Below are 42,813 nucleotides of genomic sequence, written 5' to 3' on the forward strand. Positions count from 1 at the left end.
GTGCGTCGCGACGCGAAGCGGTGGTTGGCGGGTAGCAGCATCACCAGCGGGTCTTCGGACACCACGTGCCGCTGCAGGCCGTCGGCCGGTACGGCGTCGCTGATGATGCCTGCTTCGGCCTGGCCGGCGGCGAGCGCGCGCACGACGTCGGTGCTGGTGCGTTCGTGCAGCTCCACGTGCAGGCGCGGCCGCTGCGCCAGCCAGGGCGCCAGTCGCGAGGGCAGGTAGTTGGTCAGTGCTGCGGTGTTGGCATACAGATGCAGGGTGCCGCGCGCGCCGTGGGCGAAGGCGTCCATCTCGCCGCGCAGCTGCGCCTGCTGCTGCAGGATCAGGCGTGCATGGTGGGCGAGGGCGGCGCCGGCTTCGGTCAGGCTGACCCCACGCGGATGCCGGTTCAACAGTGCCGTGCCCGCATCGGCTTCGATCGCGCGCAGGCGTTCGCTGGCCGAGCCCAGTGCCAGGTTGGCCAGCGCAGCGCCGGCGGTGATGCTGCCGGCATCGGCCACAGCCAGGAACAGGCGCAGGTCGGCGATGTCCATCCGCATAGCTGGTACTCCGGTCGGGCCCTGCCTTCGGCTGATCCGAAGGCTGTGGCGGCAAGACCGCATTGTGCGCCTGGGTCGCGCCCGCTCCAATGGCGGCATGAACGAGACGATGTACTTCTATGGGTTGCTGGTGGTGGTGTTCGTGCTGGCCGGCGTGGTCAAGGGCGTGACCGGCATGGGGCTGCCAACGGTGGCGATGGGTCTGCTCGGTGGTGCGCTGTCGCCGGTGGCGGCGGCGTCGATGCTGTTCATTCCCACCTTCGTCACCAACGCGTGGCAACTGCTGTCCGGTCCTTCGCTGGGCCCTACCGTGCGGCGGCTGTGGCCGATGATGCTGGCGGTGGTGGTGGTGACGCTGGGTTCGGCTGCGCTGCTGGTACGGGTGGACCGCACCTGGTCGCGGGTGGCGTTGGGCGTGGCGCTGGTGGTGTATGCGCTGTACGCGCTGGTGGCACCGGTGTTCCGCGTGCCGCAGCGGCGTGAGCGCTGGCTGGGGCCGCTGGTCGGTGCGATATCCGGCATGGTCACCGGCGCCACCGGTGTGTTCGTGATGCCTGCGGTGCCGTACCTGCAGTCGCTGGGCATGCAGCGCGAGGAGCTGGTGCAGGCGCTGGGCCTGGCGTTCACCGTGTCGACCATTTCCTTGACCACTGGGCTGGTGATCAACGGTGCGTTTGGTGTGCAGCAGCTGGGGCTGAGCGCATTGGCGGTTGTGCCGGCGCTGCTGGGCATGTGGCTGGGGCAGGTGATCCGCCAGCGCATCAGTGCACGGGTGTTCCGCGCGTGTTTCCTTGGGTTCCTGCTGCTGCTCGGGCTGGAGCTGATACTGCGGCCGCTGTTCTGACCGCGTTTGTAGAGTCGAGCCATGCTCGCCTGCTGTGAGGATCAGTCGAGCATGGCTCGACTCTACAAAGGCTCAAATCGCAGGCAAGAAAAAACCCGCTTGCGCGGGTTGTTTTCTTTCTCGACATGGTGCCCAGGAGAGGACTCGAACCTCCACGAAGTTGCCCCCGCTAGCACCTGAAGCTAGTGCGTCTACCAATTCCGCCACCTGGGCGTCGAGGAGCGAGATTATGGGGTGTTGTTACCGGGGTGTCAACACTTCTCGAAAACAATCTCGCGATGGGGTCAGAGCCCTTTCCTGTGGAAAGGGATCCGACCCTGCTGCTGGATGACAGGCAAAAAAAATCCCCGCCGAAGCGAGGAGTTTTTTCGTTGGTGCCCAGGAGAGGACTCGAACCTCCACGGTTTTACCCGCTAGTACCTGAAACTAGTGCGTCTACCAATTCCGCCACCTGGGCGTTCCAGAGGCGCAATTGTGAAGATGAATCCGCAGGCTGTCAACGATTTCCAACAAATATTTCACGCGGCGCTTCCAAGGCCGCCGCTGACCCGTTCTGCACGCCCGCAACGGCTACCATGTAGGGCGATGACTACCAAAAAACCAAGCAAGGGCGGGAGCAAGTCCCGCAGCCAGGCCCCGACCAAGGGCGCCAAGGCGGGCGCAGCCCGCACCACCAAGCCGGGCAAGCCGTTGCCGGGCTGGTTCCCCGAATTGAATGAAGGCGGTGCACCGCCGCGCGGCCGCAAGGGCCGCGCCATGGATGCCGCCGCACCGGGTCCGGCCCCGGGCCGCAAGCTGCCGCCGACCGGCAAGGTGATCGACGATCCCTATGCCGCCCGCGAAGCAGAGAAGTACGAACAGCCCATTGCCAGCCGCGAGGCCATCCTGGCCCTGCTGGAACGCTGCGACGGGCCGCAGACCGCCGAGGAACTGGGCGCGCGCCTGGGCCTGACCGCAGCCGACCGTGCCGAGGCACTGTCGCGCCGGCTCGGCGCCATGGTCCGTGACGGCCAGCTGGTGCAGAACCGCCGCGGCGGCTTTGCGCCGATCCAGACCCTGAACCTGGTCACCGGCGTGGTGATCGCCAACCCGGAAGGGTTCGGCTTCCTGCGCCCGGTCGAGGGCGGCGACGACCTGTTCCTGCCGCCCTATGAAATGCGCAAGGTGATGCACGGCGACAAGGTGCTGGCCCGCGTGACCGGCATCGACCACCGTGGCCGCCGCGAAGGCAGCATCGCCCGCGTGCTCGAGCGCGGCATGACCCGCCTGATCGGTCGCTTCAGCATTGAAATGGGCATCAATTACGTGGTGCCCGATGACAAGCGCATCCAGCGCAACGTGCAGGTGCCGCCGGACCAGACCGGTGGCGCGCGCGATGGCCAGCTGGTGGTCTGCGAACTGACCCAGGCACCGGACAGCCGTCGCCCGCCGATCGGCCGCATCATCGCCGTGCTCGGCGACAAGCTGACCGCGTCGCTGGTGGTGGAGACCGCCATCCACGGCCACGAACTGCCGTTCGAGTTCCCGCAGGAAGTGCTGGACGAAGCCGCCTCGGTGCCGATGGTGGTCGAGCCGGCGATGATCGGCGACCGCGTCGACCTGCGCAGCACGCCGCTGGTGACCATCGACGGTGAAGATGCCAAGGACTTCGATGACGCGGTCTACTGCGAACCGAATGCCGATGGCTTCCGCCTCGTGGTGGCCATTGCCGATGTCTCCAACTACGTGCGCCCCGGCACGCCGCTGGACGAGGAAGCGCAGAAGCGCGCCACGTCGGTGTATTTCCCGGGCTTCGTGGTGCCGATGCTGCCGGAGACCCTGTCCAACGGCATCTGCTCGCTGATGCCCAAGGTCGATCGCATGTGCTTCGTCTGCGACATGCAGATCGACCGCGACGGCGTGGTCAGCCATTCGCGCTTCTACGAAGCGGTGATGAACTCGCACGCGCGCCTGACCTACACCCAGGTGTGGAAGGCGGTGGGCGAGGACGATGCCGATACCAAGGCATGGATGGGCGAGCTGCTGCCACAGGTGCAGCGCCTGCACCAGCTGTACAAGGTCCTGTCGAAGGCGCGTGCCAAGCGCGGCGCCATCGAGTTTGAAAGCAGCGAGGTGCGCTTCGTGCTGGACAACCGTGGCGAGGTGACCCAGGCCGGCATGCTGGTGCGCAACGATGCGCACAAGCTGATCGAGGAATGCATGATCGCGGCCAACGTGGAGGCGGCCAAGTACCTGCTGTCGCGCCACGTGCCGGCCCCGTACCGCGTCCACGAGAAGCCGCCGGAGACCAAGTTCGCCGACCTGCTGGAATTCCTCAAGGAGTTCAAGCTGAGCCTGCCGCCGTGGTCGAAGGTGCGCCCGGGCGACTACACCAAGCTGCTGAAGAAGATCCGCGACCGTCCCGATGCCACGCTGCTGGAATCGGTGCTGCTGCGCAGCCAGAGCCTGGCGGTCTACAGCCCGGACAACAATGGTCACTTCGGCCTGGCGCTGGAGGCCTACGCGCACTTCACCTCGCCGATCCGTCGTTATCCCGACCTGCTGGTACACCGTGCGATCAAGCACGCGCTGTCCGGCAAGCCGCTGGACAAGTTCACCTACAACGCCCGCGAGATGGCTGCGCTGGCGCTGCAGTGCTCCGAGCGCGAGCGTCGTGCCGACGAGGCCGAGCGCGAGGTCGACGAGCGCTACCGCGCCGCGTGGATGGAAAAGCACGTGGGCGGCCAGTTCGACGGCGTGATCAGCGGCGTGACCAGCTTCGGGCTGTTCGTGGAGCTGGACGATTCCAAGGTGCAGGGCCTGGTCCACGTGACCCAGCTGCCGCAGGACTATTACAAGTTCGACGCCACCCGCAAGACGCTGACCGGCGAACGCCGCGGCAGCAGCTACCGGCTGGGCGACCGCGTGCGCATCCTGGTGCTGAAGGCCAGCATGGAAGAGCGCAAGATCGACTTCCGCCTGGTCGAGCACAAGGGCGAAGACGAGGGCGATGGCCTGCCGCCGCTGCCCGAACGCGGCAAGCCGGCCAAGCGCACCAAAAAGCAGTATTGAAAGGTGTGCCGACCAACGGTCGGCACCCACCTTGCCCGGTAGGTGCCAACCGTTGGTTGGCACATTCCTCACCCGGTAGGTGCCAACCTTGGTTGGCACGACGTTCCGGAGGAACCCAGCATGCAAGGCCAACCCGAGTACCGCGGCGGCTGCCAATGCGGCGCCATCCGCTTCGAGGCGCGCGGCGCCCTCACCGACAGCTCGATCTGCCACTGCCGGATGTGCCAGAAGGCGTTCGGCGCCTACTACGCGCCGCTGGTCTCGGTGCGCGGCGCGCAGTTCAGCTGGACCCGCGGCCAGCCGCGCTATTTCCAGTCCTCCAACGTGGTCCGCCGCGGCTTCTGCGGTGACTGCGGCACCCCGCTGACCTACGAGGCCCCGGACGGCATGGCCGTGGCCGCCGGCGCCTTCGACGAACCCGAGCGCCTGCCGCCGACCCTGCAGTACGGCATGGAGCGCAAGCTGCCCTTCGTGGATGGCCTGGGCCTGCTGCCCGGCCGCCGCACCGAGGAGGACGTGGCCGCGCTGGAGTTCCTGGCCACGATCGTGTCCCACCAGCACCCCGACCACGACACCCCGCACTGGCCGCCGCGCACCCGTTCAGCGGAAGGATGAACGGCGGGTAGCGCCGGGCCATGCCCGGCGAGCGCGCAGCGCGGGAGGTGAAGGCGTGCGGACCAACGGTCCGCACCCACCAACCAACGGTCCGCACCCACCAACCAACGGGCGGCACCCGGCAGGTAGCGCCGGGCCATGCCCGGCGAGCGCGCAGCGCGGCCGCCGCCGATGCTCTACCATAGCCACCCCCTTTCCGGTTCGGCCCCCGCATGAGCAAGAACAGCCAGTGGATCGTCGGCGTCAACGCCGTCGCCTCCTCCATCGAGAACGACGCCGACAACGTCCGCGAAGTGCTGGTCGAGGCCGGTGCGAAGAACCCGCGCCTGGTCGAAATCGAGGAAAACGCCCGCCGCAAGGGCATCGACGTGCGCAAGGTCAACAGCCAGGCGCTGGACGGTGTCGGCGGTTCGGTGCGCCACCAGGGCGTGGCTGCGCGCTATGCCGCGGCCCGCACCTACAGCGAGAACGAGCTGGAAGGCCTGGTCACCGCTGCCGAGGGCAAGGCCCTGCTGCTGGTGCTGGACGAGGTGCAGGACCCGCACAACCTGGGCGCCTGCCTGCGCTCGGCTGCGGCGGCCGGTGCCACCGCGGTGATCATTCCCAAGGACAAGTCGGCCACGGTCAACGCCACCGTGCGCAAGACCTCGGCCGGCGCCGCCGACCTCATTCCGGTGGTGGCGGTGACCAACCTGTCGCGCTGCCTGAAGGACCTGCAGAAGCAGGGCGTGTGGATCTACGGCCTGGCCGGTGAAGCCACCGCGTCGCTGTACCAGCTGGACCTGAAGGGCAACATCGCCCTGGTGCTGGGCGGCGAAGCCGACGGCCTGCGCCGCCTGACCCGCGAGAACTGCGATGGCCTGGTCAAGATCCCGATGCCGGGCGAGATCGAGAGCCTGAACGTCTCCGTCGCCGCCGGCGTCAGCCTGTTCGAGGCCGTGCGCCAGCGCGGTTGATCGGCCGGTACGATGTGAGCGGGGTCAGATCCCTCTCCCATGGGAGAAGAGATCTGACCCCTTTTTTTGATCGGAAGAATCGTGTCGACCAAGGTCGACACCTACCAGAGCAGAACCAGCGTCAGGGCCCGTGCCGACCAACGGTCGGCACCCACCATCAGCAGCAGATTCCGACAGGGCGCAGCCCCGCATCGCCTTACCCCGCGCTGCCGCCCAGCGCCTTGAACAGGGTCACGTCGTTGTTCAGCTGGCTCTGCCGCACGCGCGCCAGTGACAGCTCGGCATCGCGCCGGGTCTGCTGTGCTTCCAGCCAGGTACGCAGGTCGGTAGCACCCACCCGGTAGCGCACTTCCTGCGCACGCTCCACTTCCACGGCCTGATCATACGAGGCCTGCGAAGCGGCCACCTGGCGCGCCAGCTGCTCGCGCGCGGACAGCGCGTTGTCCACTTCCGAAAGCGCGGTGTACAGCGTCTTGCGGAAGTTGGTCGCGGCAATCTGGTAGGCGGTACCGGCAATGTCGGTGTCCAGCTGCGCACGCTGCAGGTTGAGGAAGGGCAGCGACAGGCCAGCGCCAAGCGTCGCCACCGGGTTGCGCAGCACATCCCCCAGCGAGGTCGCACTGGAGCCCAGGCTGCCGGTCAGGCTCAGCGCCGGGTAATACTGGGTGGCGGTCACCTTGATCGTCTTCAGGCTGTTGCGCAGGCGCAGCTCGGCCGCGCGCAGGTCGGGGCGGCGGCCCAGCAGGTCGGCCGGCAGGCCTTCGTCGATGCCGGGGCTGCGGGCGGCCTGCAGATCCTGCGGCTCATCCTGCTGCGGCCACGGGGTGCCATCCAGCAGCACGGTCAACGCGTTGCGCACTTCCACCCGCTGCTGTTCCAGCGCGCTCTGCGCCGAACGCTGCGATTCCAGGTTCTGCAGGGCCTGGCGCACTTCCAGCCGCGACACCGCACCGGCGTCGAAGCGGGCCTGCACCAGGTCGCGGGTGCGCTCCAGGCGTTGCAGGTTGGCCTCGCCGCTGGCGATGGACTGGTTGAGGTAGGCCAGCGTCCAGTACTGGCTGATCGTGTCACCGATCACCAGCAGGGCGGTGTTCTGCCGGTCCTCCTCGCTGGCCAGGGCTTCCCAGCGGGCGATGTCGCGCGCGGTGCGCAGGCGGCCCCACAGGTCCACCTCCCACGACAGCGACACGCCGGTGGAATAGCCGCGGCTCCAGTCGGCGGCCTGGTCGGTGGGACGGCTGCCGCTGGCGCTGATGCCGGACGAGGACGGCTGCGGCCAGAGCGCGTTGCTGGCCAGGCTGGCCTGCAGGCGGGCGCGCTGCACGGCCAGGCCGGCGGCACCGAGGTCGCTGTTGGCAGCCAGGGCCTGCGCCACCAGGCGGTCCAGGCGCTCGTCACCGAAGCCGGTCCACCAGCTGTCCTGGCGGACGTCGCGGCCCGGGGTGTCCAAGCTGCTGCGCGGGTCATCGGCCGGCGCGTTGAGGGTGGCATCGCCTCGGCCATAGGTCGCGGCCACGGCCGGATCTTCGGTCGGGTAGCGGCCCACCGAGGCGCAGCCGGACAGGGCGAGCAGCACCGCGCCAGCCAGCAGCAGGCGCGAAAGGGCAGGGGAGGTCAGTCGAGTCATCATCTTCATTCGCGGGCCAGGGCCTCCACCGGGTCGAGCTGGGCGGCATTGCGTGCCGGCAGGAGTCCAAACGCCACGCCGATCAGGGTCGAGCAGGCAAACGCGGCGATGATCGAGGCAGTGGAGAACACCACCTGGAAATTGCTGGAGAAGTGGCCGATCAGCACGCCCAGCAGCAGGGCCAGGCCGATGCCGAGCAGGCCGCCGATCAGGCACACCAGCACCGCTTCGATCAGGAACTGCTGGCGGATGTCGCTCTGCCGCGCACCCACGGCCATGCGCACGCCGATCTCGCGGGTACGTTCGGTCACCGACACCAGCATGATGTTCATCACGCCGATGCCGCCGACCAGCAGGGCGATGGCAGCGATGGCGCCGATCAGCAGGGTCATCGTGCGCGTGGTCTGCTCGATGGTCTCGCGGATCTCGGCGCTGTTGCTGAGGAAGAAATCCTCGGTGCCGTGGCGCAGGGTCAGCAGCCGGGTGATGGCCTCCTGCGCGGCATCCATCGGTGTTTCATCATTGACGCGCACGGTGATGCTGGAGACGTAGCTCTGCCCCAGCATGCGCGACATCACCGTGGTGTAGGGCACGAACACGCCCAGGCTGGTGCTGCCACCGAAGCCGAAGCTCTGCTTCTTGGCCACGCCGACCACGCGCACCGGCACGTTGCCCAGCAGGATCACCTGGCCGATCGGGTCGCTGTCGGGAAAGAACTGGGTCTTCGTGTTCTCGTCGATCACCCCCACCTGGGCCAGGCCGCGGATCGCATCGGTGTCGAAGAAGCTGCCGTCGAGCAGGGTCACGCCCTTCACCCGGAAATACTGCTCGCCGACGCCGCTGATCTGTGCCGTCGCCGACTGGTTGCGGTAGCGCGCGGTCACCGAGGTCGACACGCTGGGCGTGGCGCTGTCCACGTAGCTCTGCTGCGACAGCGCATCGGCATCGGTGGCCTTCAGCGTCTGCACGCGCGCCGAGCGCATGTCACCGAAGCCGCGGCCGGGGTAGACATCGATGGTGTTGGTGCCCAGCGCGCTGATGTTCTGCAGGATCTGCTGCTGCGAGCCGTTGCCCAGCGCCACCACCGACACCACCGAGGCGATGCCGATGATGATGCCGAGCATGGTCAGGAAGGTGCGCAGGCGGTGGGCGTTCATCGCCAGCAGCGCCATCCGGAACGCCTCGGTGAAGCGGTCGCGGGCCGCGCGCCAGCTGCTGCCATGGGCGACGTCTGCGCTGGGCTGGCGCTGCGCACGGTAGCTGGGGGCTTTCGGATTGGCGCGGTCGGCGATGATCTCGCCGTCGCGGATCTCGATGATGCGCTGGGCGTGCTCGGCCACGCTCATGTCGTGGGTGACGATGATGATGGTGTGGCCTTCGGCATGCAGCTCGCCGAGGATGGCCATCACTTCCTCACCGGATTTCGTGTCCAGCGCGCCGGTCGGTTCGTCGGCCAGGATCACCTCGCCGCCGTTCATCAGGGCGCGGGCGATCGACACGCGCTGCTGCTGGCCGCCGGACAGCTGGCCCGGCTTGTGGTGCATGCGGTCGTGCAGGCCCAGCCGCTGCAGCAGCTGCTCGGCGCGCGCGTTGCGGGTCGGCCCGGGGCTGCCGGCATACACCGCCGGCACTTCCACGTTGCCGCGCGCATCGAGGTCGCCCAGCAGGTGGTAGCGCTGGAAGATGAAACCGAAATGGCCACGGCGAAGTTCTGCCAGCTCGTCCGGCTCCATCTTTCCGGTTTCGCGGCCGGCCACCTGGTAGCTGCCGCGGGTCGGGCGGTCCAGGCAGCCGAGGATGTTCATCAGCGTCGACTTGCCCGAGCCGGACTGGCCGACGATGGCGACCATCTCACCGGCATGGATGTCCAGGTTGACGTCGCGCAGCACGGCGATGACATCCTCGCCGGCCGGGAACTCGCGGCGCAGGTCACGCAGGCGCAGCAGGGGCGCCGTCGTGCTCATCGGCGCGGGCCCATGCCACCGGGCGGGCCCATGCGCATCGCGCCGCCGCTGCGGTTGCCGGTGCCGCTGCCGGCTGCGGCCGCACCGCCTTCGCCGACCACCACGCGCTCGCCTTCCTTCAGCCCGGACAGGATCTGCGCGGAGGCACCGTTGTTGATGCCGACCTTGACCTTGCGCGGCTGCGGCTGGCCCTGCTCGTTGACCACGCGCACCACGCGCTCGCCGTCACGCGTCTTCGGGCCCAGCGCCACGGCCGGCACCAGCAGCGCGCCCTTGGCCTGCTGCAGCAGCACCGAGACCTGCGCGGTCATGTCGATGCGCAGGGTGCCATCGGGGTTTTCCACGTCGAACAGCGCGTTGTAGTAGACCGCGCTGCTGGAACTTGAGCTGGACGAGCTGCTGGAACTGGACGAGCTTTCGTTGGCAATGGACGACGGCGCCGGATTGATCTGGCGCAGCGTGGCGTGGTACTTGCGGTCCGGGTCGCCCAGGGTGGTGAAGTACACCGGCATGCCGGCCTTGATCTTGACCACGTCAGCCTCGGAGACTTCGGCGTTGACGGTGACCACGTCCAGGCGCGCCAGCATGACGATGGTCGGCGCGGTCTGGTTGGCGTTCACCGTGCGGCCTTCCTCGGCCACCACTGCCACTACGGTGCCGTCCATCGGCGCGGTGATGCGGGTGTAGGCGAGGTTGGCGCGGGCGGTGCCGAGCTCGGTTTCGCGGCCCTTGATCTGCGCCTCGTACGACTGCAGCTGGGCGCGGGCGGTCTTGAGCGTGGCCTCGGCGGCATCGTATTCCTGCCGCGAGGTGGCCTCGGCGGCCAGCATCTCCTTCTGCCGGGCGAAGTCCAGCTCGGCCTGGCGCAGGCTGGCCTGCTGCACGGCGCGCTGGGCGATCACCTGGTCCAGCGAGGCCTGGGCGTTGAGCACCTGGTTCTGCTGGGTGGTGGCGTCGATCTCGGCGATCAGGTCGCCTTCCTTCACCGTATCGCCCAGCTGCACCTTCAGCGATTTGATCTGGCCCGAGGCCTGCGCACCGACGCTGACCAGCTTGTAGGCATCGATCACGCCGGTGGCTTCCACCGTCTGTTCGATGTCGCCGCGGCTGACCGGGCTGGTGGCCAGGGCCGGGGCGGCAGGCTTGCGCAGCAGCCACCAGGCGCACGCGGCAGCAATGACGACAAGCAGGACGATCACGATCAGACGACCCCGGCGGGTCGCGGGCAACAGGCGGGAGATCACGTGCGGGCTTCACTCGGGCAGGCCGCCGCAGCGGCATTGGTGGGCATTGTGAAGATCGGGCGCAGGCAGGCTCAATCCTCGGGGTGTGTCTGTGTGTAACACTGTCGGCCGAAACGCGTAACTGCAGGTATCCGGCCCCGGCGTGGATACAGTGGTACGCACTGGACAGGATGCGGTTCAGCTCCCGACACGGGAAAATCGCGACATGGAGACTGAAAACCCGATGCATCGCCTGTTGATCGTCGACGACGACAATGACATCCGCACCCTGCTGGCCGAGCAGCTCGGCCGCGCTGGCTACCTGGTCAGCACCGCGGCCGACGGCACCAGCATGCGCCAGCTGCTGGAGCGCGAGCACGTGGACCTGATCGTGCTGGACCTCAACCTGCCGCGCGAGGATGGCCTGACCCTGTGCCGAGACCTGCGCGCGCGCTCGAACACGCCGGTGATCATGCTCACCGCACGTGCCGAGCCGATCGACCGCGTGCTGGGCCTAGAGATGGGCGCCGACGATTACCTGGCCAAGCCGTTCGAACCGCGCGAACTGCTGGCGCGCATCCGCAACGTGCTGCGCCGGACCGAGGCCCTGCCGGCCAACCTGGAGCCGCTCGCGGTGCGCCGCGCGCGCTTCTCGCGCTGGATCTTCGATCTGGAACACCGCCACCTGGTCGACCCCGATGGCCGCGTGGTTGTGCTGTCCGGCGCCGAGTTCCGCCTGCTGCGGGTGTTCATCGCGCACGCCAACAAGGTGCTCTCGCGCGAACAGCTGGTGGCGCTCAGCAGCGGCCGCAACTACGAGGCGCAGGACCGCGCGATCGACCTGCAGGTCAGCCGGCTGCGCAACAAGCTGGCCGACGATGGCGGGCCCGATGGCCTGATCAAGACCGTGCGCAACGAAGGCTATGTACTGGCCTCGGCCGTCAACCTGGAATAAGCCGTGATCAAGCGCCTGCGCCACTTCCTGTCCTCGATGGTGGGGCGGCTGTTCGTGATCCTGCTGCTGGGCATGTCGGTGGCCGCGATCGGCGCGACCATGCTGGCCACGTCCAAGCGCCAGCAGGAATTCGAGCGGCAGAACCTCAACCGCATCGCTGACCGCCTGCAGGGCTACGTCAACCTGCTCGACGGCAATCCGGAACTGCGCGACCGCCTGCTGGAAATGGGCGGGCCGAGCGTGCGCGCGCTGCAGCCCGGCGCTCGCCTGGGCCGCGTCGATACGGCGCTGATGGAAGTGCTCGATGACCGCCCCGGACCGGTGGCGCGCGCGCATGTGCACTTCACCTCGTTCCGCTCGTGCATCCCCAAGCTGCAGGAACTGCTGCCGCCGCCACCGCCGGGCCACCGGCGCCCGCCGCGTGAACGCGACCCGTCCTTCATCCCGCCCAAGTGCCGGGCCGTGGACGTGGTCCTCAGCGATGGCACCACGCTGAAGCTGGCGCTGGATTCGCCGGCGGTGGCGCACAACGGCGTGCTGGCCGTGGACCCGCTGTTCCTGACCCTGCTGGTGCTGGCGATCGCCGTGCTGGCCTATATCGTTTCGCGCATGGCCAGCGCGCCGCTGCAGGAACTGGCCTCGGCCGCCGAGGAACTGGGCGACGACCTGCAGCGCGACCCGCTGCCCCTGCGCGGCCCGCGCGAAGTGCAGCGCGCCGCCGAGGCATTCAATGCCATGCAGCAGCGGCTGCAGCGGCACCTGGCCGAACGCACGCAGATGCTGGCGGCGATCACCCACGACCTGCAGACGCCGCTGACCCGGCTGCGCCTGCGCCTGGAAAACGTGACCGACGAGATCCTGCGCGAGCGCCTGATCGGCGACCTCGCGGCGATGCAGGCGCTGGTGCGCGAAGGCCTCGAACTCGCCCGCAGCGCCGAGAGCGCCGAACAGCGCGCCGCCCTCGACCTGGATTCGCTGCTGGAAAGCATCGTCGAGGACACCGCCGAGGCGGGCGCCGACGTGGCCTTCGAAGGCGCCAGTGGCGCGGTGCTGATGCTGCGGCCGCTGGCCATGCATCGCCTGTTCTCCAACCTGGTGGACAACGCGGTGATGTATGCCGAGCGCGTGCGGGTGAGGGTGGACCGCAGCGGCGGCGGCATCACCGTGGTGGTGGCAGACGACGGCCCGGGGCTGGCCGACGACCAGCTCGAAGCGGTGTTCGATCCCTTCGTGCGGGTGGAAACCTCGCGCTCGCGGCAGACCGGCGGCGCCGGCCTGGGCCTGACCATCGCCCGCGCCCTGGCCGAGAAGGATGGCGCCCGGCTGTGGCTGCGCAACCGCCCCGAGGGCGGACTGGAAGCGGTGGTGCAGTGGCCGGCGGGCAGCCCGGTGGCCGGGCGCTGAGTCGGGCGTCCGGATAGCTGGGGTCAGAGCCCTCTGCGTGCGCAGAGGGATCCGACCCCGGGTCGGATCCCTTCCGCCGCAGGCGTAAGGGCTCTGACCCCGCCTCAGATCCCGGCTTTCACGCCGCGGTGACGCTGAGGGGGGTGTTTGGCCTATCATTCGCCCCATCTCCCCACAGTTCCCGCGATGAGCCAGCCTGTTCACACCGGCGCGCGGCCCCGTGCCGCCCGGCTGTTCCTGTTCCTGCCTGTTGCCCTGCGCGGCAACCGCACCTGGCCGCTGCCGTTGCAGTAATGGGCGGTCAGGGGGCTGGCAGGCGCCTGGCGGGGCGCCACCCGGAACACCACATCGGTCGCCTGTTGCGGCTCGGTGTGCTGTGGCTGTTGCTGCTGCTGGCGTCGCCGCTGGCGGCCCAGACCGTCGCGCCGCCGCTGCGCGACTACGCCATCGACGTGTGGACCTCGCGCAACGGCCTGCCGCACAACTCGCTGCGCGACATCGCCCAGGCCCCCGAAGGCCACCTGTGGTTCGCCACCTGGGAAGGCCTGGTGCGCTACAACGGCCTGGATTTCACCGTGTTCGACCGCAGCACGCGGCCGGGCCTGCGCGACAACGGCATCGGCGCGCTGCTGGTGGACCGCCAGGGCGGCCTGTGGATCAGTGATTCGCGCGGCAACGTGACCTACCGCAGCAACGCCGGCCAGTGGCGGGTCTGGGAACACCAGGCCAACACCCCGGAAGTGCTGATCCAGTCGATGCAGATGGACAGCCAGGGGCGACTGTGGCTGCTGTACGAAGGCAAGGGCATCGGCTACCTGACCCCGGAAACCGGCATCGTCTACCAGCCGCCGCCGCCGGACCTGCCGCTGGCGATGAGCTTCACCAAGCTGGTGGTCGACGCCCAGGACCGGGTCTGGATCGGCACCCTCGACGGCCTGGTGCTGCGCGACAACGATGGCGAGCTCAAGCGTGCGCCGGCCGAGTGGGGCGTGGACAAGGGCCTGACCTGGCCCTATCGCGCACCCGATGGCGCCCTGTGGATCGTGGCCGGCGAGCGCCTGTACCGGGTCGAGGATGACCGCCTGGTGCTGGTCCACAGCCTGCCCGGCCAGCTGCACATGACCGCGATGCTGCAGGACCGCCACGGCGACCTCTGGCTGGGCACCGAAAACCAGGGCCTGCTGCGCATCTCCAGCCACGGCCTGGAACGCCTGCCGGCCGGCCTGAACCTGCCCGGCGGGCGGGTGGTCAGCCTGCGTGAGGACGCCGAGGGCAGCATCTGGGTCGGCGCCAACGGTGGCCTGTACCGCCTGCGCGAAACGCTGTTCAGCAGCTACACCGAGCGCGATGGCCTGAGCGGTGACTACGTGCGCACCGTGTTCGAGGACCGCGACCGCCGGCTGTGGGTGGGCAGTGCCAGCGGCCTGGACCAGCAGACCGCCGACGGCCGCTTCCGGCCGATGTCGCTGCACAACCGGGGTGGCAAGGCGGCGTCGGTCCTCAGCCTGGCCCAAGGCCCTGAGGGCGACCTCTGGGTGGGCACCTTCGGCGACGGCGTGTACCGCCTGCGCGCCGATGGCAGCCTGCGCCACAACTACGATGCGGCCGATGGCATGCCGGGCGGCAACATCCGCGCGATCAGCGTCGATCCGTCCGGCGTGGTCTGGGCCGGCACCCAGAAGGGCGTGGTGCGCATCGATGGCGACCGCGTGCGGGTGGCGAACACGCCGGGCATGCCCACCGGCCTGATCACCGCGCTGGAACACGACCACCAGGGCAACCTGTGGATCGGCACCATCGAGGGCATCCGCGTGCTGCGCGGCGACCATGTGCAGTCCATCGACCTGCCACCGATGGGCGGCGGCCGCAGTGTGTTCGGTTTCCACCAGATCGGCGAAGCGATGTGGATCAGCAGCGACCGTGGCCTGTACCGCTGGTACAAGAACCGCCTGTCGCGGGTCGGCCTGGAACAGGGCATGCTGGTCGATGCGGTGTTCCAGCTGGTGCCCGACCGGCTGGGCAATGTGTGGATCAGCAGCAACCGCGGCGTGCTGCGCACCGACATGGCGACCTTGAACGCGGTGGCCGACGGCCGCGCGCCGCGGGTGACGGTGGAGCGCTACAACGAGATCGACGGCATGGCCAATGCACAGGCCAACGGCAGCTCGGCGCCCTCGGCGATCCTGCGCCAGGACGGCACCTTCTGGGTGGTCACCGCCGGTGGCCTGAGCACGGTGGACCCGCAGCGCCTGCAGCGCTTCCGCGAACGCCCGGCGCCGCCGGCGGCGATCGAGAACGTGCAGGTCGATGGCGCGCAGGTGCATTGGGAAGGGCCCGATCGCAACCTGATTCCCGGCGGGCGCCGGTTGGCGGTGAGCTTCGTCGGTCTCAGCTACCTGATGTCCGACCGCATCCGATACCGCACCCGGCTGGAAGGCCTGGACGCCGGCTGGGTCGAGCGAGGCCCGCAGCGCAGCGTCGAGTTCGTCGGCCTGCCGCCGGGCGATTACACCCTGCATGTGGCGGCCTCGCACCCGGGCGGTGCCTGGGGCCAGCAGGAAGCGGTGTGGAGTTTCAGCGTGCAACCGTTCTGGTGGCAGCGGCACAGCGTGCAGGCGCTGATCGGCCTGTTGCTGCTGGGCGCGCTGGTGGCGCTGTACCGGTTCCTGCTGCAGCAGTACAAGGCCAACAACCTGCGCCTGGCGCGGCGGGTGGATGAAGCGACCTTCGACCTGCAGGCGCAGACGGTGCACCTGCAGGCGTTGAACCAGGAGAAGACCGAGCTGGCCGAGCGCCTGGCGCGGCAGGCCGAGGCGTTCGAGCGGCAGGCCCGCGAGGATGCGCTGACCGGCCTGGCCAACCGCCGCGGCTTCGACGAGACGCTGGCGCGCGATTTCGCCCGCTCGCAGCGCAGCGGCCACCCGCTGAGCCTGGTGGTGCTGGACATCGATCATTTCAAGGACGTCAACGACACCTACAGCCACAGCGTCGGCGACCTGGTGCTGAAGGAAGTGGCTGAAGTGATCGCCGCGGCCTGCCGCGATTCGGACCTGCCGGCGCGTACCGGTGGCGAGGAGTTCGCGCTGCTGCTCAATGACACGCGCCTGGAAGAAGCGGCGCAGGTCTGCGCGCGCCTGCGCGGCCTGTTCCATGACCATCCGGACTGGGCCGGGGTGAAGGGCCTGCGGGTGACCTTCAGCGCGGGCCTGGTGGAACTGGCCAACGACGACCGCACCCCGGCGCTGCTGTACCAGCGCGCCGACCGCGCGCTTTACCGCGCCAAGAGCGACGGCCGCGACCGCACCAGCATCGGGTGATGCCCCATCCACGCATGGCGTGGATCTACCGGGCAGGTTGGATGGTGGGTGCGGACCGTTGGTCCGCACGGCCGATGCATCTCATCCACGCATGGCGTGGATCTACCGGGCAGGTTGGATGGTGGGTGCGGCCCGTTGGTCCGCACGGCCGATGCATTTCATCCACGCATGGCGTGGATCTACCGGGCAGGTTGGACGGTGGGTGCGGACCGTTGGTCCGCACGGCCGATGCATCTCATCCACGCATGGCGTGGATCTACCGCGGCCAGGCGTTGGCGATGGTGCAGAACAACCGTGCGGTCTGCTCGGTGTCGTACACCGCGCTGTGCGCCTCGTTCGCATCCCAGCCCAGGCCGGCGGCATTGGCCGCACGCGCCAGCACCGTCTGCCCATAGGCGATACCAGCCAGGGTGACCGTGTCGAACACGCTGAAGGGATGGAAAGGGTTGCGCTTGTGGCCGGTGCGGGCCACGGCGGCATTGACGAAGCCCAGGTCGAAATGGGCGTTGTGCCCGACCAGGATCGCGCGCTGGCAGCCGTACTTCTTCATCGCTGCGCGGACCGGGGTGAAGATGTGGTCCAGCGCCGCCTTTTCTTCCTTCGCCAGCCGGAACGGATGGTCGAGGATGATGCCGGTCACTTCCAGCGACTTCGGATCGATCTCCAGCCCTTCGGCGGGGACCACGTGGGCGCTGGCGGTCTGGCCGGGGTAGAGCAGGCCGTTCTCGTCCATCTCGATCGGCACGGCGGCGATTTCCAGCAGCGCGTTGCGCTGGCTGTCGAAGCCGCCGGTTTCCACGTCCACCACCACCGGCAGGAAGCCGCGGAAGCGTTGCGACATCGCGCGCTGCGCCATCGGAATTACGGAAACAGGGGCGGCGTCAGCTGCGGGGGTGGGGTCATTCATGCGCGGATTCTAGCAGAGCGACCCTGAGCGCCCGGCCACGCATCGCATGGCCGGGACGCTGTGCACGGGTCAGCGGCGTGCCAGCACCACGTCGGCGATGACGCCGGTGGCCACGGCAATCAGCACGTAACGGCCGTCGACCTTGCGCCATTCCTGGCCGCGGGCGGGGGCGTGCAGGCCATGGTGGCGGTAATCGCGGACGTGCTCGCCGCGGTGGTCACGGGCGAGCTTGTGGCCGCGACGGGGCGGATCGCGACGGTCGTCGTGGTGATCCTTGTGGCCGTGGTGGTCGTCGCGCCCACCGGCGCCATAGGGAGCGGCCATCGCGGGCGAGACGGCGGTGGCCAGCAGGGCCAGCGAAAGGGTGGCGGCAATCAGGCGCTTCATGGGGCAACTCCGGGGGAAGGACGTGGTCATCGAGGCCACGGATCCAGCATCGGATTTTTTTGATGAATAGGCGATTAAATCGGCCTTTTGCGCGGTTTCGGCGCGTATCGGCGTGTAACGGGGCGACGCGGTTGCCGGGCCGACGCGGTTACCGGGGCGCGGTGGTCCGGCCGGCCACCCACGCGTCCACGCTCAGGCGCCCGGCACCGTTGAACAGCAGCGGCAGCAGCATCGCCATGAACAGCACCGGCAGCTTGAAGTTGCCGAAGCCCTGGTCGCTGATCGCATAGCCCATCGCCAGATCACCCAGCGAATGCCAGTGCATCGGCCAGTGCACGGCATAGGTGGCCACCACGGTCAGCACCAGCAGGCTCGCCGCGGCGAAGCGGGTGCCGAGCCCGAACAGCAGGCAGGCCGCGCCGGCCAGCTCGAACCAGGTCGCCAGCTGCCAGTTCACGCCGGCGGGCAGCAGGTCGAACGGGAACGGGAACGCGCCCTGCAGTTCGGCAAACCAGTTCTCGCCCAGCAGCTTCTCGCGGCCGGACTCGAAATATTCCCAGGCCAGCAGCAGGCGCAGGCCCAGCGGCGCCAACCACGGGCCGCAGCGATCCAGCTGGCCGCGCACGGCGGCCAGGGGCAGGGTGTTCATCACGGGGGGAACTCCTCGTTGGGGGTATCAGGCCACGGCGGGCAGCGGGCCGATCACACCGGCCTGCAGGAACTGCTGCAGCAGCTGGGTGCCGGGTTCGATCAACGCATCGGCGTCGAGCTGGTGCAGGGTGGCGAGCTGCTGCAGCTGCTGCCCGCCGGTGGCTCCGGGCACCTCGTCGATCAGGATCAACAGGTGCGCGGCCAACGGGCTGAGCTGGGCGAAGCGCACCACGCCATCGGCATCGCGGCGGACCAGCAGGCCGGTCGGTTCGGCCGCAGGGGCGACCGGTGCGTCATCGGCGCCGAGGCGGTGCACCGGCCACGCGTACAGCAGCGGCCAGGCCAGCGGTGAGCAGCGCAGCGGTTCCTGCAGCGGGTCGATGCCCGGGGCCGGCGGCAATGGCTCGGCCGCACGCTGGTACAGATCGGTTTCCACCCACTCGTAGTGGGCCAGCTCGGCCAGCGCCGGGTGCGGCAGCTCGGGCTGTGCCTGCAGCCAGTGCACGAACTCGGCTGCCACCGCGGTGAACAGCGGCGTGCGAGCGCGGTGGTGGGCGAAGTATTGGCGGACCAGCTCGGCCCAGGCCGCTTCGCCGAGCAGGCGCACGCAGACCGGGAAACTGTTGCCGAGCAGGCCCAGCAGGTTGTTGGACAGCAGCCGCTGGTAGACCGCGACCCGCCGCGGGTCGAGGTCGGCCGGGGCCGCCACCTGCTGCGGGTCGCGCAGGTGCGCGGTGAATGCATGCTGCTGCGCGCGCAGGCGCTCGGGCGCATCAGCCATGGGCGACCTCGCGCGGTGTGCCCTGCAGACGGCGGATGGTACGCAGCTCGCCCTGCAGTTCGGCGTAGGGCGGGAAGTTGAAGTCGCGTTCCAGCAGGGTGGGGCGCGGCCCGAAGCGTGCGTAGCTGCGCTCCAGCAGCGCCCACACCGGGTCGATCACCGCACTGCCGTGGGTATCGATCTTCAGGTCGGGCGCCTCGTCCAGGTGGCCGGCCACGTGCAGGCAGACGATGCGCTGCGCGGGCAGCCCGGCGATGAAGGCGTCGGCATCGTAGCCATGGTTGCAGGCGTTGACGTGCACGTTGTTGACGTCCAGCAGCAGGTCGCAGTCGGCCTCGGCCAGCACCGCGTTGGTGAAGGCCAGTTCGTCCATCGCCGGCTGCGGGGCCAGGTAATAGGACACGTTCTCCACCGCGATGCGGCGGCCCAGCAGGTCCTGCACGCGGGCGATGCGCGCGGCGGTATGGCGCACGGCTTCGTCGGTGAAGGGAATCGGCAGCAGGTCGTACAGATGGCCGTCGTCGCTGCAGTAACTCAGGTGCTCGCTGTACAGCGGCACGCGGTGGCGCTCCAGGAAACGGCCGACCTGCTGCAGCAGCTGGGTATCCAGGGGGGCGCTGCCGCCCAGCGACAGCGACAGGCCATGGCAGCTCAAGGGGTGGCGCCGGGCCAGTTCCTCCAGGGCATCGCCGGCCGGGCCACCGACGTTGATCCAGTTTTCCGGCGCGCATTCCAGGAAGTCAAAATCGCCGGCCGGGGCGTCGTGCAGGTCCTGCAGCAGCGCACGCCGCAGGCCCAGCCCGACGGCCGCCGCAGGCAGCGGCAGCCGTGGGTGGACGACGCTGGCGGCAGCGTCAGTGCTTGGCACCGCACTTGCCTTCGCCGCACTTGCCTTCGGCGGCCTTCTTGTCGCCGGCGGTCTTGGCCTTGGCTTCGGCACCCGCGCCGGCCTTGGCCTTGCCCTTGTCGGCACCACACTTGCCTTCGGCGCTCTTGCCGTCGGCACCGCACTTGCCCTCGGCATGCTTGGCGGCGTCACCGGCCTTGCTGTCGGCGGCCTTTGCATCACCCGCCTTGGCCGCCTGGCCGGCCACCAGGTAGCCCTGGGCAAGGTCGGTCATGCTCAGGGCCGAAGCACTGGCAGTCACGCCCAGGCCTGCGGCCAGTGCGGTGGCGGTCAGCAGGGAGAGGGTCTTGTTGGAACTGCTCATCGGTCGTACTCCTTGGGTGGTGGGCGGGCGCCCGGGGTGAAACGATGATGCTGCGATCGTACTCAAGGAATCCTCGCCGAGACCTCAAATTTTCGTGAGGTTTGCCGTAGGCGGGAAGGGGGGGGGCGGGCACGGCATCCACGCATGGCGTGGATCTACCACCGGCCCAGTAGATCCACGCCATGCGTGGATGAATGCCCGGATCGCGCGTACAAAAAAGGCCCCTGTCATGCCGACAGGGGCCCCCGGAAGCGTTTCCGCTGTTGCAGCGCAGTATCAGACGTGGTCGGTGCTCGACGTCTCGTCGCGCTTCTCGCGCGGCGGCAGCGGCTGCTCACCGTGCACCAGGAACCACACGTTCTCGGCGATGTTGGTGGCGTGGTCGCCCACGCGCTCCAGGTTCTTGGCCATGAACAGCAGGTGGGTGCATGGGGTGATGTTGCGCGGGTCTTCCATCATGTAGGTCAGCAGCTCGCGGAACAGCGCGGTGTACTGCGCGTCCAGGCGGGCGTCGTCCTGGCGCAGGGCGATGGCGGCTTCGGCGTCGTTGTCGCGGTAGGCGGCGATGGCGCGGCGCACCTGCTGCGCGGCCAGACGGCCAAGGGCGCGCAGGCCCTGGATCTGCGGCAGCGGCGGCACCTTGCCCAGCGCGATCGAACGCTTGGCCACGTTTGCGGCGTAGTCACCGATGCGTTCGATGTCGGCAGGAATGCGCAGGCCGGCCAGGATCTCGCGCAGGTCACGGGCCATCGGGCCACGCAGGGCCAGACGCATCACGTCGTGGCTGATCTGCTGCTCCAGCTGGTCGATGGCTTCATCGTTGGCGATGATGCGGTGGGCGGCGTTCTCGTCGCGCTTCTCGATGACGTCCATCGACGCCTCCAGCTGGGCGACGGCCATCTCGCCCATGCGCACGATTTCGGCCACCAGGCGCTGCTGCTCTTCGTCGTAGCTCTTGACGATGTGGTCGTTGGGAAGATTCATGGTCTGCAATCCGGGTAGAGCCAGGCCGCGCCTGGCTGGGACATGTGGCGAGGGGACGACACCAATCAGCCGAAACGACCAGTGATGTAGTCCTCGGTCTGCCGCTGCGAGGGCTGCGAGAAGATCACTTCGGTACGGTCGTGCTCGATCAGGTCGCCCAGGTACATGAAGGCGGTGTAGTCGGACACGCGCGCTGCCTGCTGCATGTTGTGGGTGACGATGACGATGGTGTACTCGTGCTTGAGCTCTTCCACCAACTGCTCGATGCGGCTGGTCGAGATCGGGTCCAGCGCCGAGGTCGGCTCGTCCAGCAGCAGCACCGACGGGCGCAGGGCCACGGCACGGGCGATGCACAGACGCTGCTGCTGGCCACCGGACAGGCCCAGGGCGCTCTGCCCCAGCTTGTCCTTCACTTCGTCCCACAGCGCGCCCTGACGCAGCGCCTGCTCGACGCGGTCGGCCATGTCGGCCTTGCTCAGCTTCTCGTGGTGGCGGATGCCGTAGGCCACGTTCTCGAAGATGGTCATCGGGAACGGCACCGGCTTCTGGAACACCATGCCGACCTTGCTGCGCAAGCGGTTCATCGGGTACTTCGGCGAGAGGATGTTCTCGCCGTCCAGCAGCACCTCACCACGCGCTTCCAGCTTCGGGTACAGCGCGTAGATGCGGTTGAAGATGCGCAGCAGGGTCGACTTGCCGCAACCGGAGGGACCGATCAGCGCGGTCACGCGCTTTTCCGGGATCTCAAGGTTGATGCCCTTCAGGGCGTGGAACTTGTCGTAGTAGAAGTCCAGACCACGCGCGGCCAGCTTGACCGGCGACGGCGTGTGCAGGTTCTCGTGCGAGGCCGGCACCGCGATGCGCTGCATGGGCACGGCGTTGGAGAGGTCGTTCATGGCGTTATCCACGGAAAGGTCAGTCATGGGAGATACGGTTGCGCAGCAGGATGCCACGGGCGGCAAGGCTGACCAGCAACACGAAGACAGTCAGCACCAGGGCACCGGCCCAGGCCAGCACCTGCCAGGATTCATACGGGCTGCCGGCGAACTGGTTCATCACCACCGGCACCGAAGCCATCGGCTGGAAGATGTTGTTGTTCCAGTACTGGTTGCCGAAGGCGGTGAACAGCAGCGGTGCGGTCTCGCCGGAAATGCGGGCCAGCGCCAGCAGGATGCCGGTGATGATGCCGGCCGATGCACTGCGGTACAGCACCTGCACGATCACCTTCCACTGCGGGATGCCCAGCGACAGGGCGGCTTCGCGCATCTGCGAAGGCACCAGGCGCAGCATCTCGTCGGTGGTGCGCACCACCACCGGCAGCACGATGAAGGCCAGCGACAGGGCACCCGCGAAGGCGGAGAAGTTGCCGCCGGTCTGCATCACGTACAGGGTGTAGACGAACAGGCCCAGCACGATGGACGGTGCCGACAACAGGATGTCGTTGACGAAGCGGACCACGGTGCCGGCCTTGCGGGCGTTGCCGTACTCGGCCAGCCAGGTACCGGCCAGCACGCCCAGCGGGGTGCCGATGCCGATCGCCAGCGCACACATCACCGCGCTGCCGAAGAAGGCATTGGCCAGGCCGCCTTCCTGCATCGGCGGCGGCGTCATCTTGGTGAACAGATCAAGATTGATGCCGGCCAGGCCCTTGGAGGCCAGGGTGAACAGGATCCAGCCCAGGAAGAACAGACCGAACAGGGCGGTGGCGCAGGACAGCGCGATGGCGATGACGTTGCCGATGCGGCGGCGCAGGTACAGGGAGTCAGCGGTGGTGGACATCAATTGCCCTCCTTGCGGGACAGGCGCATCAGCATCAGGCGGGCGATGGCCAGCACGACGAAGGTGACGATGAACAGGACGAAGCCGAGCAGCAGCAGCGCCGAGCGGTAGGTTTCAGTGGCCTCGCCGAAATCGTTGGCGATCAGCGCGGCGATGGTGGTGCCCGGTTCAAGCAGCGAGGGCGACAGGCGCACGCTGTTGCCGATCACGAAGGCCACGGCCATCGTTTCGCCCAGTGCGCGGCCGAGGCCGAGGAAGACGCCGCCGATGACGGCCGAGCGGGTGTAGGGCAGGACGATGTCCCAGCTCACTTCCCACTTGGTGGAACCCAGCGCGTAGGCCGATTCCTTCAGGCGGGTCGGCACGGTCAGGAACACTTCGCGCATCACCGAGGAGATGAACGGGATGACCATGATGGCCAGCACGAAACCGGCGGTGAGCATGCCGATGCCCAGCGGCGGGCCCTGGAACATCGGGCCGATGATCGGCCATTCGCCCAGGGTTTCGTTGAGGAACGGGGTGACGTACTCGGTCATCACCGGCACCAGCACGAACAGGCCCCACATGCCGTAGATGATCGAGGGGATGCCGGCCAGCAGTTCGATGGCGGTACCGACCGGGCCACGCAGCCAGCGCGGCGCGACTTCGGTGAGGAAGAAGGCGATGCCGAAGCTGACCGGCACGGCGATGACCATCGCGATGAACGCGGTGACCAGGGTGCCGTAGATCGGGGCGAGGGCGCCGAACTTGTTTTCGACCGGATTCCAGTCGGAGGAGAAGAAGAAGCTCAGGCCCTGCATCTGCAGAGCATGGCGGCCGCCCCACAGCATGGACAGCGCGGCGCAGGCCAGGGCGATCAGGACGAAGATGACGGTGCCGACCAGCACCCATCGGAACAGTTTGTCGTTGCGGGCATCACGCGCATCGCGCGTGGACGGGGCTGCTACAGGCTGGGCGATGGCATTCATGGGGACGGCAGGGCCAGGAAAGGGGGCGGCACGACGTGGAAGTGACGGTGCCCGCGCGGGGCGGGCACCGTCGGGTCCATCACTTCAGCTCGGTGCCCCAGTAGGCCTCGATCTGCTTGGTCAGTTCGGCCGGCAGCGGCACGTAGTGCAGCTCGTTGGCCTGGGTCTGGCCGTTCTCGAAGGCCCACTTGAAGAAGGCCAGGGTGTCCTGGTTGCGCTTGGCGTCCTTCGGCTTCTTCTGCATCAGCATGAAGTTGGTGGCGGTGATCGGCCACGCCTGCTCGCCCGGGGCGTTGGTGATGACCAGGTTGAAGTCCTTGGCGCTGGCCCAGTCGGCGCTGGCAGCAGCGGCGGCGAAGGTTTCAGCGTTCGGCTGCACCCAGGTGCCTGCGGCGTTCTGCAGGGCGGTGTACGGCATGGCGTTCTGCAGTGCGTAGGCCAGCTCGACGTAGCCGATGGAGCCCTTGATCTGCTTCACGTAGGAAGCAACGCCTTCGTTGCCCTTGCCACCGACGCCGTCCGGCCACTGCACCGAGGTGCCTTCGCCGACCTTGGTCTTCCACTCCGGGCTGACCTTGGACAGGTAGTTGGAGAAGTTGAAGGTGGTGCCCGAACCGTCCGAACGGTGGACGATGGTGATCTTGCCGTCCGGCAGGGTCACGCCCGGGTTGGCCGCGGCGATGGCCGGGTCGTTCCAGGTCTTGACCTTGCCCAGGAAGATGTCGGCCAGCAGGGCGCCGGTCAGGCGCAGCTTGCCGGCTTCCAGGCCTTCGATGTTGACGACCGGCACCACGCCGCCGATGGCCGACGGGAACTGGGCCAGGCCGGCCTGGGCCAGCTCGTCGCTGCTCAGCGGCTTGTCCGAGGAACCGAAGTCAACGGTGCCGGCCTTGATCTGGGCGATGCCGCCACCCGAACCGATCGACTGGTAGTTGATCTTGGCGCCGGTGGCGGTGTTGTAGTCGGCCGACCACTTGGACACCAGCGGGAAGATGAAGGATGCGCCAGCGCCGGAGACCTCAGCGGTCACCTTGTCACCGGCAGCGGCCGGGGCGGCGGCTGCGTCGGCAGCCGGCTGCTGTGCAGCCTGCTTGTCGCCACCGCAGGCCGACAGGCCCAGGGCGATGGCCAGGGAAAGGGCGGCGAGGCCGGCCGAGTGCAGTTTCATGTTCACTCCATAGCGGGGAAGAGCCGACGGCGTCGGCGGATGCGGCTATGAAATGATGTTTTTGTTACAGCCGTATGACGTCCATGACAGAGGTGTCGGACATCACGTTCTGACAAGGGTTTCACGGGGTCAGCGGCCCTGTGGCGGGGCTGCCCGGCGCCGCCCGGGGCGCTGGACTGCGCGCGGCGGGCGGGCACTTTTCGCTTTTGTAGAGTCGAGCCCATGCTCGGCTGACGGGCCGTAGTCGAGCATGGCTCGACTCTACAAAGGCGAAAAGCAGCCGAGCATGGGCTCGGCTCTACAAGGGCAGGGCGGGGCCGGGGACTCCAAAAAAGAAAGGCGCCAGACCCGAAGGTCCAGCGCCCGGTTGGGATCGGCGGGGGAGAGAGGACCCGCCGACCCCCGTTCCTGCGGGGGAACGCCTTGCTCAGTACTTCAGGTTCTGCGACCAGTAGGTCTCGATCTGCTTGACCAGGGTGTCCGGCAGCGGCACGTAGTCCAGCTGCTTGGCCTGGGCGTCGCCGTTCTTGTAGATCCAGCGGAAAAATTCCTGGGTCGACTTGGCGCCGGCCACGTTCTTCGGCTGCTTGCGCACCAGGATGAAGTTGGTGGCGGTGATCGGCCAGGCCTGCTCGCCCGGGGCGTTGGTCATGACCAGGTAGAAGTCCTTGGCATTGGCCCAGTCAGCGCTGGCGGCCGCGGCCGAGAACGAGGCGTCCGACGGCTGCACGATCTTGCCGGCAGCATTCTTCATCGCCGCGTAGGACATCTTGTTCTGCAGGGCGTAGGACAGCTCGACGTAGCCGATGCCACCCTTGATCTGCTTCACGTAGGCCGCGACGCCTTCGTTGCCCTTGCCGCCGATGCCGGCCGGCCACTGGACCGAGGTGCCTTCACCGACCTTGCTCTTCCACTCCGGGCTGACCTTGGACAGGTAGTTGACGAAGTTGAAGGTGGTGCCCGAACCGTCCGAACGGTGGACGATGGTGATCTTGGCGTTCGGCAGGGTCAGGCCGCTGTTCAGGGCAGCGATGGCCGGGTCGTTCCAGGTCTTGATCTTGCCCAGGAAGATGTTGGCCAGGGTCGGGCCGTCCAGCTTCAGCGCGCCCGGGGCGACGCCGGCCACGTTGATGACCGGCACCACGCCGCCGATGACCGACGGGAACTGGGCCAGGCCGGCAGCAGCCAGCTCTTCCGGCTTCAGCGGGGCGTCGGAGGAACCGAAGTCCACGGTCGCCGCCTTGATCTGGGCGATACCACCACCGGAACCGATCGACTGGTAGTTGACCTTCTTGCCGGTCGCGGTGCTGTAGTCCGCCGACCACTTGGACATGACCGGGTAGATGAACGAAGCGCCCGCGCCGGTGACATCGGCGGCGTTGGCGGCAAACACGGACGATGCAGCCAGGATGGCGACAGCGGCGCGCGACTTGAAGGCGTGGATCACGGGAGAGACTCCTGGGGTGGTCGAAGGGCGGCTGCCCGACGTTTCGGTGCACATTCCATAACGGTTACGTGACACGCCCGCGTCTGTCATATGACGCAATCGTGACACCCGTCATGAATGTCTCGGAACCCGCGCCAGAGGGCCCGCAAGGCCTTCTGGATAGGGCAGGGAATGGGGCTTCGCGGCCTCCACGGCGCTGCTCCGGCGCCGATGCTGCGCAGGTGTGGCCACCGGGTGGCGGGGGCGAACGGGCGCTGAAACGACGAAGGCACGGCCGGAGCCGTGCCTTCGTTGCAACGCGTGCGTCAGGTCTTACCAGAAGAACTGCGCGCGGGCTTCCAGGATGTTCGGATCGTCATTGACGAAGCCGCGGGCGGTGGAGCTGTACTTCTTGCTGTCCACCATCACGTAGTTGACCATGAACTTGAAGTTCGAACGCCAGTACCAGTTGGCGCCGACGGTCCAGATGTCCATCTTGCCGCCCAGCACGCCATCGACGATCGGCGGACGACCGGCCACCGGGTTGGCCGACAGGTTGCCGTCGTTCAGATCCATGTGGTCGTAACGCACGCCCAGCTGCCACTGGCCGCCAGCCGGATTGTTCGGCAGGCCGGTGCCCGGGGTGCCACCCTTGTAGCTCCAGGTCTCGCCGGTCACGTTCCACACGCCGCTGACGTAGTAGCCGTCGCTGGTGTAGTTGTCGTGGTCGTAGCGCTTGGCCTTGCTGCTGTAGTACTCGGCCTGGGCCTTGAACGGACCCTGGAAGTACATGGCTTCAGCGCCGAGGGTGCTGACGCGGTCGGTGTCGGTCATGTTGCCGCTGTCGACCAGGCGCGCGGTGGCCAGGTCGGCGTTCGGACGGGCACGCACGCGCAGGGTGTCGGCGTCGGCGTCGTAGTCGACGTAGCTCAGGCCGAAGTGCAGGACCTGGCCCTTCTCGTTGATCGGGGCGAAGGTGCCGCGTGCGCCGTAGCCGCTGCCGTGGGCCAGGTTGCGGGTCAGTTCGCGGCCGAAGGCGCTGGCGGTGACCGACCAGTTGTCCTGGCCGTAGCTGTAGGCGCCACCGAGGCGGCGGGCGACCGCGTAGGTGTTGGTGACCGCAGCCTTGGAGATGAAGTCGTTGTTCTTGGTGCTGGACAGTTCTTCCAGGCTGTTCGGCTGCTTGAACTGGCCGGCCTGGATGAAGTGGTTGGCGTTGCCCAGCAGCTTGTACTTGACGTTGGTGTCGAGGAACTTGTCAGCCTTGGCGTCGTAGCCGACGACCCACTCCACGTTGCCCGGGCCCTTGCCCTTCAGCACCAGCTCGGCGCGACGCAGTTCGAATTCGCTGTCCTTGCCATTGCCGGCGTCACCGCCGTTGAGGTCCACGACGTCATTGTCGAACCAGTTGCCGTCGGCCTGGACCAGGCCTTCGAAGGTGATTTCCGAACCGCCGATCACATCGATGGCGACTTCAGCGTGTGCAGCCGGCACGTACAGCGCAGCAGCCACGGCCACCGTCAGGAGTTGGTGATGCAGTTTCATGGAGAGGAGCCTTGCAGGCAGGTGGGAAGATGCGCGCAGGCTAAAAGGTAAAGATTGCGTAAATGTGACAGTTCGCGCGCGGCCGGGATCCGCCGCAGGCCCCGTCGCGTCAGGGGCTGACGATGTAAACGCTTGCATGTGACGCTGGGGTTGCGCACGGATTGCAGTAGATCCACGCCATGCGTGGATGCTTTTCGGTGGCGGGTCAGAGTCCTTTCTGCGAAAGGGATCCGACCCTGGCGATGCACGCCTATGCGACGGTTTTTTCCTTGAAGCGACACAGGTCGGCAATCACGCAGCCCGGGCAATCCGGCTTGCGTGCCTTGCACACGTAACGACCGTGCAGGATCAGCCAGTGGTGTGCATCGAGCAGGAACTCGGCCGGGATCGCCTTCACCAGGCGGTCTTCCACTTCGCGCACATTTTTACCCGGTGCCAGCCCGGTGCGGTTGGAGACGCGGAAGATGTGCGTGTCGACCGCCATCACCGGTTCGCCGAACGCCGTGTTGAGCACCACGTTGGCGGTCTTGCGGCCGACACCAGGCAGGGCTTCGAGCGCCTCGCGATCGCGTGGCACTTCGCCGTCGTACTTCTCCAGCAGGATCGCGCACGTGGCGATCACGTTCTTCGCCTTCGCGTTGAACAGGCCGATGGTGGCGATGTATTTCTTCAGGCCGTCCTCACCAAGCGCGAGGATCTTCGCCGGCGTGTTGGCTACTGGAAACAAGCGTCGCGTCGCCTTGTTGACGCCCACGTCCGTGGCCTGCGCCGACAGTGCCACCGCCACCAGCAGTTCGAACGGTGAGCTGTATTCCAGTTCGGTCTTCGGGTGCGGGTCGAGTTCGCGCAGGCGGGTGAACATTTCCACCACGTCGGCGCGCGGCATCACGCTGCCACGACGCGCAGGTGCGCGCGTGGTCTTCTTTGCTGTGGCCATTACTGTTCCTTGCCTGCGGCGCGGGCCTTGGCCCGGGCGAGGATCGCGGCCGCCGCAGCGGGCAGCGCGGGTTTCACATCGGGCGCCGGTGCCGGTGTGCGACGTGCATCACGTTCGGCTTCGCGGCGTGCCAGGCGCACAGCGCGTGCGCGATAGCGTTCGCGTGCGGCCCAGGTCGTGCGCAGGTCATGTTGTGCCTGCAGCAGCCGCTGCGGAAGTTCCGGGTGGTCGGGCAGCAGCCGTGCGTCGGCATCGGCTGCGATGTAGTCCATCAGGCCGTTCTGCAGGGCGCCATCGAGATCGTCTGCCTGGACCCGGGCAAACAGCTGCACGGGGTTGGGTCGGGATGCCATGGGATCAGCGGTTCTGGAAGGCCGGCGGGCGGCGCTGCAGGAACGCGCTGGTGCCTTCGCGCATGTCCTCGGTGGCGAACAGCAGGCCGAACTGCGCGCTTTCATACTCCAGGCCGGCTTCCAGGCTGCATTCGCCGCCCACGTGCACGGCATCGAGCAGGCCGCGCAGGGCCAGCGGCGCCGAGCGTGCCAGTTGCCTGGCGACGTCCTGCACGCGGTTGTCGAGTTCGGCTGCCGGCACCACCTGGTTGACGATGCCCAGCGCGAGGGCGCGTTCGGCGTCGATCGGGGCGCCCAGCAGGCACAGTTCCAGGGTGGCGGCGCGGCCGCACAGACGCAGCAGGCGCTGGCTGCCGCCGAATCCCGGGATCAGCCCCAGGTTGATCTCCGGCTGGCCGACCTTGGCGGTATCGGCGGCGATGCGCAGGTGGCAGGCCATGGCCAGCTCCAGCCCGCCGCCGAGCGCGAAGCCATTGACGCGGGCGATGACCGGCTTGGGCATGCGCTCGATCCGGCGCATCAGGGCCTGGCCGAGCAGCGAGAAATCACGTCCCTGAACCGCGCTGAGGGTGTTCATCTCGGCGATGTCGGCACCGGCCACGAAGGCCTTGGGGCCGGCGCCGGTCAGCACCACCACGCGGACGTCCGGGTCGGCCGCCGCCGCGCTGAACGCCTCGGCCAGGGCCTGCAGGGTGGCGGCATTGAGGGCATTGAGCTTTTCCGGGCGCTGCACGGTGAGGGTGCGGACGGCACCGTCATCGGTCACGGCGACGGGCTGGTCGGCGGGGGCTGAGGCCACGGAAAGCTCCTGGAACGTTAAAAAAAAGTGAGATTGAACTCTTGAAACGCAGGTGGGTCAAAGCCTGCGTGGTCAGTAGCGGTTACACGTTGTGGCCGGTATCCTAACCCGTCGCCTCAGGGCGGCGCAGAACGTCCCTGAGTTACCACCCCTGGAGAACTGTTTGATGAAGTTGCGTTCTATCGCGGTCGCCGTCGCGGCCCTGGCCCTGACGGGCAATGCCCTCGCCCAGGACGTCGCGTCCGAAAAGGGCAAGCTGAGCTATTACTTCGGTTATGACTACGGCAACAACCTGGCGGAGCTGACCGGTCGTGGTGAGCAGCTGGACATCAACTCGGTGGTGAAGGGTCTGCAGGACGCCTACGCCAAGAAGCAGCCGGCGATCACCGCCGAGCAGCTGAAGCCGGCCGTTGAAGCGTTCCAGAAGCGTGAGCAGGGCCGTGCCCAGGCCGCCAAGGCCGAGTACGAAAAGGCTGCTGCCGAAAACAAGACCAAGAGCGACCAGTTCGTTGCGGCCAACAAGGCCAAGGCGGGCGTGCAGACCCTGCCGAGCGGCGTTCAGTACCGCGTGATCGAAGCCGGCAAGGGCGCCAAGCCGACTCAGGCCAACACCGTGCAGCTGGAAGTGGCCGGTCCGTACCCGTTCGGCCAGCGTCCGACCGAAGCCCGTCCGGCCCAGCAGATTCCGTCGATCAAGGTCAGCGAAGTCGAAATGAAGGCCATGCGCGAGACCCTGCTGCAGATGCCGGCTGGCTCGAAGTGGGAAATCACCCTGCCGCCGGATCAGGCCTACGGTGCCGACCCGCGCACCGGCTTCCCGCCGAACGTGGCGGTGCAGTTCGAAGTCAAGCTGGTCAGCGTCAAGTAAGTCGAAGCAACATCAATGCAATGCAGACAACGCGCCGGTGGCTTCCACCGGCGCGTTTCTGTTTCCGCTGCGGGACGCGTGCGCCAACCCGGTAGAGTCGACCGTTGGTCGACTGCTCTTACCGCGCTGCGCGCGATAGTCGACTGACAGTCGACTCTACCGCCCATCCGCGTGTCGTGATCGTCCCCAACCGCAGCCATTCGCGCTACTGTTGCAGGGTGCAAACTACGGAAGAACCGGCGCGTGTTGTCGCAAGCCCCTGCATTGGAGTGTGCAAGCTGGATCACAACCGGCTGTGCGCCGGGTGCGGGCGGCATATCGATGAAATCGCAGGGTGGTCGACGATGAGCGACCGCGAACGCAGCCGCATCCTGCATCGCGTGCAGCCCCTGCGCGAACAGCTGCAGCAGTCGCTGCGCGGATCACTGGCCGACCATGAACGCCTGCTGCGCGCGCTGCATCCGCTGGCCGAACCGCCGCAGGGCGATGGCTGGAACCGCAGCGAACTGAGTGACCTGCTGCCGCCCGGCCCGCCGGTGGAAGCCGCGGTGCTGGCCGGCATCGTGCCGCGTGCCGGCGGTGCCCAGGTCATCCTGACCCGCCGCACCGAGACCCTGCGCACCCATGGTGGCCAGGTCGGATTTCCCGGTGGACGCACCGAGCCGGACGACCGCGATGCCCTGGCCGCCGCACTGCGCGAGAGCCAGGAAGAAATCGCGCTGGCACCGGGCCAGGTGCAGGCGCTGGGCTACCTCGATCCGTTCGTGACCATCACCGGTTACCGGGTGACCCCGGTGGTGGCGGTGGTCGATCCGGATTTCGTGCCGGTGCCGCAGCCCAGCGAGGTGGCCGAGGTGTTCGAGGTGCCGCTGGATTACCTGATGGCCGCCGACAACCTGCGCCAGGTCGAGATCAACCATCGTGGCCGCGTGCGCCATGTCCTCGAATACGGCTGGCCTGGCCAGCGCATCTGGGGCGCGACCGCCGCCATCCTCTACAACCTGCGTCGCCGCCTGGAGCAAGTGCAATGAAGCCGATCGATCCGCCGTGGACCACCCTGGTCGATGTCGCCACGCTGGCCGCCGCCCTCGATGGCGACGTGCGCGTGGTCGATGCCCGTGCCACCGCCAGCACGGCCGTGCGCGTGGTGGATGCGCGCGCCGCGCTGGCCGACCCGCAGGCCGGGGCAGGGCAGTACGCGGCCGGGCATATCCCCGGCGCGGTCCATGCCGATCTCAACCAGGACCTTTCCGACCTGCGCCGCAGCGGCCATGGCCGCCATCCACTGCCCGACAGCGACACCTTCGCCGCGCGCGTGGGCCAGTGGGGCATCGGGCCGGACACCCAGGTCGTGGTCTACGACGGCAGCGACGGCAGCATGGCGGCCGCCCGCCTGTGGTGGCTGCTGCGGCTGCTCGGCCACAGCCGGGTGGCCGTGCTCGACGGCGGCATTGCCGCCTGGCAGGCCGCGGGCCATGCGCTGGCCACCGGCCACAGCGAGGTGACCGCGCAGCCGCCTTACCCGGGCCGCTTCGACACCACCCAGGTGGCCTCGGCCGACGAAATCGCCGCGCGCCTCAAGCATGCCCCGGGCTGGCTGGTCGACGCCCGCGCCGGCGAGCGCTTCCGTGGCGAAGTCGAGCCGCTGGACCCGGTGGCCGGCCACGTGCCCGGCGCGGTCAACCGCCCGTTCGCCTTGAACGTCCTCGACGGCCGCCTGCGCGACCCGCAGGAACTGCGCGCCGAACTGCAGGGCGTGATCGGCAGCCAGGACCCCGAGCGCGTCGTACTGATGTGCGGATCCGGCGTGACCGCCTGCCACCTGCTCCTGGCGATGGAAAGCGCCGGCCTGAGCGGCGCCCGCATCTACGCCGACTCCTGGAGCGGCTGGGTCAGCGACCGCACCCGCCCGGTCGCCACCGGCGCCTGACAGCGCGCGGGGTCGGATCCGTTTCCCAACGGGAAACGGCTCTGACCCCAATCGGCCAGGTCGCCGTGCAAGGCGCAGTCGAGCGCGGCTCGACTCTACAAAATCGCATTTCGATTGATTTGACCCCGTGCCGACCAACGGTCGGCACCACCATCAGCAGCAGGTTCCAACAGATCGCGGAAAACTGTCGAAGGCGGGGTGGGTCCGGTTGAGGGGGTGTGAGCGGCATGGATGCCGCGACCAAGCCCCCATGGGTGAGGGCAATTTGCTTGCGAAGCACTGCTTCGCAATCACCCGAACGCACAGCCGCCAGCGGCTGGGCCGGACCCCGGAGGGGGGTTCACGGCGTCCCCCTCAACCGGACCCACCCCGCCATCCCTCAGGAAGCCAGCTTCTGCTGTTGCTCTGGCTTCGGCCTCTGCAGGTGCAGGGCGCAGCCCTGCCGATCAGCCCAACCCCTGCAACGGCACCTTCGCCAGCACCCGCGCCCACGGAAACAACGGCCCCGGATCCCGCTTGCGCGCCACCGTCAGCCCCGCATCATCACTGGCCGGCACCTGCTCCAGATCCAGCTGGTCATGCCCGGCAATGCGCTGCAGCGACGGATACCGTGCCACCAGCGCCAGCAGCAGCGCCTCCAGCGCCACCAGCTGCGCCTCGGTATATGGCTCGTCCATCGCCTGGTGGCGGCTGTCGAACCAGTGCGGGTAACGCCCGGTATTGACCAGCTCGATGCCCACCGTATCGGCGTTCATGCCGCGCACGTGGTGAGCGATGCGCTCCGGCGCCACGTACTGCACCACGCTGCCGTCGCGGTCGATGTAGAAATGCCCGCTGTTGCCCGCGCCGCTGTCATACAGCACGCGCTCGCCATACTCGCGGGCCATCGCCAGGTCGGGCAGCTCGGTGCAGTGGATCACCACCATCCGCAGGCTGTCGGCATCACGCAGGGGCAGGCGATCGTGGTAGGGCAGGGGCTGCAGCTGCAGGCCGGGCAGGAGCGGGGTGGGCATGCGGCGATGCTAGCATTGCAGGATGAACCTGCCTTCCCGATCGACGTTGAACCGCTCCCTGGGAGCGCATGCATGAGCCGCGGCCACTGCATCCTGTCCCACGGCTTCGAGAGCGGCCCGGAGGCCACCAAGGTCACCGCCCTGGCCGAGGTTGCCGAGCGCCTGGGCTGGACCCACGAGCGCCCCGACTACACCGACCTGGACGCGATGAGCGAGATCAGCCGCGTCGGCGACGTGCGCACCCGCCTGCAGCGTCTGGTCGAGCGTGCCGCCGCGGCCGCCACCCAAGGCCCGGTGGTGCTGGCTGGCTCCAGCCTGGGCGCCTACATTTCCGGCATCGCCTCGCTGCAGGTGCCGGTGGCCGGCCTGTTCCTGATGGTGCCGCCCACCACCATGGGCCCGATGCCGGCGCTGGACGCCGCTGCCGTGCCGACCACCGTGGTCCAGGCCTGGCATGACGAGGTGGTGCCGGCCGTCGGGGTCATCGCCTGGGCGCAGGCGCGCTCGGCGCAGCTGCTGCTGGTGGACGACGGCCACCGCCTGGAACGCCACGTGGAGGCCTCCGCGCAGGCCTTCGAGCGCCTGCTGCGCCAGCTGTGAAGCCCGGGCGCACGGCGCGCCCGCCCGCTTTGACTACAATGGCAGCCCCGCCGCCCCCGGCGCGGGCCTGCCGGCCGTGTCCACGGCCCTCCTTTCCGACTGGCCCGGCCCCTGTGCCGCGCCCGACCACCTGCGAACCGATCCCGTGAAATTCTTCGTCTCCTGCGCCAAGGGCCTGGAATACCTGCTTGCCGATGAGCTGTCGGCCCTGGGCCTTGGCAAGGCCACCGCCACCATTGCCGGCGTCAACGCCGATGGCGAACTGGAGCAGGCGCTGCGGATCGTCATGTGGTCGCGCCTGGCCAGCCGCGTGCTGTGGCCGATCGACGAGTTCGAATGCCCGGACGAGCAGGCCCTGTACGACGGCGTGCGTGCGCTGCCGTGGCATGAGCACATCAAGCCGGAAATGACCCTGGCGGTGGACGCGCACGTGTCCGGCGACAAGATCACCCACGCGCGCTTCGCCGCGCAGCGGATCAAGGACGCCATCGTCGACCGCATGCGCGATGAAGGCCTGGAACGCCCCTCGGTCAACACCGACCTGCCCGACGTGCGCGTGAACCTGTCGCTGCGCAAGGGCCGTGCCTCGCTGTCGATCGATCTCGGCGGCGGCCCGCTGCACCGCCGTGGCTGGCGTGGTGCTGCCCACGAGGCGCCGCTGAAGGAAAACCTGGCCGCCGCGCTGCTGATGCGCGCGCAGTGGCCGCGCCTGCACGCCGCCGGTGGTGGCCTGCTGGACCCGATGTGCGGCAGCGGCACGCTGCTGATCGAAGGCGCGCTGATGGCCGCCGACGTCGCCCCCGGCCTGATGCGCCATGGCAGCCTGCCGCCGAGCCGCTGGCTGGGCTTCGACAAGGCCGCCTGGAAGACCATCCAGAGTGAAGCGCGTGACCGCGAAGCTGCTGGCCTGGCCGCGCTGAAGCCGGTCATCCACGGCAGCGACATCGACCCGGTGGCCATCCAGGCCGCCCGCGAGAATGCCGAAGTGGCCGGCGTGGCCCACGCCATCCGCTTCACCCGTGCGGACGTGGCCGACCTGGCCGCACCGGAGCAGGTAATCGGCGCGGTGGTCTGCAACCCCCCCTACGACGAGCGCCTGGCCGCCGATCCGGCGCTGTACCGCGCGCTGGGCAACGCCCTGCAGAAGGCCGTGCCGCAATGGCGCGCCAGCCTGCTGTGCGGCAATGACGAACTCGCTTTCGCCACCGGCCTGCGCGCCGGCAAGAAGTACCAGATGTTCAACGGTGCGCTGGAATGCGCGCTGATCGTCTGCGACCCGATCGCCGTGCCGGGCCGCGACCCGGCGCAGCCGCGCGAGCTGAGCGAAGGCGCGCAGATGGTGGCCAACCGCCTGCGCAAGAACCTGAAGAAGTTCAAGAGCTGGCGCGCGCGCGAGGACATCACCTGCTTCCGCGCCTACGATGCCGACCTGCCGGAATATGCGGCGGCCATCGACGTCTACGAAGAAGATGGCGGCCAGCGCCGCACCTTCCTGCACGTGCAGGAATACGCCGCACCGGCCGCGATTCCGGAAAACGACGTGCGCCGTCGCCGCAACGAACTGCTGGCCGCCGCGCGCGAAGTGTTCGGCGTGCCGCCGGAGCAGGTGTCGATGAAGTCGCGCGAGCGCGGCAAGGGCGGCAGCAAGTACGGTCGCTTCGAGCAGCGTGACGAGTTCATCGTGGTGCGCGAAAACAACGCGCTGTTGCAGGTGAACCTGTTCGACTACCTCGATACCGGCCTGTTCCTGGACCACCGCCCGCTGCGCCGGATGATGGCCGAGCAGGTGCGTGGCAAGCGATTCCTCAACCTGTTCTGCTACACCGGCGTGGCCAGTGTGCAGGCGGCGGTGGCCGGTGCGGCCAGCACCACCAGCGTCGACCTGTCGGCGACCTACCTGCAGTGGTGCTACGACAACCTGGCGCTGAACGGCCAGGGCGGCAACCAGCACCTGCTGGTGCAGGCCGATGCGATGGCGTGGCTGGAAGGCGATCGCGGCCAGTACGACGTGATCTTCTGCGATCCGCCGACGTTCTCGAACTCGGCCCGTGCCGACGACTTCGATGTGCAGCGCGAGCAGCTGAAGCTGCTGCGTGCGGCGGTGGCGCGCCTGGCGCCGGGCGGCGTGCTGTATTTCTCCAACAACTTCCGCCGCTTCAAGCTGGAAGAAAACGCCATCGCCGAGTTCGCCCAGTGTCGCGAGATCACCGCGCGCACGATTGGCCCGGACTTCGAGCGCAACGCGCGCATCCACCGCGCGTGGGAACTGAAGCGCTTGGGCTGACCGGGAACCTGGGGTCGGATCCCCTGCGCGCAGCGCAGGGGCTCTGAGCCCGGCTGCAGCCGTAGTAGATCCACGCCATGCGTGGATACGCGATGCCTGGGGATGGGGTCAGAGCCCTTGCGCTGCGCGCAAGGGATCCGACCCCGGCCGCGTCGGGTCGCACGTCTAGTAGATCCACGCCATGCGTGGATACGCGATGCCTGGGGATGGGGTCAGAGCCCTTGCGCAATGCGCAAGGGATCCGACCCCGGCTGCCGGGTTACAAAAACGCCACCACCAGGCCGAGAACCGGCAGCGCGATGGCCAGCGGTGCGATCCACGTCTGCCGGTACGGGTACAGGCCAAAGGCCAGCGGCACGCCGGCCAGGGTCAATGCACCCAGCCACAGCACCGGGCCCATCGCCCAGCCGTGGTCGACCACGCACAGCGCGAACGCGACCGTCAGCAACACCCAGCCCAGCACGCGCCACTGCGTGCGCCGTGCCGGCGTCGCGGCGGCCTTGCCGTGCAGGTCCTGCTGGTGCTTTGCCAGCGACAGCGCGGTGAACGCGGAGAACGACAGGGTCAGGGCCAGCAGCATCATGCGCTGGCCTCCGCTTCGGTAGCCGCAGGCGCAGCCGGTGCCTTGGCGGCTGCAGCCGCCGCTGCGCGCTTCTTCTTTTCAGCCGCGCTCAGCGGCGGCGTCCAGCGCTGCATGCGCCAGCCGCACATCGCCAGCATCGCGCCGAAGGCAAGCATCGACAGATCGAAGCCGGCCAGCACCCAATCGCCACTGAGCAGGGTCACGCCCAGGTGCGCATGGGTGGTCAGGGCATTGACCACCGGCACCAGCGCGAAGGCGGCTGCGCCGATGTACAGCTGCCACGCCCACATCATCCGCTTGGGCCAGATGAAGGCGGCCAGCAGGGCGGCGCCCCAGGCGTAGAAGAACACGTTGGCCTCGGCGTTGGAGCGCTCGGCCATCTCCAGCGGCAGCAGGCGGTTGCCCCAGAAGTAGGCGGCAAACGCGATCGGCAGGCCGGCCACGGCGCCGATGTTCAGCGCATCGACCAGGCGCAGGCCGAAGCCGATGCGCCCGCTCTTGGCGTGCTTGGGCCGTTCCTTCACCGCCCACAGCACCACGCCGCTGGCCACCATCAGGCAGCCGGTCAGGCCGGACAGGAAGAACAACGCACGCAGGCCCCAATCAGCGAAGCGGGCCAGGTGCAGGCCATACATCACGCCACGGGTGGCGGTGGCGCCGCCGGAGGGCGGGCTCTCCTGCAGCAGCGTGCCGCTGGCCATGTCATAGCGCAGCGCCGGGGTATCGGTGGACAGCCGCTTGCCGTCGCGCTGGCGGATGTCGATGACCGCGTTGGCGGCGCCCGGGTTGGTCACGGTGAAGCCGGCCACTTCCACGCCCTTCCAGTGCGCGCGCGCACTGTCCAGCAGCTGCGCGATCGGCATCGGCACCGCGCGGCCCTCGGCCGGTGCGCTCACCTCGGGCATGCCACCGAAGGCTTCGGCGAAGAACTTGTCCTCGTCCTGCGGGTAGGCCACTTTCACGCCCCACGGCAGGTACATGATCATCAGGGTGACGATGCCGGTGTAGGTGATCATCGCGTGGTAGGGCAGGGCCATCACCGCGCTGACGTTGTGGAAATCCAGCCACGACCGCAGGCCCTTGTCCTTGCGGAAGGTGAAGAAGTCCTTGAAGATTTTCTTGTGGGTGATGACGCCGGTGATGATCGCCACCAGCATGAACATCGCGCAGAAGCCCACCAGGTAGCGCGCCCAGTACACCGGGATGTAGTGCAGGTCGAAATGCAGGCGGTAGAAGAAATCACCGCCACGGGTGTCGCGCGCCTTCAGTTCGCCGCCGGTGTTCGGGTCCAGCGTTGCATCGCCGAAGGCACCGCGACGGCCCTTGGACGGATCGGCCTGGTCGGCAGGCACGCGCCAGAAGGTGCTCATGGCCGGGTTGCGCGGCTGCGGCAGCGTCACGTACCACATTTCGGCGTTGCCGGCCTTGTCCTGTAGGAAGTCGATGGCGCGCTGCGCGGCCACGTCGGTGCTGACCTTGGCGCTGGGCAGCTCCGGGCGCATCCAGCGGCTGATTTCCTCGCGGTAGTAGCTGGCGGTGCCGGCCATGAAGATCAGCAGCAGCAGCCAGCCGACCAGCAGGCCGGTCCAGGTGTGCAGCCAGGCCATCGACTGGCGGAATCCGTTCTTCATGCCCAGGCCCCCAGCAGGCGCGACGCGGCGGCCAGCAGCAGGGTGGGGCCAAGGATGCCGACCCAGGCGCGCAGTGCGCTGCGCGTAGCAAAGGCCCACAGCGCGGCGCAGGCGGCGACCACGATGGCCAGCAGCATGCCGGTCAGCACGGCCTGCCCGCGCGCGGCGGGCAGCGCCACGGCGCAGAACACGCTGGTCATCGAGGCCAGCGCGTAGCCGCCGAAGATCGCGGCCAGGGAACGGGACAGCACTCCCCAGCGTTCGCTGGCGAAGAAGGTGCTGAGGCGGGAGCTGGCAAGTTCGGGCGAGCGGTCCACGGCGGTCCTGCAGGTTCGTTGGAAGAAAGGCCGGCGCACAGAAGCGCGCCGGAGGTGGCCATCCGTGGCCGGGCGCCGGTCGCAGAACCGGCGCCATCCATCAGGGCATCAGAGCTTCCAGCGCAGGGTCATGGTGACGTTGCGCGGTTCACCCCAGTACACGCCGTTGTAGAAACCGACGTTGCTGTAATACTTCTTGTCCAGCAGGTTGCTGATGTTGAGCTGGGCGCTGAAGTTCTCGTTGAAGCGGTAGCCGCCGGCCAGGTTCAGCAGGTAGAACGCTTCCTGCTGGATGACGCCGGGTTCGGTGCGGCCGCTGGTCAGGTAGTCGGCCGCCGGCTTGGTGCTGGCGCGCCAGATGCGGCTCTGCCAGGTGGCACCGCCGCCCAGCCAGAAGCGGCCATCGATGCCGCCCGGACGCCAGCTGGCGTTGAGGCGGAAGGTGTCCTGTGGGGTGGTGCTGTTCTGTACCACGCCGAGCTGGCTGCGGCTGACGGCGTGGGCGAAGCCCGCCGAGAGGTTCCAGCTTTCGCCGATACTGCCCTGTGCTTCCACTTCCCAGCCGTGCACCTTGTTGCCCTTGCCGGTGGAGCGGTAGGCCTGGGTGCCATCCGGAAGCGAATTCAGCGGCACCGAATCATCGACCTCGGCCACATTGTCCTTCTCGCCCTCGAAGATCGCCGCAGAGGCATTCAGCAGGCCGTCGAAGAACTCGGCCTTCAGGCCGCCTTCGTACATCTTGCCGACCACCGGCTCCAGGTAGCTGCCGTTCTTGTCGCGGTAGTTCTGCGGCGCGAAGATGTCGGTGTAGCTGGCATAGGCGCTGAGCACGCGGTTGAAGTCGTACACCACGCCGGCGTACGGGGTGGTCTGGTCCTTGGGCTTGTAGCCGGTGCGCGTGGTGCCGGTGCGGTTGCCGCTGCTGTCGTAGCTGTAGCGCCAGGTCTTGGTTTCCCAGTTGCCGTAGCGCACGCCGGCCACCACCAGCAGCGGGTCGGCCAGGCGCAGGCGGGTAGCCACGTAGGCCGCCTGCTGGCGCAGCTCATCCTGCGAACCCAGGTAGCCCGGACGGGTCACCGACAGCGGCGCGACATCGCCGGTCCAGTTCCGCCAGTCGGGCACCTGGGTGTAACTGGTGGGGTAGGGGTCGATGGATGCCGACGGGTACTCGCCCTTGCGCACCGACTGGCCTGCGCCGAACACCACTTCCTGGGTGTGGCCGAACAGTTCGAAGCTGCCGGTGGCGTTGACGTCCGCCACATCCATCGTGCTGTCTTCGACGAAGTTGCCGATGTAGGCCAGCACGCCGGTGCCGTCGGCACGCGGGTAGCCCTGCGCGCCATACCAGACCGCGCCATCGGTGTTGCGCTTGGCGCGGCTGATCGCGGCCTTCACTGACCAGTGGCTGCCCAGCTGCTGTTCCAGCCGCGCGAAGGTGGTCTTCTCGATGATCGGCCAGCTGCTCCACGACGCCGAGAAGTTGGTCGAGCGCGGCAGGTTGGCCGGTGTGCCGTCCGGGCCCCAGTACGGCACCACGCCCCAGGTCACGCCGCTGGTGTGCGGCGACTGGTATTCGTAGCCCACCTCGAGCAGCGTGCTGTCGGTCAGGTCGGCCTGGACGATGCCGTAGAACACGTCCTTGTCCAGCTGGTAGACATCACGGAACGAGTCGCTCTGCTGCTTGGCGGCGACCACGCGCGCGCGGATGCGGCCGTCCCAGGCGATCGGGCCGCCCAGATCGGCTTCCAGACGCTGGTTGCCCCAGCGGCCCAGGGTCAGGTTGGCACCCATCTGGAAGGTGTCGGTCGGGCGCTTGCGCACCATGCTGATGGTGCCGGACGGGTCACCGGCGCCGGTGGTCAGGCCGGTGGCACCGCGGATCACTTCGATGCGCTCGTAGATCACGTTGTCGGTGTTGGTCTTGATCGACCCACCGAACGTGTTGAGCATGCCGTCGATCTGGAAATTGGTGATGTTGTAGCCACGCGAGACATAGTTGATGCGCTCGCTGTCGGTGACCGCCACATGCACGCCGGTCACCTGGCTCATCACATCGGACAGCGAGAACAGGCCCATGTCATCCAGGCGCTGGCGGGTGATGACGGTGACCGACTGCGGCGTCTCGCGCAGGGACAGGTCCAGCTTGGTCGCACTGCGGGTGTTCTTCACCGTGTAGCCGTTCTGGATCTCGCCGTCGGCGGTTACTTTCACCGTGTCCAGCGTGCGCGCATCGGCGGCGGACGGTGCATCGGCGTGGGCCAGCGGGGCACACAACGACGTGGCCAGGGCCAGCGCCAGGGGGGAAACGACGGGAATGTTCGGTCGGGCCATACAGTGCGATTCCATGCAGGAGAAAAACATCAGCGATGGAATCCATGCGTGCGGGCGCCTGCGCGGAATCGCGCGACCCGAGGCATCTCCCATCACCACGCGCTGACGGCCAGGGCCGTCGGCGCACGAGGAGCCGGGGATGTACACGGGCGGAAGCGCGGTGGGGGCGCCAGGTGGCTGAGCGTACAACCGATCAGTAAATGATAGGCATTCGCATTTCGTTAATCAAGCATGGGTCGGCCGGGGCCGGGGCCGGCCTTCAGCGCGAAGCGCAGGCGCGGGTGACGTCGTCGTTGAGCTGCCGCTGCGGCGTGCGCGTGCCGAACCACTCGGCCATCTCGCGGCGCGCCCGCGCCTTGTCGCAGGCCTCGGCGTTGCTGGCGGCCTCGATGACCGTGCCGGATCCCTGCGGCGCACTGCGGCCGGCGTTGGCCTGAAGCTGACGGCGCGCATCGCGGAGCTCGCGGTCGACCCGCTCCGATTCCTGCCAGCTGAGCTTGGGATCACGCACGATCGGCCGCGTCACGCCCGTATCCTGCCCGCTCGGGCAGGGCAGCGTCTGGTAGACGCTACGACCGCCATCGTTGCACTTGTACACACGCTGCGCGCACGCATCACCTGCCGCCGCCAGCAGTGGCAGCAACACCCATATCCTTCGCATGGATCCCCCCACGGGCCACCTTGGCCCGCATGGCGCGGGAGCATAAGGAGTGCGACCCCGGTCGCGCAATATGCCTTCGTCTTCCGCCAGACATGGGGTCAGAGCCCGTTGCGCAGCAACGGGATCCGACCCCGTGCCGACCAACGGTCGGCACCCACCATCAGCAGCGGGAAACTGTCAGGGGCGGGGCGGTGTGGG

38 protein-coding genes and 2 tRNA genes (1 of these 40 cut by a window edge) are annotated in these 42,813 nt (G+C 68.1%); 12 read left to right on the forward strand and 28 right to left on the reverse strand.

The features are described 5' to 3' along the window. Positions 1-545 carry the 5' portion of a LysR substrate-binding domain-containing protein gene (locus ACVOK1_RS02095; protein WP_313054559.1) on the reverse strand. The gene continues 355 nt to the left of window position 1, outside the view, so 545 of the gene's 900 nt are visible here — the first part of the coding sequence; it begins with the start codon at positions 543-545; its stop codon lies beyond the left edge, outside the window. A gap of 97 nt (positions 546-642) precedes the next feature. On the opposite strand from ACVOK1_RS02095, the gene ACVOK1_RS02100 reads away from it, so the two are divergent. Continuing rightward, positions 643-1,389, forward strand: a complete 747-nt coding sequence (locus ACVOK1_RS02100; protein WP_097048390.1) for a sulfite exporter TauE/SafE family protein — start codon at positions 643-645, stop codon at positions 1,387-1,389. Between the two features lie 126 nt (positions 1,390-1,515). On the opposite strand, the gene ACVOK1_RS02105 is transcribed toward ACVOK1_RS02100, so the two are convergent. After that, positions 1,516-1,602 (reverse strand) — tRNA-Leu (locus ACVOK1_RS02105). 159 nt (positions 1,603-1,761) lie between these two features. Further along, positions 1,762-1,846: transfer RNA gene (locus tag ACVOK1_RS02110), tRNA-Leu, on the reverse strand. A gap of 128 nt (positions 1,847-1,974) precedes the next feature. On the opposite strand from ACVOK1_RS02110, the gene rnr reads away from it, so the two are divergent. The 3 genes from rnr to rlmB all read left to right on the forward strand — a co-directional run bounded on the left by rnr (position 1,975) and on the right by rlmB (position 6,011). Then, positions 1,975-4,440 (forward strand): ribonuclease R, encoded by a 2,466-nt coding sequence (gene rnr / locus ACVOK1_RS02115; RefSeq protein ID WP_481560931.1) that lies wholly within the window; start codon positions 1,975-1,977, stop codon positions 4,438-4,440. A 120-nt stretch (positions 4,441-4,560) separates the two neighbouring features. Then, complete coding sequence (locus ACVOK1_RS02120; RefSeq protein ID WP_108768330.1) at positions 4,561-5,055, forward strand: GFA family protein; 495 nt, start codon at positions 4,561-4,563, stop codon at positions 5,053-5,055. 212 nt (positions 5,056-5,267) lie between these two features. Beyond that, the gene (gene rlmB / locus ACVOK1_RS02125) at positions 5,268-6,011 is read left to right on the forward strand and encodes a 23S rRNA (guanosine(2251)-2'-O)-methyltransferase RlmB (RefSeq protein WP_079221277.1); all 744 of its coding nucleotides are present in this window, start codon (positions 5,268-5,270) and stop codon (positions 6,009-6,011) included. Between the two features lie 196 nt (positions 6,012-6,207). Here rlmB and ACVOK1_RS02130 read toward each other — a convergent pair whose 3' ends face one another. The 3 genes from ACVOK1_RS02130 to ACVOK1_RS02140 are packed head-to-tail and all read right to left on the reverse strand — an operon-like array spanning position 6,208 to position 10,846. Beyond that, positions 6,208-7,647 (reverse strand): efflux transporter outer membrane subunit, encoded by a 1,440-nt coding sequence (locus ACVOK1_RS02130; RefSeq protein WP_481560932.1) that lies wholly within the window; start codon positions 7,645-7,647, stop codon positions 6,208-6,210. Further along, positions 7,644-9,602 (reverse strand): MacB family efflux pump subunit, encoded by a 1,959-nt coding sequence (locus ACVOK1_RS02135; RefSeq protein WP_481560933.1) that lies wholly within the window; start codon positions 9,600-9,602, stop codon positions 7,644-7,646. The genes ACVOK1_RS02130 and ACVOK1_RS02135 overlap by 4 nt, the downstream gene beginning before the upstream one ends. Continuing rightward, positions 9,599-10,846 carry an efflux RND transporter periplasmic adaptor subunit gene (locus ACVOK1_RS02140; protein ID WP_481560934.1) on the reverse strand — a complete coding sequence of 416 codons (1,248 nt, stop codon included), beginning with the start codon at positions 10,844-10,846 and terminating at the stop codon, positions 9,599-9,601. Before ACVOK1_RS02140 ends, ACVOK1_RS02135 begins: the two co-directional genes overlap by 4 nt. Positions 10,847-11,051: 205 nt before the next feature. Between ACVOK1_RS02140 and ACVOK1_RS02145 the strand changes: the two genes are divergently transcribed. The 3 genes from ACVOK1_RS02145 (at position 11,052) to ACVOK1_RS02155 (ending at position 16,501) form a co-directional block, all read left to right on the forward strand. After that, a complete protein-coding gene (locus tag ACVOK1_RS02145; protein WP_079221281.1) occupies positions 11,052-11,780 on the forward strand; it encodes a response regulator in 729 nt (242 codons plus the stop codon). A gap of 6 nt (positions 11,781-11,786) precedes the next feature. Next, a complete protein-coding gene (locus ACVOK1_RS02150; protein WP_108770647.1) occupies positions 11,787-13,184 on the forward strand; it encodes an ATP-binding protein in 1,398 nt (465 codons plus the stop codon). A gap of 293 nt (positions 13,185-13,477) precedes the next feature. Further along, entirely contained in the window at positions 13,478-16,501 is a 3,024-nt protein-coding gene (locus ACVOK1_RS02155; protein WP_481560935.1) for a two-component regulator propeller domain-containing protein, read from the forward strand. 256 nt (positions 16,502-16,757) lie between these two features. On the opposite strand, the gene rnt is transcribed toward ACVOK1_RS02155, so the two are convergent. The 16 genes from rnt to ACVOK1_RS02235 all read right to left on the reverse strand — a co-directional run bounded on the left by rnt (position 16,758) and on the right by ACVOK1_RS02235 (position 30,397). Continuing rightward, complete coding sequence (rnt, locus tag ACVOK1_RS02160; protein ID WP_481560936.1) at positions 16,758-17,408, reverse strand: ribonuclease T; 651 nt, start codon at positions 17,406-17,408, stop codon at positions 16,758-16,760. Positions 17,409-17,477: 69 nt separating this feature from the next. Continuing rightward, a complete protein-coding gene (locus tag ACVOK1_RS02165; protein ID WP_108768336.1) occupies positions 17,478-17,795 on the reverse strand; it encodes an RcnB family protein in 318 nt (105 codons plus the stop codon). 148 nt (positions 17,796-17,943) lie between these two features. Continuing rightward, complete coding sequence (locus ACVOK1_RS02170) at positions 17,944-18,444, reverse strand: HvfX family Cu-binding RiPP maturation protein (protein WP_108768337.1); 501 nt, start codon at positions 18,442-18,444, stop codon at positions 17,944-17,946. A gap of 27 nt (positions 18,445-18,471) precedes the next feature. Further along, a complete protein-coding gene (locus ACVOK1_RS02175) occupies positions 18,472-19,227 on the reverse strand; it encodes an HvfC family RiPP maturation protein (protein ID WP_481560937.1) in 756 nt (251 codons plus the stop codon). Further along, on the reverse strand, positions 19,220-20,095 hold the full coding sequence (locus tag ACVOK1_RS02180; protein WP_481560938.1) for an HvfB family MNIO-type RiPP peptide maturase: 876 nt from the start codon (positions 20,093-20,095) through the stop codon (positions 19,220-19,222). The genes ACVOK1_RS02175 and ACVOK1_RS02180 overlap by 8 nt, the downstream gene beginning before the upstream one ends. Continuing rightward, entirely contained in the window at positions 20,082-20,438 is a 357-nt protein-coding gene (locus tag ACVOK1_RS02185; RefSeq protein ID WP_108768340.1) for a hypothetical protein, read from the reverse strand. Before ACVOK1_RS02185 ends, ACVOK1_RS02180 begins: the two co-directional genes overlap by 14 nt. A gap of 276 nt (positions 20,439-20,714) precedes the next feature. Next, the gene (phoU, locus tag ACVOK1_RS02190; protein ID WP_079221290.1) at positions 20,715-21,422 is read right to left on the reverse strand and encodes a phosphate signaling complex protein PhoU; all 708 of its coding nucleotides are present in this window, start codon (positions 21,420-21,422) and stop codon (positions 20,715-20,717) included. A gap of 65 nt (positions 21,423-21,487) precedes the next feature. Then, positions 21,488-22,318: a phosphate ABC transporter ATP-binding protein PstB gene (pstB, locus tag ACVOK1_RS02195; protein ID WP_108751511.1), complete on the reverse strand. Its 831-nt coding sequence runs from the start codon at positions 22,316-22,318 to the stop codon at positions 21,488-21,490. 19 nt (positions 22,319-22,337) lie between these two features. Then, positions 22,338-23,201 carry a phosphate ABC transporter permease PstA gene (gene pstA / locus ACVOK1_RS02200; RefSeq protein WP_108764603.1) on the reverse strand — a complete coding sequence of 288 codons (864 nt, stop codon included), beginning with the start codon at positions 23,199-23,201 and terminating at the stop codon, positions 22,338-22,340. Further along, on the reverse strand, positions 23,201-24,169 hold the full coding sequence (gene pstC / locus ACVOK1_RS02205) for a phosphate ABC transporter permease subunit PstC (protein ID WP_079221293.1): 969 nt from the start codon (positions 24,167-24,169) through the stop codon (positions 23,201-23,203). Before pstC ends, pstA begins: the two co-directional genes overlap by 1 nt. Before the next feature lie 79 nt (positions 24,170-24,248). Beyond that, positions 24,249-25,337 (reverse strand): phosphate ABC transporter substrate-binding protein PstS, encoded by a 1,089-nt coding sequence (gene pstS, locus ACVOK1_RS02210; RefSeq protein WP_079221294.1) that lies wholly within the window; start codon positions 25,335-25,337, stop codon positions 24,249-24,251. Between the two features lie 427 nt (positions 25,338-25,764). Then, entirely contained in the window at positions 25,765-26,784 is a 1,020-nt protein-coding gene (pstS, locus tag ACVOK1_RS02215) for a phosphate ABC transporter substrate-binding protein PstS (RefSeq protein ID WP_164074757.1), read from the reverse strand. A gap of 312 nt (positions 26,785-27,096) precedes the next feature. Continuing rightward, on the reverse strand, positions 27,097-28,308 hold the full coding sequence (locus ACVOK1_RS02220; RefSeq protein ID WP_108768343.1) for an OprO/OprP family phosphate-selective porin: 1,212 nt from the start codon (positions 28,306-28,308) through the stop codon (positions 27,097-27,099). 250 nt (positions 28,309-28,558) lie between these two features. Further along, positions 28,559-29,245 carry an endonuclease III gene (gene nth / locus ACVOK1_RS02225; RefSeq protein ID WP_481560940.1) on the reverse strand — a complete coding sequence of 229 codons (687 nt, stop codon included), beginning with the start codon at positions 29,243-29,245 and terminating at the stop codon, positions 28,559-28,561. Continuing rightward, on the reverse strand, positions 29,245-29,598 hold the full coding sequence (locus ACVOK1_RS02230; protein WP_481560941.1) for a hypothetical protein: 354 nt from the start codon (positions 29,596-29,598) through the stop codon (positions 29,245-29,247). Before ACVOK1_RS02230 ends, nth begins: the two co-directional genes overlap by 1 nt. A 4-nt stretch (positions 29,599-29,602) precedes the next feature. Next, on the reverse strand, positions 29,603-30,397 hold the full coding sequence (locus tag ACVOK1_RS02235; RefSeq protein WP_325167192.1) for an enoyl-CoA hydratase/isomerase family protein: 795 nt from the start codon (positions 30,395-30,397) through the stop codon (positions 29,603-29,605). A 166-nt stretch (positions 30,398-30,563) separates the two neighbouring features. On the opposite strand from ACVOK1_RS02235, the gene ACVOK1_RS02240 reads away from it, so the two are divergent. The 3 genes from ACVOK1_RS02240 to ACVOK1_RS02250 all read left to right on the forward strand — a co-directional run bounded on the left by ACVOK1_RS02240 (position 30,564) and on the right by ACVOK1_RS02250 (position 33,195). Beyond that, positions 30,564-31,265 (forward strand): FKBP-type peptidyl-prolyl cis-trans isomerase N-terminal domain-containing protein, encoded by a 702-nt coding sequence (locus tag ACVOK1_RS02240; protein ID WP_108768346.1) that lies wholly within the window; start codon positions 30,564-30,566, stop codon positions 31,263-31,265. A gap of 218 nt (positions 31,266-31,483) precedes the next feature. Next, the gene (locus ACVOK1_RS02245; protein WP_108770649.1) at positions 31,484-32,296 is read left to right on the forward strand and encodes a CoA pyrophosphatase; all 813 of its coding nucleotides are present in this window, start codon (positions 31,484-31,486) and stop codon (positions 32,294-32,296) included. Beyond that, entirely contained in the window at positions 32,293-33,195 is a 903-nt protein-coding gene (locus tag ACVOK1_RS02250) for a sulfurtransferase (protein ID WP_481560942.1), read from the forward strand. Before ACVOK1_RS02245 ends, ACVOK1_RS02250 begins: the two co-directional genes overlap by 4 nt. A 446-nt stretch (positions 33,196-33,641) precedes the next feature. On the opposite strand, the gene ACVOK1_RS02255 is transcribed toward ACVOK1_RS02250, so the two are convergent. Next, positions 33,642-34,208, reverse strand: coding sequence for an N-acetylmuramoyl-L-alanine amidase (locus ACVOK1_RS02255; RefSeq protein ID WP_108768348.1), 567 nt, complete (start codon positions 34,206-34,208; stop codon positions 33,642-33,644). 72 nt (positions 34,209-34,280) lie between these two features. Here ACVOK1_RS02255 and ACVOK1_RS02260 point away from each other — a divergent pair, with 72 nt between their 5' ends. After that, the gene (locus tag ACVOK1_RS02260; protein ID WP_481560943.1) at positions 34,281-34,808 is read left to right on the forward strand and encodes an alpha/beta hydrolase; all 528 of its coding nucleotides are present in this window, start codon (positions 34,281-34,283) and stop codon (positions 34,806-34,808) included. 145 nt (positions 34,809-34,953) lie between these two features. Next, positions 34,954-37,092, forward strand: coding sequence for a bifunctional 23S rRNA (guanine(2069)-N(7))-methyltransferase RlmK/23S rRNA (guanine(2445)-N(2))-methyltransferase RlmL (gene rlmKL, locus ACVOK1_RS02265; RefSeq protein ID WP_481560944.1), 2,139 nt, complete (start codon positions 34,954-34,956; stop codon positions 37,090-37,092). A gap of 259 nt (positions 37,093-37,351) precedes the next feature. Here rlmKL and ACVOK1_RS02270 read toward each other — a convergent pair whose 3' ends face one another. From ACVOK1_RS02270 to ACVOK1_RS02290, 5 genes are all read right to left on the reverse strand, one after another. Next, on the reverse strand, positions 37,352-37,675 hold the full coding sequence (locus ACVOK1_RS02270) for a DUF3325 domain-containing protein (RefSeq protein ID WP_481560945.1): 324 nt from the start codon (positions 37,673-37,675) through the stop codon (positions 37,352-37,354). Next, positions 37,672-39,306 carry a PepSY-associated TM helix domain-containing protein gene (locus ACVOK1_RS02275; RefSeq protein ID WP_481560946.1) on the reverse strand — a complete coding sequence of 545 codons (1,635 nt, stop codon included), beginning with the start codon at positions 39,304-39,306 and terminating at the stop codon, positions 37,672-37,674. Before ACVOK1_RS02275 ends, ACVOK1_RS02270 begins: the two co-directional genes overlap by 4 nt. Further along, positions 39,303-39,623, reverse strand: coding sequence for a DUF3649 domain-containing protein (locus tag ACVOK1_RS02280; protein WP_108768353.1), 321 nt, complete (start codon positions 39,621-39,623; stop codon positions 39,303-39,305). The genes ACVOK1_RS02275 and ACVOK1_RS02280 overlap by 4 nt, the downstream gene beginning before the upstream one ends. A 108-nt stretch (positions 39,624-39,731) precedes the next feature. Beyond that, entirely contained in the window at positions 39,732-41,954 is a 2,223-nt protein-coding gene (locus tag ACVOK1_RS02285) for a TonB-dependent siderophore receptor (protein WP_481560948.1), read from the reverse strand. Between the two features lie 259 nt (positions 41,955-42,213). Next, positions 42,214-42,600, reverse strand: coding sequence for a DUF4124 domain-containing protein (locus tag ACVOK1_RS02290; RefSeq protein ID WP_165835707.1), 387 nt, complete (start codon positions 42,598-42,600; stop codon positions 42,214-42,216). Between the last annotated feature and the right edge of the window lie 213 nt (positions 42,601-42,813).

The organism is Stenotrophomonas sp. STEN087, assembly GCF_056759115.1.

What these genes read in the sequence shown, in the direction of transcription:
- ACVOK1_RS02100 (WP_097048390.1), top strand. Translation starts at nt 643, where the DNA reads ATGAACGAGACGATGTACTTCTATGGGTTGCTGGTGGTGGTGTTCGTG.
- rnr (WP_481560931.1), top strand. Translation starts at nt 1,975, where the DNA reads ATGACTACCAAAAAACCAAGCAAGGGCGGGAGCAAGTCCCGCAGCCAG.
- ACVOK1_RS02120 (WP_108768330.1), top strand. Translation starts at nt 4,561, where the DNA reads ATGCAAGGCCAACCCGAGTACCGCGGCGGCTGCCAATGCGGCGCCATC.
- rlmB (WP_079221277.1), top strand. Translation starts at nt 5,268, where the DNA reads ATGAGCAAGAACAGCCAGTGGATCGTCGGCGTCAACGCCGTCGCCTCC.
- ACVOK1_RS02130 (WP_481560932.1), bottom strand. Translation starts at nt 7,647, where the DNA reads ATGAAGATGATGACTCGACTGACCTCCCCTGCCCTTTCGCGCCTGCTG.
- ACVOK1_RS02135 (WP_481560933.1), bottom strand. Translation starts at nt 9,602, where the DNA reads ATGAGCACGACGGCGCCCCTGCTGCGCCTGCGTGACCTGCGCCGCGAG.
- ACVOK1_RS02145 (WP_079221281.1), top strand. Translation starts at nt 11,052, where the DNA reads ATGGAGACTGAAAACCCGATGCATCGCCTGTTGATCGTCGACGACGAC.
- ACVOK1_RS02155 (WP_481560935.1), top strand. Translation starts at nt 13,478, where the DNA reads ATGGGCGGTCAGGGGGCTGGCAGGCGCCTGGCGGGGCGCCACCCGGAA.
- rnt (WP_481560936.1), bottom strand. Translation starts at nt 17,408, where the DNA reads ATGAATGACCCCACCCCCGCAGCTGACGCCGCCCCTGTTTCCGTAATT.
- ACVOK1_RS02165 (WP_108768336.1), bottom strand. Translation starts at nt 17,795, where the DNA reads ATGAAGCGCCTGATTGCCGCCACCCTTTCGCTGGCCCTGCTGGCCACC.
- ACVOK1_RS02170 (WP_108768337.1), bottom strand. Translation starts at nt 18,444, where the DNA reads ATGAACACCCTGCCCCTGGCCGCCGTGCGCGGCCAGCTGGATCGCTGC.
- ACVOK1_RS02175 (WP_481560937.1), bottom strand. Translation starts at nt 19,227, where the DNA reads ATGGCTGATGCGCCCGAGCGCCTGCGCGCGCAGCAGCATGCATTCACC.
- ACVOK1_RS02185 (WP_108768340.1), bottom strand. Translation starts at nt 20,438, where the DNA reads ATGAGCAGTTCCAACAAGACCCTCTCCCTGCTGACCGCCACCGCACTG.
- phoU (WP_079221290.1), bottom strand. Translation starts at nt 21,422, where the DNA reads ATGAATCTTCCCAACGACCACATCGTCAAGAGCTACGACGAAGAGCAG.
- pstB (WP_108751511.1), bottom strand. Translation starts at nt 22,318, where the DNA reads ATGAACGACCTCTCCAACGCCGTGCCCATGCAGCGCATCGCGGTGCCG.
- pstA (WP_108764603.1), bottom strand. Translation starts at nt 23,201, where the DNA reads ATGTCCACCACCGCTGACTCCCTGTACCTGCGCCGCCGCATCGGCAAC.
- pstC (WP_079221293.1), bottom strand. Translation starts at nt 24,169, where the DNA reads ATGAATGCCATCGCCCAGCCTGTAGCAGCCCCGTCCACGCGCGATGCG.
- pstS (WP_079221294.1), bottom strand. Translation starts at nt 25,337, where the DNA reads ATGAAACTGCACTCGGCCGGCCTCGCCGCCCTTTCCCTGGCCATCGCC.
- ACVOK1_RS02220 (WP_108768343.1), bottom strand. Translation starts at nt 28,308, where the DNA reads ATGAAACTGCATCACCAACTCCTGACGGTGGCCGTGGCTGCTGCGCTG.
- nth (WP_481560940.1), bottom strand. Translation starts at nt 29,245, where the DNA reads ATGGCCACAGCAAAGAAGACCACGCGCGCACCTGCGCGTCGTGGCAGC.
- ACVOK1_RS02230 (WP_481560941.1), bottom strand. Translation starts at nt 29,598, where the DNA reads ATGGCATCCCGACCCAACCCCGTGCAGCTGTTTGCCCGGGTCCAGGCA.
- ACVOK1_RS02240 (WP_108768346.1), top strand. Translation starts at nt 30,564, where the DNA reads ATGAAGTTGCGTTCTATCGCGGTCGCCGTCGCGGCCCTGGCCCTGACG.
- ACVOK1_RS02250 (WP_481560942.1), top strand. Translation starts at nt 32,293, where the DNA reads ATGAAGCCGATCGATCCGCCGTGGACCACCCTGGTCGATGTCGCCACG.
- ACVOK1_RS02255 (WP_108768348.1), bottom strand. Translation starts at nt 34,208, where the DNA reads ATGCCCACCCCGCTCCTGCCCGGCCTGCAGCTGCAGCCCCTGCCCTAC.
- ACVOK1_RS02260 (WP_481560943.1), top strand. Translation starts at nt 34,281, where the DNA reads ATGAGCCGCGGCCACTGCATCCTGTCCCACGGCTTCGAGAGCGGCCCG.
- ACVOK1_RS02270 (WP_481560945.1), bottom strand. Translation starts at nt 37,675, where the DNA reads ATGATGCTGCTGGCCCTGACCCTGTCGTTCTCCGCGTTCACCGCGCTG.
- ACVOK1_RS02275 (WP_481560946.1), bottom strand. Translation starts at nt 39,306, where the DNA reads ATGAAGAACGGATTCCGCCAGTCGATGGCCTGGCTGCACACCTGGACC.
- ACVOK1_RS02285 (WP_481560948.1), bottom strand. Translation starts at nt 41,954, where the DNA reads ATGGCCCGACCGAACATTCCCGTCGTTTCCCCCCTGGCGCTGGCCCTG.